The organism is Pseudomonas sp. DF11, from assembly GCF_058148565.1.
This window is the reverse complement of record NZ_JBYVYN010000015.1, coordinates 1-57671: the sequence shown is the minus strand read 5'-3', so window position 1 is coordinate 57671 and position 57671 is coordinate 1. Positions and strand designations below refer to the sequence as shown.

52 protein-coding genes and 1 riboswitch (1 of these 53 running past the window's edge) are annotated in these 57671 nt (G+C 61.6%); of the genes, 19 read left to right on the top strand and 33 right to left on the bottom strand.

All coding sequences use genetic code 11. The annotated features are described in order from the left end of the window. The 11 genes from AC30D9_RS28335 to cobO all read right to left on the bottom strand — a co-directional run. Positions 1-1882, bottom strand: partial view of a hypothetical protein gene (locus AC30D9_RS28335; RefSeq protein ID WP_490145305.1) — the 5' portion only. 140 nt of this gene lie to the left of the window's left edge; only the first 1882 of its 2022 coding nucleotides appear in the window; it begins with the start codon at positions 1880-1882; its stop codon lies off the left edge, out of view. A gap of 191 nt (positions 1883-2073) precedes the next feature. After that, on the bottom strand, positions 2074-2805 hold the full coding sequence (locus AC30D9_RS28330) for an adenosylcobinamide-GDP ribazoletransferase (protein ID WP_490145304.1): 732 nt from the start codon (positions 2803-2805) through the stop codon (positions 2074-2076). Positions 2806-2807: 2 nt separating this feature from the next. Beyond that, entirely contained in the window at positions 2808-3383 is a 576-nt protein-coding gene (gene cobC / locus AC30D9_RS28325; RefSeq protein ID WP_490145303.1) for an alpha-ribazole phosphatase family protein, read from the bottom strand. Next, complete coding sequence (gene cobT / locus AC30D9_RS28320) at positions 3380-4435, bottom strand: nicotinate-nucleotide--dimethylbenzimidazole phosphoribosyltransferase (protein WP_490145302.1); 1056 nt, start codon at positions 4433-4435, stop codon at positions 3380-3382. The genes cobC and cobT overlap by 4 nt, the downstream gene beginning before the upstream one ends. Continuing rightward, on the bottom strand, positions 4432-4953 hold the full coding sequence (cobU, locus tag AC30D9_RS28315; protein WP_490145301.1) for a bifunctional adenosylcobinamide kinase/adenosylcobinamide-phosphate guanylyltransferase: 522 nt from the start codon (positions 4951-4953) through the stop codon (positions 4432-4434). Before cobU ends, cobT begins: the two co-directional genes overlap by 4 nt. Before the next feature lie 151 nt (positions 4954-5104). After that, complete coding sequence (locus AC30D9_RS28310; protein WP_490145300.1) at positions 5105-6556, bottom strand: cobyric acid synthase; 1452 nt, start codon at positions 6554-6556, stop codon at positions 5105-5107. Next, positions 6553-7545 carry a threonine-phosphate decarboxylase CobD gene (gene cobD, locus AC30D9_RS28305; protein ID WP_307574168.1) on the bottom strand — a complete coding sequence of 331 codons (993 nt, stop codon included), beginning with the start codon at positions 7543-7545 and terminating at the stop codon, positions 6553-6555. The genes AC30D9_RS28310 and cobD overlap by 4 nt, the downstream gene beginning before the upstream one ends. After that, positions 7538-8446 (bottom strand): adenosylcobinamide-phosphate synthase CbiB, encoded by a 909-nt coding sequence (gene cbiB, locus AC30D9_RS28300; protein ID WP_490145299.1) that lies wholly within the window; start codon positions 8444-8446, stop codon positions 7538-7540. The genes cobD and cbiB overlap by 8 nt, the downstream gene beginning before the upstream one ends. After that, positions 8443-9093 (bottom strand): 5,6-dimethylbenzimidazole synthase, encoded by a 651-nt coding sequence (bluB, locus tag AC30D9_RS28295; protein ID WP_490145298.1) that lies wholly within the window; start codon positions 9091-9093, stop codon positions 8443-8445. Before bluB ends, cbiB begins: the two co-directional genes overlap by 4 nt. After that, the gene (locus tag AC30D9_RS28290; RefSeq protein WP_490145297.1) at positions 9090-10472 is read right to left on the bottom strand and encodes a cobyrinic acid a,c-diamide synthase CobB; all 1383 of its coding nucleotides are present in this window, start codon (positions 10470-10472) and stop codon (positions 9090-9092) included. Before AC30D9_RS28290 ends, bluB begins: the two co-directional genes overlap by 4 nt. After that, a complete protein-coding gene (gene cobO, locus AC30D9_RS28285; RefSeq protein WP_134925410.1) occupies positions 10469-11080 on the bottom strand; it encodes a cob(I)yrinic acid a,c-diamide adenosyltransferase in 612 nt (203 codons plus the stop codon). Before cobO ends, AC30D9_RS28290 begins: the two co-directional genes overlap by 4 nt. A gap of 78 nt (positions 11081-11158) precedes the next feature. After that, a riboswitch (cobalamin riboswitch) is annotated at positions 11159-11527 on the bottom strand. A 158-nt stretch (positions 11528-11685) separates the two neighbouring features. Here cobO and AC30D9_RS28280 point away from each other — a divergent pair. Then, positions 11686-12270: a hypothetical protein gene (locus AC30D9_RS28280; protein WP_134925411.1), complete on the top strand. Its 585-nt coding sequence runs from the start codon at positions 11686-11688 to the stop codon at positions 12268-12270. A gap of 103 nt (positions 12271-12373) precedes the next feature. Beyond that, the gene (locus AC30D9_RS28275) at positions 12374-13684 is read left to right on the top strand and encodes a PQQ-dependent sugar dehydrogenase (RefSeq protein WP_134925412.1); all 1311 of its coding nucleotides are present in this window, start codon (positions 12374-12376) and stop codon (positions 13682-13684) included. Between the two features lie 195 nt (positions 13685-13879). Here the strand turns inward: AC30D9_RS28275 and AC30D9_RS28270 are convergent, their stop codons facing one another. The 5 genes from AC30D9_RS28270 to AC30D9_RS28250 all read right to left on the bottom strand — a co-directional run bounded on the left by AC30D9_RS28270 (position 13880) and on the right by AC30D9_RS28250 (position 18458). Further along, positions 13880-14416: a C40 family peptidase gene (locus AC30D9_RS28270; RefSeq protein WP_134925413.1), complete on the bottom strand. Its 537-nt coding sequence runs from the start codon at positions 14414-14416 to the stop codon at positions 13880-13882. Positions 14417-14581: 165 nt separating this feature from the next. Beyond that, positions 14582-15208 carry a C40 family peptidase gene (locus AC30D9_RS28265; RefSeq protein ID WP_134925414.1) on the bottom strand — a complete coding sequence of 209 codons (627 nt, stop codon included), beginning with the start codon at positions 15206-15208 and terminating at the stop codon, positions 14582-14584. Between the two features lie 211 nt (positions 15209-15419). Continuing rightward, the gene (gene hda, locus AC30D9_RS28260; RefSeq protein ID WP_003178999.1) at positions 15420-16124 is read right to left on the bottom strand and encodes a DnaA regulatory inactivator Hda; all 705 of its coding nucleotides are present in this window, start codon (positions 16122-16124) and stop codon (positions 15420-15422) included. A gap of 169 nt (positions 16125-16293) precedes the next feature. Further along, positions 16294-17367, bottom strand: coding sequence for an AI-2E family transporter (locus AC30D9_RS28255; protein ID WP_307574179.1), 1074 nt, complete (start codon positions 17365-17367; stop codon positions 16294-16296). A 32-nt stretch (positions 17368-17399) separates the two neighbouring features. Then, the gene (locus AC30D9_RS28250) at positions 17400-18458 is read right to left on the bottom strand and encodes a DUF2066 domain-containing protein (protein WP_490145296.1); all 1059 of its coding nucleotides are present in this window, start codon (positions 18456-18458) and stop codon (positions 17400-17402) included. Positions 18459-18823: 365 nt separating this feature from the next. Between AC30D9_RS28250 and purM the strand changes: the two genes are divergently transcribed. From purM to AC30D9_RS28230, 4 genes are all read left to right on the top strand, one after another. Beyond that, positions 18824-19882: a phosphoribosylformylglycinamidine cyclo-ligase gene (gene purM / locus AC30D9_RS28245; RefSeq protein ID WP_134925417.1), complete on the top strand. Its 1059-nt coding sequence runs from the start codon at positions 18824-18826 to the stop codon at positions 19880-19882. Continuing rightward, a complete protein-coding gene (gene purN, locus AC30D9_RS28240; protein ID WP_134925418.1) occupies positions 19882-20532 on the top strand; it encodes a phosphoribosylglycinamide formyltransferase in 651 nt (216 codons plus the stop codon). Before purM ends, purN begins: the two co-directional genes overlap by 1 nt. A gap of 8 nt (positions 20533-20540) precedes the next feature. Further along, positions 20541-21254, top strand: coding sequence for a DUF3108 domain-containing protein (locus tag AC30D9_RS28235; protein ID WP_134925419.1), 714 nt, complete (start codon positions 20541-20543; stop codon positions 21252-21254). A gap of 400 nt (positions 21255-21654) precedes the next feature. Then, on the top strand, positions 21655-21849 hold the full coding sequence (locus AC30D9_RS28230) for a hypothetical protein (RefSeq protein ID WP_109753963.1): 195 nt from the start codon (positions 21655-21657) through the stop codon (positions 21847-21849). A gap of 142 nt (positions 21850-21991) precedes the next feature. Here the strand turns inward: AC30D9_RS28230 and AC30D9_RS28225 are convergent, their stop codons facing one another. The 6 genes from AC30D9_RS28225 to AC30D9_RS28200 all read right to left on the bottom strand — a co-directional run bounded on the left by AC30D9_RS28225 (position 21992) and on the right by AC30D9_RS28200 (position 28862). After that, entirely contained in the window at positions 21992-22531 is a 540-nt protein-coding gene (locus tag AC30D9_RS28225) for a DUF2058 domain-containing protein (RefSeq protein WP_134925420.1), read from the bottom strand. 26 nt (positions 22532-22557) lie between these two features. Next, entirely contained in the window at positions 22558-23391 is an 834-nt protein-coding gene (gene mazG / locus AC30D9_RS28220) for a nucleoside triphosphate pyrophosphohydrolase (RefSeq protein WP_307574186.1), read from the bottom strand. 121 nt (positions 23392-23512) lie between these two features. After that, entirely contained in the window at positions 23513-25759 is a 2247-nt protein-coding gene (gene relA, locus AC30D9_RS28215) for a GTP diphosphokinase (protein ID WP_134925422.1), read from the bottom strand. 100 nt (positions 25760-25859) lie between these two features. Next, on the bottom strand, positions 25860-27230 hold the full coding sequence (rlmD, locus tag AC30D9_RS28210; protein ID WP_490145295.1) for a 23S rRNA (uracil(1939)-C(5))-methyltransferase RlmD: 1371 nt from the start codon (positions 27228-27230) through the stop codon (positions 25860-25862). Further along, on the bottom strand, positions 27230-28132 hold the full coding sequence (gene cysM, locus AC30D9_RS28205; protein WP_109753959.1) for a cysteine synthase CysM: 903 nt from the start codon (positions 28130-28132) through the stop codon (positions 27230-27232). Before cysM ends, rlmD begins: the two co-directional genes overlap by 1 nt. A 328-nt stretch (positions 28133-28460) precedes the next feature. Further along, positions 28461-28862, bottom strand: coding sequence for a hypothetical protein (locus AC30D9_RS28200; protein ID WP_307574191.1), 402 nt, complete (start codon positions 28860-28862; stop codon positions 28461-28463). 324 nt (positions 28863-29186) lie between these two features. Here AC30D9_RS28200 and AC30D9_RS28195 point away from each other — a divergent pair, with 324 nt between their 5' ends. The 4 genes from AC30D9_RS28195 to AC30D9_RS28180 all read left to right on the top strand — a co-directional run bounded on the left by AC30D9_RS28195 (position 29187) and on the right by AC30D9_RS28180 (position 34035). Next, complete coding sequence (locus AC30D9_RS28195) at positions 29187-31937, top strand: response regulator (protein ID WP_134925427.1); 2751 nt, start codon at positions 29187-29189, stop codon at positions 31935-31937. 66 nt (positions 31938-32003) lie between these two features. After that, positions 32004-32993 (top strand): 2-hydroxyacid dehydrogenase, encoded by a 990-nt coding sequence (locus AC30D9_RS28190; protein ID WP_490145294.1) that lies wholly within the window; start codon positions 32004-32006, stop codon positions 32991-32993. Positions 32994-33196: 203 nt separating this feature from the next. Beyond that, entirely contained in the window at positions 33197-33631 is a 435-nt protein-coding gene (locus tag AC30D9_RS28185; RefSeq protein ID WP_134925428.1) for a hypothetical protein, read from the top strand. Next, on the top strand, positions 33631-34035 hold the full coding sequence (locus AC30D9_RS28180) for an META domain-containing protein (RefSeq protein WP_134925429.1): 405 nt from the start codon (positions 33631-33633) through the stop codon (positions 34033-34035). The genes AC30D9_RS28185 and AC30D9_RS28180 overlap by 1 nt, the downstream gene beginning before the upstream one ends. Positions 34036-34229: 194 nt before the next feature. Here the strand turns inward: AC30D9_RS28180 and AC30D9_RS28175 are convergent, their stop codons facing one another. Continuing rightward, complete coding sequence (locus AC30D9_RS28175) at positions 34230-34697, bottom strand: TlpA family protein disulfide reductase (RefSeq protein WP_116833255.1); 468 nt, start codon at positions 34695-34697, stop codon at positions 34230-34232. Positions 34698-34811: 114 nt separating this feature from the next. On the opposite strand from AC30D9_RS28175, the gene arsC reads away from it, so the two are divergent. Genes arsC through AC30D9_RS28160 form a run of 3 tightly spaced genes read left to right on the top strand, consistent with a single transcriptional unit; the run spans position 34812 to position 36185 of the window. Next, positions 34812-35165 (top strand): arsenate reductase (glutaredoxin), encoded by a 354-nt coding sequence (gene arsC / locus AC30D9_RS28170; RefSeq protein ID WP_072411837.1) that lies wholly within the window; start codon positions 34812-34814, stop codon positions 35163-35165. Further along, positions 35162-35767: an NAD(P)H:quinone oxidoreductase gene (gene wrbA, locus AC30D9_RS28165; protein WP_307574202.1), complete on the top strand. Its 606-nt coding sequence runs from the start codon at positions 35162-35164 to the stop codon at positions 35765-35767. The genes arsC and wrbA overlap by 4 nt, the downstream gene beginning before the upstream one ends. Continuing rightward, on the top strand, positions 35760-36185 hold the full coding sequence (locus AC30D9_RS28160) for a DUF2069 domain-containing protein (RefSeq protein WP_109753951.1): 426 nt from the start codon (positions 35760-35762) through the stop codon (positions 36183-36185). Before wrbA ends, AC30D9_RS28160 begins: the two co-directional genes overlap by 8 nt. A gap of 89 nt (positions 36186-36274) precedes the next feature. Here AC30D9_RS28160 and AC30D9_RS28155 read toward each other — a convergent pair whose 3' ends face one another. Together AC30D9_RS28155 and ttcA are read right to left on the bottom strand one after the other, a co-directional pair. Beyond that, positions 36275-36949 (bottom strand): DNA-3-methyladenine glycosylase I, encoded by a 675-nt coding sequence (locus AC30D9_RS28155; protein ID WP_109753950.1) that lies wholly within the window; start codon positions 36947-36949, stop codon positions 36275-36277. A 60-nt stretch (positions 36950-37009) separates the two neighbouring features. Further along, positions 37010-37834, bottom strand: coding sequence for a tRNA 2-thiocytidine(32) synthetase TtcA (gene ttcA, locus AC30D9_RS28150; protein WP_003204698.1), 825 nt, complete (start codon positions 37832-37834; stop codon positions 37010-37012). 411 nt (positions 37835-38245) lie between these two features. Between ttcA and AC30D9_RS28145 the strand changes: the two genes are divergently transcribed. Then, entirely contained in the window at positions 38246-38848 is a 603-nt protein-coding gene (locus AC30D9_RS28145) for a Yip1 family protein (protein WP_039591896.1), read from the top strand. Between the two features lie 159 nt (positions 38849-39007). Next, positions 39008-39502 carry a SprT family zinc-dependent metalloprotease gene (locus tag AC30D9_RS28140; RefSeq protein WP_109753949.1) on the top strand — a complete coding sequence of 165 codons (495 nt, stop codon included), beginning with the start codon at positions 39008-39010 and terminating at the stop codon, positions 39500-39502. Positions 39503-39621: 119 nt separating this feature from the next. Here the strand turns inward: AC30D9_RS28140 and AC30D9_RS28135 are convergent, their stop codons facing one another. Both AC30D9_RS28135 and AC30D9_RS28130 read right to left on the bottom strand, forming a co-directional pair. Continuing rightward, positions 39622-40803: a CaiB/BaiF CoA transferase family protein gene (locus tag AC30D9_RS28135; RefSeq protein ID WP_490145293.1), complete on the bottom strand. Its 1182-nt coding sequence runs from the start codon at positions 40801-40803 to the stop codon at positions 39622-39624. Between the two features lie 327 nt (positions 40804-41130). After that, positions 41131-42483 (bottom strand): dicarboxylate/amino acid:cation symporter, encoded by a 1353-nt coding sequence (locus AC30D9_RS28130; protein WP_134925438.1) that lies wholly within the window; start codon positions 42481-42483, stop codon positions 41131-41133. A gap of 332 nt (positions 42484-42815) precedes the next feature. Here AC30D9_RS28130 and AC30D9_RS28125 point away from each other — a divergent pair, with 332 nt between their 5' ends. Continuing rightward, a complete protein-coding gene (locus AC30D9_RS28125; RefSeq protein ID WP_490145292.1) occupies positions 42816-43814 on the top strand; it encodes an AraC family transcriptional regulator in 999 nt (332 codons plus the stop codon). A gap of 190 nt (positions 43815-44004) precedes the next feature. Here the strand turns inward: AC30D9_RS28125 and AC30D9_RS28120 are convergent, their stop codons facing one another. From AC30D9_RS28120 to AC30D9_RS28110, 3 genes are all read right to left on the bottom strand, one after another. Next, a complete protein-coding gene (locus AC30D9_RS28120; protein WP_307574213.1) occupies positions 44005-45351 on the bottom strand; it encodes an ATP-binding protein in 1347 nt (448 codons plus the stop codon). Beyond that, positions 45348-46025: a response regulator gene (locus tag AC30D9_RS28115; RefSeq protein ID WP_109753944.1), complete on the bottom strand. Its 678-nt coding sequence runs from the start codon at positions 46023-46025 to the stop codon at positions 45348-45350. The genes AC30D9_RS28120 and AC30D9_RS28115 overlap by 4 nt, the downstream gene beginning before the upstream one ends. Positions 46026-46132: 107 nt before the next feature. Continuing rightward, on the bottom strand, positions 46133-46732 hold the full coding sequence (locus AC30D9_RS28110; RefSeq protein WP_134925441.1) for a hypothetical protein: 600 nt from the start codon (positions 46730-46732) through the stop codon (positions 46133-46135). A gap of 143 nt (positions 46733-46875) precedes the next feature. Between AC30D9_RS28110 and AC30D9_RS28105 the strand changes: the two genes are divergently transcribed. Both AC30D9_RS28105 and AC30D9_RS28100 read left to right on the top strand, forming a co-directional pair. Next, positions 46876-47664, top strand: coding sequence for a dienelactone hydrolase family protein (locus tag AC30D9_RS28105; protein WP_490145291.1), 789 nt, complete (start codon positions 46876-46878; stop codon positions 47662-47664). Positions 47665-47865: 201 nt separating this feature from the next. After that, positions 47866-48591 (top strand): 4'-phosphopantetheinyl transferase family protein, encoded by a 726-nt coding sequence (locus tag AC30D9_RS28100; RefSeq protein ID WP_490145290.1) that lies wholly within the window; start codon positions 47866-47868, stop codon positions 48589-48591. 114 nt (positions 48592-48705) lie between these two features. Here the strand turns inward: AC30D9_RS28100 and AC30D9_RS28095 are convergent, their stop codons facing one another. After that, on the bottom strand, positions 48706-50316 hold the full coding sequence (locus AC30D9_RS28095) for an ATP-binding protein (protein WP_134925443.1): 1611 nt from the start codon (positions 50314-50316) through the stop codon (positions 48706-48708). Beyond that, positions 50313-51035, bottom strand: a complete 723-nt coding sequence (locus AC30D9_RS28090; RefSeq protein ID WP_307574220.1) for a response regulator — start codon at positions 51033-51035, stop codon at positions 50313-50315. The genes AC30D9_RS28095 and AC30D9_RS28090 overlap by 4 nt, the downstream gene beginning before the upstream one ends. Before the next feature lie 879 nt (positions 51036-51914). Here AC30D9_RS28090 and AC30D9_RS28085 point away from each other — a divergent pair. Beyond that, on the top strand, positions 51915-54806 hold the full coding sequence (locus tag AC30D9_RS28085) for a ribonucleoside-diphosphate reductase subunit alpha (protein WP_134925445.1): 2892 nt from the start codon (positions 51915-51917) through the stop codon (positions 54804-54806). 191 nt (positions 54807-54997) lie between these two features. On the opposite strand, the gene AC30D9_RS28080 is transcribed toward AC30D9_RS28085, so the two are convergent. Next, the coding region (locus tag AC30D9_RS28080) for a beta strand repeat-containing protein (RefSeq protein WP_490145289.1) at positions 54998-57671 on the bottom strand (2674 nt) is incomplete at its 5' end.

The following is a 57671-nucleotide window of genomic DNA, read 5'->3' as shown; positions in this document are numbered from 1 at the left end:
TCTCGGTATAAAGCGGCAGGATATGGTCCGCATAAGGTGCCACTCGAATGATGAAGCCGGTCAGAGGTGTACCGGCAGCGCCCAACACGTAGTCTTGCCTGAATATCGCGGCGGTGATCGGATCTTCAGGGTCGCTCAGGAACTCCCCTCTCATGGGGGTGAAGACGAAATTGATTTCGTCACCATCCTCGAGCACGCCGGTGAGGTCAGGGATGGCGACCTGGAGCGCGCCATCGTCATCCAGCACCGAGCAGCCTGGATAAGTGGTGTCGATGGTAGGAAAACTCGCAGGTGGCAGTTCAACGGCTATGGCATTGACGTCGACCTCGGTTGGGGTGGATTCCAGGTCATTCTCAATGCCTGGCGCGCTCAACTGATAGTGCACCGGTACCTCGGTGCCATTGCCGCCGTTCTTGATGTAAGTCCAAGGGATCTCGACGGTTTCGTCGTCGCCAGGTGTATGCTGCGTATCATCGAAGGTGATCTGGGCCTCAACGACACGAGTGCCATTCCAGAAAAAATCGATGACATGGCCGTCAACCGCCTCGGCGTACCAGGTAAAGGTGAAATCCGCCGCCTTGTCCTTGTCGGCCCGCGTCAACTGGTTGGTCCGGCTACCATCCCAATTCGTAACGACACCTATCTTCAAGCTTGGATGCACCGGATTCGGCCAGCCGGGAAACGGCCAGGGGACCCAGGGGATCGGCACCTCGAAGTTGACGTCGATATCGAGGTCTTCAGGTCCGAATAGCCGGTTTTTACGCACGACGTGATAACTGATGTTGGTCACCTTGTCGCCAGTGGTGTTTTCGCCGTATTCCTCGAGCATGAGGAGTTTCGGTTCCACCGGAATCTCGATCCTGGCCGGCGGGTTAGGCCCAACAGCAACGTCCTCCAGCGTCTTGCTCCCCCACTTCAATCGAATGAAGTCATAACTCTTGTGATTGTCATACAGGGGAATCCAGACACTCACCCCCGACAAAGCATGCTCGACCACCAACGGCCCCGGATCCGCTTGGGGGACCTCCGGTGCTTGCAGGTTGGTCGGTAGCCGTCCGAAGGTGAGGCTTATTTTCTGCCAAAGCGACAGAACGCTGGTATTGGTCGCCTTGTCGATCAAGACGTAGATGAACACGCATTCGGCATCGCCAAACTCACGAACACGGTCGCCATCGATTTCTATCTCGGTGTCCGAGATGCCCGGGGCGGGGACATAGTCGAAGAAAATCGGGATGAGCCCAGTCGGCTCGTCAGGAATATGGGCAGCGTCCACCAGATAAACGGCGATTTGATCAGTCGCTTGCCAATCATCATAACCAGGAATCGTGGCCTTCAGTTTGCTGCCGGGGGCCAGGTTGCTGTCATCGAAGTAGGTGGTTGCAAAGATCAGTGCCTCCGGCGGGGCGCGATCATAGGGTGGCAATCGGTCGCAAATGAGCGGAGTTATCGGAGATTTGTCTGCTTCGTCTTCTTCGTTGTTATAAACATAATGGTCATATCTCACACGGCACGGAGAGTTTTGTGGAAGATCGTCGACCCTGATGAGCATCGGGTAGGGGAAGGTCTCCGGAAAGTCGCTACCACCTAGAGGAATTACAAATTCATGTTCTGCCACGACCTCAAAACGACCATTGCCGGTACGATCGAACATGACCTGGATCGTCTCCGGTAAGCCCGGAGGCGGTAGGGCATCCCACTTACGAATTTGCACCTTCAACCCGTCCTTCAGTTCGGGGCCGCTGAGCAGACCTGTGGCGATGTCCACTATAGGATGATCAATGATGATGTATTGGTTGCCCAACCTCGACTGGTGCTCGGTGCGCTCCCTGAGATAAGCGCTGTTTGCCTCACGTCGCGCCAGTTTTTTATCCGCATTTGCCATGTTATCGCTCTCCCATTGACAACGTTCAGCCGTTGAGACACCAACGGCCATCCAGTTTTTTGGCAGATCGATAACACCGGACACTACACAACGCTTCCCATCGCTCTGCGTGGCAGCCAAGGCCTTGAGCGAATTAAGCACCGGTTTTTAACGAGGCGATACTGTCAGAGTTGACAGGTGCTACGACAAATTCAGAACAACACCACACCCACCAATACCGCCATCTCCAGCAATTCCAACAAGGCCCCGGCGGTATCCCCGGTGCACCCCGCGAGCCTGCGCAGCATCATCTGGCGCAAGCCGATAAACACCGCCACAGCGACCAGCAGCGCAACGACACCTGCCCAGCCCACCACCAGCACACAGCCCAGCGCACCCACCCACAACACCTGCCAACCCGCACGCCGGGGTAGATGGTCAGCAAGCGCCTGGCCCAAACCACCGGCCCGCACATAAGGCGTGCTCAGGAACAGCCCAAGCAACGCGGCACGCCCCAACACCGGCACGATAATCAACATCACGCCCTGCCCTTGCTCGATCAACGCCAGTAGCGCGGTGAATTTGAGCAACAGCACCAACACCAGCGTGATGACGGCAATCGGCCCGCTGCGCGGGTCTTTCATGATCAGCAGCGTGCGCTCGCGATCGCCGAAGCCGCCCAGCCAGGCGTCCGCGCTGTCGGCCAGGCCATCCAGGTGCAGGCCGCCGCTGAGCAATACCCACACGGTCAGCAACAGCGCGGCGTGCAGCAATGGCGGCGTTCCCAGCAACAGTGCATTGAGCAACCACAGTAAAGCACCGAACAGCAGCCCCACCAGCGGATAGAACAGCAGCGAACGGCCCAGTTGTTCCGGCTCGGGCATGCCCGGCAGGCGCACCGGCAGGCTGCTGAGAAATTGCAGGGCGATCCAGAATGGCAGCATCTTCAGCCGACCTCTGTCAGCACGGCGTCGGACGACACTTGCAGAGAAAACAGCGCGCCGTGGGCGACTTCGACGTTGAGCAGTTGCTCGCGAGGCAGGCCTCGGGCCTGGGCCAGCAGCAAACGCATGACGCCGCCATGGCTGATCAGCAAGATGCGTTGCCCGGCGTAGGCAGCGTGCAGGCGTTCGACCGCTGCCAGCACGCGGCTGGAAAACGCCAGCACCGGCTCGCCATCGGGTGGCGTGAAGCTGTAGGGATCGGCCCAGAACCGGCCCAAGGCTTCGGCGTCGGTGTCCATCAATGCCGCCGCGCTGCGGCCTTCCCAGGCGCCGAAATGCAGTTCTTGCAGGTCTTGGTCCAGGTGCAGCGGCACGCCGAGTTGGGCTCCGAGCTGTTCAGCGAAGCGGGCGCAACGCTGCAACGGCGAACTAACCAAGCGATCCCACGGCCCGCCCTGCTCCACCGCCGCGTGCATCTGTTCCCAGCCCTTGGCGGTCAAGGCGTCGTCGAGGCTGCCGCGCAAGCCACCACCCAGTTCGGTTTCGCCGTGACGCAGCAGGTCCAGGCGCAAGGTCATGCCGGACGATCCGCCACGGCCGCTTCGGCGAACGTCGCCATCTGCCCGTGCAGATCACAGGCCAGGCGCAACAGCGGCACCGCCAGCGCCGCGCCACTGCCCTCGCCCAGGCGCAGGCCCAGCTCCAGCAGCGGTTCGGCACCGAGGGTTTCCAGTACGTGGCGATGGCCCGGTTCGGCGCCACGATGGCCGAACAGCAGCCATGGCCGGCACGCTGGGTTGAGTCGCACGGCCACCAGGGCGGCGACGCTGCAGATGAAACCGTCCACCAGCACCGCAACGCCCTGTTGGGCGCAGGCCAGATACGCACCGACCAACGCGGCGATTTCAAAACCGCCGAGGTTGAACAAGGTCTGCAACGGGTCGTTGTGCTGGGCAGCGTGCAGCGCCAAGGCCCGTTCGATGACCTCGGCCTTGCGCCTGACGCCCGCCGCGTCCAACCCCGTGCCCGGCCCGACCAGTTGCGCCACCGGGCAATCGAGCAAGGCGCAGGCCAGGGCACTGGCGGACGTGGTATTGCCGATGCCCATCTCGCCGCCGATGAACAATTGCGCCCCAGTGGCGACGGCACGGGCCACGCTGTCGCGGCCGGCTTGCAAGGCTTGTTCGCCCTGGGAGGCGCTCATGGCCGGGCCTTGGAGGAAATTCGCCGTGCCGGGGCCAACATTCAGATGGCGCACACCGGGCAGGTCCAACGAAGGCGTCACGGTGCCCAGGTCCACCACTTCCAGGGACGCGCCCAGTTGCCGCGCCAAGACGCTGATGGCCGCACCGCCGCTGACGAAGTTGAGCAGCATCTGCCCGGTGACTTCCTGGGGATAGGCCGATACGCCTTCAGCCACCACGCCGTGGTCACCGGCGAAAATGGCGATCCACAGCCGATCCAGGCTCGGCTTGACCTGCCCTTGCAGGCCCGCTAGTTGCACCGCCACCGATTCCAGTCGGCCCAATGAACCGGCGGGTTTGGTCAGTTGTTGCTGACGGGCCGTGGCCTGCTCCAAAGCCTGGGTGTCGAAGGGCTTGCATGGGTCCAGCCACCAGCGGTGATTCATAACGCAGTACCTTTGAGAGTCAGGGGCAGGCCGGCGACGGTCAGCACGACGCGCTGACAACGTTCGGCCAAGGCTTGATGCAGCCAACCGGCTTCATCGACGTAACGGCGAGTCAACTCGCCCAGGGGCACGACACCCATTCCGGTCTCGTTGCTGACAAAAATGATTTCACCGGGCAACGCGGCCAGGCAGTCCAGCAGTGCTTGGCGTTCGGTATGCAGTTGCTCGGGATCGTCGAGCATCAGCAGGTTGGTCAGCCAGAGGGTCAGGCAGTCCACCAGCAGGCATTGCCCGGGAGCGGCGTTTTCCCGCAGCACTCGGGCCAGGGCCAAGGGCTCTTCCACCAGGGCCCATTCGGCCGGACGGCGGGCGCGGTGTTGGGCGACCCGTGCGTTCATCTCGCCGTCCAGGGGTTGGCTGGTGGCGATGTAGGTCACGGGTAATCGGCTGTCCGTGGCGAGCTTTTCCGCCAGGCGACTCTTGCCGGAGCGAGCGCCGCCGAGGATGAGTTGCAGCATGTTGTTTACCTTTCAAATAGGCGGTGTCGCTGCCGGCGTCATCGCGAGCAGGCTCGCTCCCACAGTTGATCTAGGATGTACATGAATTCTGTGGTCATCAGAGATCCAATGTGGGAGCGAGCCTGCTCGCGATGAGGCCGACACAGCCACCTCAAACCCCACAGAGTTCACGCAACAGCCCAGTATCCAAATGCCGCTCCACCAGATCCGCCAACCGTTCGATATCCCGCTCGCGCAAGCCGTGGTAGTCCACCGTTTGCACATCCTGCAACCCGGCCCAGCGCAACAACGCGCTGCTGGCCTGGGGCGACTCGAACAGCCCATGCAGGTAGGTGCCGAACACCTGTCCGTCGAGGCTCTGGGCACCGTCGCAGCGGCCGTCTTCCAAGTGCACTGCGGCGTTTTCCAGGGCAGGGCCGGTGGTCACGCCCGCGTGAATTTCGTAGCCGCTAACCTCAGCCTCTTCCAAGGCCAATCGCCCGCGCACATTGCGCAGTTGTTTCTCATGTTCCAGGGTCGTTTCGAAGGCCAGCAGGCCCAGCCCGGCACTGGAACCCGCCGCACCTTCGAGCCCCAGCGGGTCGTGAACCTGCTGACCGAGCATCTGCAAGCCGCCGCAGATGCCCAGCAACTTGCCGCCGTAGCGCAAGTGACGCTGGATCGCCGTGTCCCAGCCGTTAGCGCGCAAGTAGGCCAGGTCGCTACGCACGCTTTTCGAACCGGGCAGGATGATCAGGTCGGCCGGCGAGATGGTTTGGCCGGGGCCGATGAATTGCAGGTCGACCTGCGGGTGCAGGCGTAACGGATCGAAATCGGTGTGGTTGCTGATGCGCGGCAACACCGGCACCACCACTTTCAGCACTTGCTCGGCCTTGTCGATCTGGCGCTGGTCGAGGCCGTCCTCGGCTTCCAGATGCAGGTCCATCACGTAGGGCAACACGCCGATCACCGGTTTGCCGGTGCGCGCCTCCAGCCAGTCCAGGCCAGGTTGCAGCAAGGCGATGTCGCCACGAAAGCGGTTGATGATGAAGCCCTTGACCCGCGCCTGCTCACTCGGTGATAGCAACTCCAGCGTACCGACCAGATGAGCGAACACCCCGCCGCGATTGATATCGGCGATCAGCAGCACCGGGCAGTCCACCGCCTCGGCAAAGCCCATGTTGGCGATGTCACCGGCGCGCAGATTGATCTCCGCTGGCGAGCCGGCGCCCTCCACCATCACCACTGGATACGCGGCGCTCAAACGTGCGTGGGAGGCGAGCACGGCTTGCATGGCGATGGCTTTGTAATCGTGATAGGCCACGGCGTTCATGGTGGTGACGGCGCGGCCGTGGATGATCACCTGGGCGCCGGTATCGCTGTTGGGCTTGAGCAAAACCGGGTTCATGTCGGTGTGCGGTTCGAGCCCGGCGGCCTGGGCCTGCACGGCTTGGGCGCGACCAATTTCACCGCCGTCGGCGGTCACAGCGCTATTGAGGGCCATGTTCTGCGGCTTGAACGGCACCACACTCACGCCCTGGCGCCTGACCCAGCGGCACAGCGCCGTGACCAGGGTACTTTTGCCGGCATCGGAGGTGGTGCCTTGCACCATCACTGTGGTCATTGAACGTCCTTGGCGTAGGCCTCGAAGGCCTGTTCGAGGCGCAGGAATTCGCTGTCGTCAGCCGGCAGTCCGAAGCGCAGGCTGCCGGTACTGGTGAACAACCGCAGGAGAATGCCGCGATGGGCCATGAAATCGTGAAGCCCCTGGGCGTGCTCGGTGACCAGCCACTGGAACAATCCGCAGCCGCCCTGAGGCTTGAAGCCGTGATGCTCGAGCATCAGCGCCAGGCGTTGGCTGCTGGCTTCGCAGCGTTGGCGCTGACGGGCGTGGGCATCGCTGTCCAGCAAGCACGCCTGGCCCAGTACCCGGGTCGGCCCGCTGACGGCCCACGGCCCGACCTGTTCGGCGAGCAACTTGAGCAAGCGGCGCTCGGCCAAGACAAACCCCAGGCGCACCCCGGCCAGGCCAAAGAACTTGCCGAACGAACGCAGCACGATCAGCCCGACCAGATGAGTGTGCGCCGCCAGGCTCAGCGACGGCGTGATGTCCATGAAGGCTTCATCCACCACCAGCCAGCCACCGCGCTGGGCCAGGCGGGCATGCCAGTCAAGCAAGCGCTCGGGCTCCAGGCTCAGGCCCGTGGGATTGTTTGGATTGACCACCACCAGCACGTCGAGGCTGTCGATGAAGAAATCCACCTCCGACGCCAACACTTCGCGCACGATGTAGCCGCTGCGGCGCCAGGCTTCGGCATGTTCGGCGTAACACGGCGAGAGCACGCCGACCTTGCCGGCCCGACGCAGGCGCGGCAACAACTGGATAGCCATCTGCGAACCAGCCACCGGCAGCACATCCAACGCACCGTAGTAATCGCAGGCGGCCTGCTCCAAGCCATCATCGGTTTCCGGCAAGCGTGCCCAGGCGCGCAGGGGAATCGCCGGGACCTCGAACGGCCAGGGCGCCAGGCCGCTGGACAGGTCGAGCCAATCAGCCTCGGCAATCCCGTATTGCCTGGCCGCGTTGCGCAGGCGTCCACCGTGCTCAAGCATAAAACTCAGCTCCCAGGCAGAGAATCAGCAACCACAACCATACCCCGCGCTGGACCAATTGCCAGCCGAGATCGATGGAGTCGGCACTGGCCGGCACACCTTCGCCCAAGGGCGGACGTTGGTGCAGCTCGCCGTGATAAACCGCCGCCCCGCCCAACTCGACGCCCAGCGCACCGGCCCCGGCGGCCATCACCGGCCCGGCGTTGGGGCTGTCCCAGGTTGGGCCCTGGGTGCGCCAGCATTTGAGCGCCAGGCGGGTCTTGCCGAGCAGCGCGTAGGTCAACGCCACCAGGCGCGCCGGAATGTAGTTGAGCACGTCGTCGATCTTCGCCGCCGCCCAGCCAAAACGCTCGAAGCGTTCATTGCGATAGCCCCACATGGCGTCGAGGGTATTGCTCAAGCGGTACAGCACCACGCCGGGCGCGCCAGCCACAGCGAACCAGAACAGCGCGGCGAACACCGCGTCGCTGCCGTTTTCCAGCACCGATTCGGTGGCGGCGCGGGCCACGGCTGTCTCGTCCAACTCGCGCGTCTCGCGACTGACCAGATAGCCGACACGCTGACGCGCTTGCTCCAGATCACCGCTGCGCAACGCCCGCGCCACCGGCTCGACATGCTCACCAAGGCTGCGCAGGCCGAGGGCACAGTACAACGCCAGGATCTCCACCAGCCAACCCACCACAGGCGCCCAGGACAGGGCCGTGGCCAGCAGGGTCAGCGGCACCACGGCGATGATCCACGCCGTCACCCCGTGGCTGCGCCAGCCGCGCCCGCCGGAATTGAAGCGCTGTTCGATGCGATCAGCAAAACCACCGAACGCCACCAACGGATGCCAGCGCCGGGGCTCGCCCAACAGCGCATCCAGCGCCACCGCGGCGGCACTGAGCAACGCCACGCTCATGGGCTCACTCCCCAACGATTTTCATACAGCAGTTCATTGAGCGGACGCGGCTGCGCCCAACCTTCCAGGGCGAGCATCGGCGCCGGATAAAACCCCTCGACCGGCCCCAGGCAAAGTACCGCCAGCGGCTTGGCCCCGGTGGGCAGGCCCAGCAGATCGGCCAGGGCCTGGGGTTCGAACAGCGATACCCAGCCCATCCCCAACCCTTCGGCGCGGGAGGCCAGCCACAGGTTCTGGATCGCGCAGGACAGCGAGGCCAGGTCCATTTCCGGCAAGGTCCGTCGACCGAAGATGTGCCGCTCGCGATCCTCCATCAACGCCGCCACCAGCACCTCGGCGCAGTCGTCGATGCCTTCGACCTTGAGCTTCATGAACTCATCGCTGCGCTCGCCCAGGGCCTCGGCGGTGCGGATGCGTTCCTGCTCCACCAGTTCGCGGATCTGCCCGCGCAAGGCGCGGTCGCTGATGCGGATGAATCGCCACGGTTGCATCAGGCCGACGCTGGGGGCCTGGTGCGCGGCTTCCAGCAGGCGGCGCAGCAAGGCCGGTTCGACCGTGCCGCCGGTGAAGTGGCGCATGTCACGACGTTCGGCGATGGCGCGGTAGATGGCGTCGCGTTCGGCTTGGGAGAAAGCGGTGTCTGTCATGGCCTCTTCGCGAGCAAGCCCGCTCCCACAGGGTTTAGGTGATCAAACGTGGGAGCGGGCTTGCTCGCGAAGGCGGCCTCAAGGTCAGGTGCAAACAACGCGGCAATCGCCCTGGGATTGGACGGAAAATAAAAGTGCACATAAGAAGCCGTCATCCGCCCCTGCCGGAATACCGCCTCCGCGCCTCGCCCGCCATTCGGGCTATGGCCACGGGCAATCGGTTCAAGTTCAGTGTTGGTCAGGGAATGATGGTAGGTGTGCCCACGCAGGTTGCCTTCCGGCAAATCCACCGATTGCAGCGCCAGGGCCGCCAGGCGCTTTTGCATCTGCGCATCGCCGGCCAACAATCCCAGCAGTTCGGCGCGCACGCCGTCGACATCGGTCAATGAATCGAGCAGATACAACATGCCGCCGCATTCGGCGAGCAACGGTTTATCGGCTGCGTGGTGGGCACGAATCGCGGCCAGCATCGGGGTATTGCGGGCCAGCACAACGTGGTGCAGCTCCGGATAACCACCAGGCAGATAAAGGCTGTCCGCCTCGGGCAGTTCGCTGTCATGGATCGGTGAAAAGAAGCTCAACTGCGCGCCCATGGCCCGCAGCAGATCGAGGCTTGCGCCATAGGTGAAGGCAAACGCTTCGTCCCGGGCCACGGCGATGCGCACACCGTCGAGCCATTGTTGTGGGTTGATCACCTCGGGGGCGGCGAACTCGACTGCCGGCGGCAGCGCCACTTCGCAACTGCCGGCCAGGGCGTCGGCCGCTGCATCAAGGCGCAGGTCGAGGTCGTTCAATTCGCTGGCCTGGACCAACCCGAGGTGGCGGCTGGGTAACTCGATGCCGGTTTCCCGGGACAACGCGCCGTACCAGCGTAGGCCTTCGGTCAGGCTGCCTTCGAGCAATTGTGCGTGGCGCAGGGTGCCGACGCGGTTGGCCAAGACCCCGGCGAATGGCAAGTCCGGCTGATAACGGGCCAGGCCCAAGGCCAGGGCGCCGAAAGTCTGGGCCATGGCCGTGCCGTCGATCACCGCCAGCACCGGCACACCGAAATGTCGCGCCAGATCGGCGCTGGAAGGGGTGCCGTCGAACAGCCCCATCACCCCTTCGATCAGGATCAGGTCCGCTTCAGCGGCGGCTTCCCACAACAGCCGGCGGCTTTCCTGCTCACCGACCATCCACATGTCCAATTGATAGACCGGCGCGCCGCTGGCGCGCTCGAGGATCATCGGGTCGAGAAAGTCCGGGCCGCACTTGAAGACGCGCACCTTGCGCCCCTGGTTGCGATGCAAACGGGCCAGGGCGGCGGTGACGGTGGTCTTGCCTTGCCCCGAGGCCGGAGCGGCGATCAGCACCGCCGGACAGTGGCGAGCATCACTCACAGTTCAACGCCTTTCTGCGCCTTGATGCCGGCCTGGAACGCGTGCTTGATCATGCCCATTTCGGTGACGGTGTCGGCCAGTTCGATCATCTCCGGCTTGGCACCACGCCCGGTCACCACCACATGCTGCATAGGTGGACGGGCTTGCAGATCGCTCAACACCTGATCGAGGTCGAGGTAGCCGTGTTTGAGGGCGATGTTCAGTTCATCGAGCACCACCAGGCCAATGGACGGATCGCTGAGCAATTGCCGCGACACCGCCCAAGCGGCTTCGGCGGCGGCGATATCACGCTGGCGGTCCTGGGTTTCCCAGGTGAAACCTTCGCCCATCACGTGAAAACGTACCTGCTCCGGGAAGCGGCGGAAGAACAGCTCTTCACCGGTGCTGTTGCGCCCCTTGATGAACTGCACCACTCCGCATTGCATACCGTGGCCCATGGACCGTGCGAGCATGCCAAACGCCGAGCTGCTCTTGCCCTTGCCGTTGCCGGTCAGCACCAGCAGCAGGCCGCACTCGTTCGGCGAGTTGGCGATGCGCTCGTCGATCACGGCTTTCTTGCGCAGCATGCGCGCCAGGTGGCGTTCGTCGCGATCGGGGGTGTCGGTCATGGAAGCTCTCCGTTGAGATTGGATAACGGCGGGCGGGCATAAAAAGGACGGCAGCGAGCCTGGCATCGCCCACCGTGATGCCGTTGGATGAATCAGGCCGGTCTCCGGGCTCATGAGCGGCGCAATGCCCGGCTGTGCGCCTTCCCATGTCTACGACACAGTGGTGAGTGGCCTGTGTAGCGAGTTCTGTCAGTTCAACTTCGGCGTCAGAAGTCCATATCCTGCGTTGCTGCTCCTCGCCATAGCGGGCTATGACTCGTCACAGCGCCTTGGCTATGGACTTCTGACATCCGAATTTGAACTGACGAACTCACCACACAGGCCACAGAGCACAGCGTTGACTCATTTACCGTTGCGGGGGCAGCGCCGGGTTCGTGTGCACTCACCGGCTTCCCTGTTTCACTCTATCGACCGGGGTCATAGAGCACCTGAAACAAGCGGCGAAGGTTAGAGGGTTGGGGGTGGAGCGTCAATTAAAGCCGCCATAGGACATGCACCGAACATTGGCCCTGATCAATAAAATGACGCCAATCTTGTGCCACGCTACGGCAAGTGATATCAAATAGGCATCACGACCCGATATCACAAGAACAAGAGGGCAAAACATGCAAGGCATGCTCATCAGCAATCCAAAACTGGAATTCCTGCGCCCGGTGCTGGAACGCTGGTTTGATTGTATCGACCGCTACAACGCCGTACGGGGCGATAACGACACCCCTTACTGGTTCGATGAACGGGCCAACCTTGGCCTGTTATCGGCCGCCGCCTGGATGGCCGAGATGGTCACGCTGCAGAACGCGCCGACCCGCAAGCAGAATGAAGAAGGCGAACGCAACGTCAGCGCCGATCTGTTCATCGCCGGTGCCGATGAACGCGCCTTTATCCAAGCCACCCAACGCTGGCCCAAGGTCACCAACCTGAACCTGACCCAGCCGCTGCTGGAAGCCACCAGCGACGCCAAGCGCATCAGCTACGCCAGCGACCTGAAGCTGGGCTGCCTGTTCGTCGCGCCGCAAAAGCCCCAGCAAAGCGCTACGCCCGAAGAATTGCAGGACATGGTCGACGACCTGCAGAAGGAAAACACCTGCGCCGTGGCCTGGTACTTCCCTTACGCCTACCGCAAGTTGCGCAACGAAGCAGGTCACTATCATCCGGGGATTGCGGTGCTGTTCAAACAGGCCCACGGCTGACTCGCCAGGACTGTGCGGAGCTTGCTGACACGCGCCTGCAGTTGAACCATCGCGTGTCTACGCTCCTCTATGAATAACTACATGCATTCATAGGGAAGCCAGCATGCTCAAGCCACCTCATCTTTTGGTCGTCGCCCTTGCCGCCGGGCTTGCCGCTTGTGGCGAGTCTTCCACGCTGCAAGTGTCCGATGGCACCGGTCCTGCGCCGAAACTGCCCGAACCGAACAAGACCCTCGTCCCTACCGTCAACATCGCCGAAGCCATCGGCTGGCCCGAAGGCGCCAAGCCAACCCCGGCCCAGGGCCTGCAAGTGGGCGCGTTCGCTGAAGGGCTGGACCATCCGCGCTGGCTTTATGTGTTACCCAACGGTGATGTGCTGGTGGCCGAAACCAACGCCCCGCCCAAGCCGGACGACGCCAAGGGCATCCGTGGCTGGGTGATGAAGAAGGTCATGGGCCGCGCCGGAGCCGGAGTGCCCAGCCCCAATCGCATCACGCTGTTGCGCGATACCAATCACGACGGCATCGCCGAAACCCGCACGGTGTTCCTGGAAAATCTCAACTCGCCGTTCGGCATGACCCTGGTGGGCAATGACCTGTATGTGGCCGATACCGACCGGCTGATCCGTTTTCCCTACAAGGACGGAGACACGCAAATCAAGGCGCAGCCGACCAAGGTCGTCGATCTGCCCGGAGGCACGCTCAACCACCACTGGACCAAAAACGTGATTGCCAGCCGCGACGGCAGCAAGCTGTATGTCACCACGGGCTCGAACAGCAACGTCGCGGAAAACGGCATGGAAGCCGAAGAAGGTCGCGCGGCCATCTGGGAAGTGGACCGTGCCAGCGGCAATCACCGGATCTTCGCCTCAGGCCTGCGCAACCCCAACGGCCTGGCCTGGGAGCCCCGCAGCGGCGCGCTGTGGACAGCGGTGAACGAACGGGATGAGATCGGCAGCGACCTGGTGCCGGACTACATCACATCGGTCAAGGACGGTGCCTTCTATGGCTGGCCCTACAGCTACTATGGGCAGCATGTCGATGCCCGGGTCGAACCGCAGAACCCGGCGCTGGTGGCCAAGGCCATCGCCCCGGACTACGCCGTCGGCCCTCACACCGCCTCACTGGGCCTGACGTTCGCCGAGGGCAGCACCTTGCCTGCGCCGTTTACCGAGGGGGCTTTCGTCGGCCAGCATGGTTCCTGGAACCGCAAGCCCCACAGTGGTTATAAAGTGATTTTCGTACCGTTCAGCGGCGGTAAACCGGTGGGGCAACCGGTGGATGTGTTGACCGGTTTCCTGAACGCCGACGAAAAAGCCCAGGGCCGGCCAGTGGGCGTCGTGATCGACAAGCAGGGTGGATTGCTGGTGGCTGATGATGTGGGGAACAAGATTTGGCGGGTGTCAGGCAAATAAGGCCGACACACCTTTGTGGCGAGGGGATTTATCCCCGCTGGGCTGCACAGCAGCCCTGAACCTCTGACCTCGATGTATCAGACAGCTCGCATTCAAGCATTCAATTTTTGGGGCTGCTTCGCAGCCCAGCGGGGCGGTGCGACGTTTCGCTAAATCCCCTCGCCACAAATTTTGCACTGAGCCAGGTAAAACACTTCAGGGATTACGCGCCAGGTGCTCCGGCTGCAACACCCGCTTGGCGCTCAGATAGGCTTTCTGCCAATAGCTCTTGGACAGGCTGTCGAGCTTGACCGTACCGCCAGTGGCCGGCGCGTGGACAAAACGGCCCTCGCCGACATAGATCCCGGCGTGGCTGACCTGGGAGCCGCCGTTGGTGGCGAAGAAAATCAGGTCGCCGGTCTGCAACGCGTCCTTGCCGACATCGGGGGCGCGCATGCCGATCATTTCGCGGGTAGAGCGCGGCAAGGAGATGCCAGCGGCATCGCGGTAGACATAACCGATCAGACCACTGCAATCAAAACCCGAGTCCGGCGTATTACCACCCCAACGATACGGCGTACCCACCAGGCCCAGGGCGCGGAAGAGCACGTCTTCGGCGGCTGGGGAAAAGGTTTGCGAGGGAGCAAAGACCACCGGTGCCCGCACGGGGGCTGGCGGCGGCGCAGGACGGCTGGCGCAGGCGCTGAGCAGCGCGGCGAAACACATGAGAGCGAGGCGGGCCGACGTCGACATATGCAGAACAATCCTGATCTGGATGCGGCTTTTCTGCCGTGGGCATGAAAACAAATCCGCCTGCGGAGTACGCAGGCGGATTGCCATCAATCAATGATCAAGGATTCTAGCGGCTATGACGCAAACTTCAAGTAAGACTTTAAGTTTGCCTTACAAACTGTGCGTTTACTTGCGGGCAGTGACCACGGTCGGAGCCATGGCAAGGGCGCGCTTGGCTTCGATGAAGGTCTTGCTCCAGTAGCTGTCGCCCAGGCTGTCGATTCGCACGCCACCGCTGCGACGGCTGCTGGAATGGATGAACTGGTTGTCACCCAGGTAGATACCGGCGTGGCTGACGCGACCACGACGACCGTTGGTGCTGAAGAACAGCAGGTCACCGGGTTCCAGTTGATTGCGAGCCACCAATGGGGCGTTCACGTTGATCATCTCGCGCGTGGAGCGCGGCAAGTTCATGCCGGCCTCTTCGCGGAACAGGTAACCGATGAAACCGCTGCAATCGAAGCCAGCTTCAGAGGTACCGCCAAAACGGTAGCGGGTACCGATCAAGGACATGCCACGTTCCAGGATGCTGTCGGCCAGTACTGGAAGCTGGTAAGGCTTGCTGCCGGCGAAGGCTGCGAGCTCTTTGTCGGAGGCCATTTCTTCCTGGAACGCAATGGAGGAAGACTGGGCGGTAACGGAGTTCTTGACCTGTGGCTGGGGCGCTTGCTGGGACACTGGGGAGTGGGCAGCGCAACCGAACAACAGGGTAACGAGTGCGAGAGGCACGAGGGGTGCGAAGCGATTTAGCATGGGCACGACCGTGGCTGAATAGTAAAGATGGCGAGACTATGCCTTCTATCAACCTCATTTGCAAATTCAATCGATGCAAATGTGACTTCTCGGTTTCGCGTTTACATCTAAGCGCTTAAGCCCATTTTGAATCCTACGTAGCCTGCAGCCCAGCAGGGCCGCGGGTTTCGCCGCGGCCAAAGCAGGCCAAGAGCCACTAGTCGGATAGGTTCTACCAGCCCAAGGTTTCTTTCAAAAAAGGAATAGTCAGCTTGCGTTGGGCCTGGAGTGAGGCCTGGTCGAGACGTTCGAGCAATTCGAACAAGGCGCTCATGCTGCGGGTGCCACGGGTGAGAATGAAATGCCCGACTTCATCGGTCAGGTGCAGGCCACGTCGGGAAGCGCGCAGCTGCAAGGCACGGAGCTTGTCTTCGTCGGACAGCGGGCGCATCTGGAAAATCAACGCCAGGGTGAGACGGGACTTGAGGTCCGCCAGCTTCACTGGCAGCTCCCGAGGTGACGTCGATGCGGCGATCAGCAAGCGCCGACCACTGTCGCGCAACCGATTGAACAGATGAAACAGCGCCTCCTCCCAATCAGCCTTACCAGCCACGGCTTGGAGATCATCCAGGCAGACCAGTTCGTACTGTTCGAGGTTATCGAGGATTTCAACGCCGCGATCGAGCAGCTCGGCCAACGGCAGGTACACCGCCGGTTCGCCCAATTGCTCGAAGCGCAGGCACGCCGCCTGCAACAGGTGCGTGCGTCCTACCCCATCCTTGCCCCACAGGTAAATCAGGCTCTCGGTCCAGCCGGCGTCGGCTTCGCAAAGCCGCTCGACATAGCCGAGTGCAGCGGCATTGGCGCCTGGGTAGTAGTTGATAAAGGTGGCGTCATCACGCAGACGCACACCTAGGGGCAGCTGAATCGGTTTCATGCGGACTGAACAGTTCCCAAGGAACCGTTAGTGGCCTCTGTGTGAAGTGCGCAAAGTTTATACCCGTGGCGCGGACCGCACAATGCGCCGGACCACGAGCAAAATCAAAGGTTTGCAGCGGCAAGGGCATGGAGCGTCAGTTTCCCTGACACCCCGCCGGCCAATTGCCTTACAGGTCGGGGTCTTCGGCGCCGCTGTAGATGTCCGAATCCTTGTACAGATCGTGCATATGACGCACCAGCACCATGATCACCGCCGCCACCGGCAACGCCAACAGGATCCCGGTGAAGCCGAACAATTCGCCCCCCGCCAGGATCGCGAAGATCACCGCCACGGGATGCAGGCCAATGCGGTCGCCCACCAACAGCGGCGTCAGCACCATGCCCTCCAGGGCCTGCCCGACCATGAACACCGCCACGATGCCAATCATTGGGTACAAGTCGCCGCCGAACTGGAACAACCCGGCGATCAATGCCGCGCCAATCCCGATCACAAACCCCATATACGGCACGATAGCCGCCAGCCCGGCGATCAAGCCGATCAGCAGCCCCAGCTCCAACCCGACCAACATCAACCCAGCCGCATAGATGAAACCCAAGGCCACCATCACCAGCAATTGTCCACGCACGAACGCCCCCAGCACTTCGTGGCATTCGCCGGTCAGGGTCATGATGCGTTCTTCGCGATGGCGCGGCAGCAGGCTGCGGATCTTGGCCATCATCAGGTCCCAATCCCGCAGCAGGTAGAAAGCCACCACGGGAATCAGCACCAGGTTCGCCAGCCAGCCGATCAACGCCAGGCTCGAAGCCGTGGCCTGGCTCAATACCACGCCGACGATGTCGGTGGTCTGGCCCATGTGCTCGCTGATGGCGGCCTTGACCTTGTCGAACTTCCAGAAACCGTCCGACAACCCCAGCTTCGACTGCACCCACGGCACCGCGCTGTGCTGCAACCAATCGAGCATCTGCGGCGCCAATTCGTACAGGCGCAGCAGTTGCTTGGCGAGCATCGGTATCAGCACCAGCAACAGCGCGACCACGATCAAGGTGAACAACGCAAAGACCGTCACCACGCCCCAGGTCCGCGACAGGCCAAGTTTTTCCAAGCGATCCACCACCGGGTCAAACAGATAGGCCAACAACAGCGCAACCAGGAACGGCGTGAGGATCGGATGCAGCAGATAGATAAACGCGAACAGCAGGGCGACCCCACCCAACCAGAACCAACGCCGCGTATCGCCCATGAACCACTCCTAGCTATATAAAGAAAGAAAACCTACCAACGGAACCGCAAATTGGCTGCCGGCGCAGGCGCAGGTGCTGCAACCGGGACCGAACCATCGGCGGCTGGCGGCGCCACAGGCACTGGCGCGACGGCTTCGCCGGGTGGAATTTCCTGCAGTTTGGCCAGGGCCAACTGCGCCTTCAACTGTTCGGCACTGCCGGTGACCCGATAGACGATCCGGTCTTCTTCCACCCGCTGCAACTGCCCGCCAAACGGCTCGAGCAGACGCCCTAGCGCCGCATAACGCTCCAGGTTCATGCCCTGCACTTCCAGCAGTTGCTCGGTGGCCACGCCCGGCTTGGCGACGAAACGAGGCGCCAGGCGCTGACTCACCGCGAGCATGACTGCATCGGCCAGGGCCGCGGGATCGGCGCCCTGGGCCGTACCCTGTTCGCGCTGATCCCCCAGCCACAGGCGCCAGGTGCCATGCCACTGGCCACCCTCCTCCTTGGCGTGGACCGCCAGCAAAGCGTCTGTCGCGTAGCGCTCCGAGGCATCACGCAACGGCGCCGGGTCGTTGCCTTCCAGGTTTGGCGCGGTGGCGACGATCTGCTCGCTCAGGTCAGCCAACGGCAAGTGCAGCGCCAGGCCACGATGCTGGGCGGCACGCCGCAGCGGCGTTGCGCTGGCCTGGCCATCGCCCACCAGGCTGGAACCCTCGGTCGAGTCATTCAGCCACCAACCCAGGATCGATGGCCGGTTCGCACTCCACAGCGACAACCCTGCAGAACGCAAGGCCCGGTCGGTGCTTGTCGGGTCGAAGTCGACCTTGAGGCTTTCCGGCGGGCCGGCGTCGTAGCCATATTGAAGAATGATCTGCTGCGGGTCCTGGCGGATCGCCGCCAGGCCAGGGTTCTGGGCAGCCTTGGCGTCGCCGGTCAGGCGCAGTACCAGCGTATCCAGGGCGCGCAGGGTCGCCTGGTTGCGCTCCTCCGGCGTCTGGCTGGTGACCGGTTCGAACACCTGATAGAGGCCGTTGAGGGTTTCGGCATGGCTCGCCAGGCTGATCAGCGACAGGCAGCCTACGGACAAGAACTTGAACAAACGCATGGAAGATTCCCGGACATAACGGCTGGAACAGGCCGTGTGAAGAAGATTGAGCATGGCTGTGACCACAGCACCCGGCAAAACATTCACACGCCCGGTGGAAGTTTCGCACTGTCATCACCATAACCGGTTACCGCTACACCTTATACAGACGCGCTACACAGTACCAATATAAGAAATATCGGTTTTTTTCCGTGGATATGTCCCTGCCCGTCGGCGCGAGGATGGCCGCTGCCCCTCAAGCCTGATAAAATCGCGCGCCTTCGCAGACCGGCAATGGCTGGGCACCCGGAATAATTCGTACAACGGTTATTCAATGGCCCCGGCGGTCGGTCGTTACCCAGAAATCCCCCCTAAAGGCCTGGATCATGAGCAAGCAACCCTCCCTGAGCTACAAGGACGCCGGTGTAGACATCGACGCCGGTGAAGCATTGGTCGAACGCATCAAGAGCGTCGCCAAGCGCACTGCGCGTCCGGAAGTCATGGGCGGCCTGGGCGGTTTCGGCGCCCTCTGCGAGATCCCGGCCGGCTACAAGCAACCGGTGCTGGTCTCGGGCACCGACGGCGTCGGCACCAAGCTGCGTCTGGCGCTGAACCTGAACAAGCACGACAGCATCGGCATCGACCTGGTGGCCATGTGTGTGAACGACCTGGTGGTCTGCGGCGCCGAGCCGCTGTTCTTCCTCGACTACTACGCCACCGGCAAACTCAACGTCGACACCGCCGCCCAGGTGGTGACCGGCATCGGCGCTGGCTGCGAATTGTCCGGCTGCTCCCTGGTCGGCGGCGAAACCGCTGAAATGCCTGGCATGTACGAAGGCGAAGACTACGACCTGGCCGGCTTCTGCGTCGGCGTCGTGGAGAAGGCCGAGATCATCGACGGCTCGAAAGTCGCCACCGGCGATGCCTTGCTCGCCCTGCCATCTTCCGGCCCGCACTCCAACGGCTACTCGCTGATCCGCAAGATCATCGAAGTCTCCGGTGCCGACATCGAGAACACCCAGCTCGACGGCAAGCCCCTGGCCGACCTGCTGATGGCCCCGACCCGCATCTATGTCAAGCCACTGCTCAAGCTGATCAAGGACACCGGCGCCGTCAAGGCCATGGCCCACATCACCGGTGGTGGCCTGCTGGATAACATTCCGCGCGTGCTGCCAAAAGGCGCCCAGGCCGTGGTCGACGTGGCGAGCTGGACCCGCCCGGCGGTGTTCGACTGGCTGCAAGAGAAAGGCAACGTCGATGAAACCGAAATGCACCGCGTGCTGAACTGCGGCGTGGGCATGGTCATCTGCGTGGCCCAGGAGCACGTCGAGACGGCCCTGAAGGTACTGCGTGAAGCCGGCGAACAGCCTTGGGTCATCGGCCAGATCGCCACCGCCGCCGAAGGCGCTGCCCAGGTCGAGCTGAAAAACCTTAAGGCGCACTGATGTCCGCAACCTGTGACGTGGTGGTGCTGCTGTCCGGCACCGGCAGTAACTTGCAGGCCCTGATCGACAGCACGCGGACCGGCGACAGCCCGGTCCGTATTCGCGCGGTGATCTCCAACCGCGCCGACGCCTACGGCCTGCAACGCGCCAAGGACGCGGGGATCGACACCCGCGTCCTGGATCACAAGGCGTTCGACGGCCGCGAAGCCTTCGACGCCGCACTGATCGAACAGATCGACACCTTCAATCCGCACCTGGTGGTACTGGCCGGTTTCATGCGCATCCTCAGCGCCGGTTTCGTGCGTCACTACCAGGGCCGCCTGTTCAATATCCACCCCTCGCTGTTGCCCAAATACAAAGGGTTACATACTCACCAGCGGGCGCTGGAGGCCGGAGACACGGAGCATGGCTGCTCGGTGCACTTTGTCACCGAGGAACTCGATGGTGGACCACTGGTCGTACAGGCAGTAATACCGGTAGAGTTGCACGACACGCCACAAAGCCTGGCGCAACGGGTTCACGCCCGCGAGCACCAGATCTACCCGATGGCCGTGCGTTGGTTTGCCGAAGGACGGCTGACCCTCGACGATCGCGGTGCCTCACTGGACGGCCAGTTGCTCGCCTCCAGCGGCCATTTGATTCGATACTAGGAGATTTTATGCGTCGCGCCCTGCTCTTCGCTTGCGCTCTGCTGGCCTTGCCCCTGGCACAGGCTGCGGAACTTCAACCGTTCTCCGCCAGCTACACCGCCGACTGGAAACAGCTGCCCATGAGCGGCACCGCCGAGCGCAACCTGACCAAGGAAGCCAACGGCACCTGGAAGCTGAGCTTCAAGGCGTCGATGATGATCGCCAGCCTGACCGAAGAAAGCACCCTGACCCTGGACAAGGACACCCTGCTGCCACAGTCCTACCACTTCGAACGCGGTGGCCTGGGCAAAGCCAAGAAGGCCGACCTGGACTTCGACTGGAACACCAAGATGGTCACTGGCACCGATCGCGGCGATGCGGTCAAGCTGCCGCTCAACCGTGGCATGGTCGATAAATCCACTTATCAGTTGGCCCTGCAACACGACGTCGCGGCCGGCAAGAAAAGCATGAGCTATCAGGTCGTCGATGACGGCGAAGTCGATACCTATGACTTCCGCGTGCTGGGTTCGGAAAAGGTCGACACCAAGGCCGGCCAGATCGACGCGATCAAGGTCGAACGCGTGCGTGATCCGACACAAAGCAAGCGCATCACCGTGCTCTGGTTCGCCAAGGACTGGGACTACCTGCTGGTGCGCCTGCAACAGGTCGAGACCGACGGCAAGGAGTACAACATCATGCTCCTGGACGGTACGGTCAACGGCAAGGCTGTGAAAGGCAGCTGATCCACGCCGAAAACAAGAAGCCCTGCAGATGCGGGGCTTCTTTTTGCCTGGGTTTCATGACCACCACACAAACCTGTGGGAAATAGACCTGTGGGAGCGAGCCTGCTCGCGATGGCGTCGCATCAGCCAACCTCACCATTGACTGACACACCGCTATCGCGAGCGGGCTCGCTCCCACAGGTTTGGCTCCCAAGAAAAAAGTGGGGCCGCCTGCAACATGAAATCTTCTTCATGAAAGCCCCCTGCGACCGAATGCCGCGCACGGCCTGGCCTGCAGGATGGCCGCGATTTTAATGAAAACTTCTTAACGCGCCGAAGCATTTACTTAGCAGGCTATCCAAATCTATAACAAAGTCCTGCACACGCCTTGCTGCAGATAACAGAGATTGGAGCTTGCAAGATGACTGTGAAAGTAACTGAACGCGATGACGCCCACATGTCCCACGAAGGTATTGCCGCCGGTATCCGGATCTGGGATGTGCATCAACAGGATTTGCTGGTGGGGATGTTCCACTCCGAGACCGATGCTCATAACTACAAGGCTGAGCTGGAACGCGAGGAAAGGTTGCGCTCGCGGGAAATGGCAGAATCCTGAACGGCAGAAACACCTGTGGGAGCGGGCTTGCTCGCGAATGCGGTGGATCAGTCAACATCATCGTTGTCTGACACACCGCATTCGCGAGCAAGCCCGCTCCCACATTAGGTTTTGCGTTTAGCTCAGCAGTATTGCGCCCGGCTTACCACATCAAATCATCCGGAATCTGATACGCCGCGTACGGATCATCCGCATCCACTTCTTCGGTCTGGGTATTGAGCTGGACGATGCGCTTGGGGTCGCGTTCCTGGATCTTCAGGGCCGCTTCGCGCGGGATCACTTCGTAGCCGCCGGCATGATGGACGATCGCCAGCGAGCCGCTGCTCAGCTTGTTGCGCATCAGGGTGTTGACCGAGATACGCTTGACCTTCTTGTCGTCGACGAAGTTGTAATAATCCTCGGTGGTCAGCTTTGGCAGGCGCGAGACTTCGATCAATTGCTTGATCTGCGCGGCCCGGGCTTTCTGCTCGGCCTTTTCCTGCTGCTGGCGGTTGAGCTCCTGGTCGCGCTTGACCTTCTCGGCCATGGCCTCCTGGGCCGCGCGCTGCTGGGAGTCATCCAGCTCGATCTGGCCCTTGTGGGCCAGGCGCTGCTGCTTCTGTTTCTCTTTGCTGACCTGCTTGGCCTGCTTTTGGTTGACCAGCCCTGCTTTGAGCAACTGGTCGCGAAGGGAAAGGCTCATGGTGCTTACTCACTTAGGCAACGGCCTCAGCCACAGCTGGGCAAATTCTTTTCCTGACGTTTGGCTTCGCCCCATAAGGCGTCCAACTCTTCGAGGGTGCAATCTTCCATGGGACGGTGGGTGTCGCGCAATGCCTGTTCGATAAATCGGAAACGGCGTTCGAATTTGCCGTTGGCGCCACGCAGGGCCGTCTCCGGATCGACTTTCAGATGACGGGCCAGGTTCACCACGCTGAACAACAGGTCGCCGATCTCATCGCTGATAGCCGCCAAGTCGTTGTCAGCCATCGCTTCAAGGACTTCGTCCAGTTCCTCCCGGACCTTGTCGAGCACCGGTAGCGGGCCTGGCCAGTCGAAACCGACCTGGCCGGCACGCTTTTGCAGCTTCGCCGAGCGGGACAACGCCGGCAGCGCCCCCGGCACATCGTCGAGCAACGACAACTGCTCCGGCGCCGAGGCTTTCTCGGCCCGTTCCTCAGCCTTGATTTCTTCCCAGCGCTGCTTGACCTGTTCTTCGCTCAGGCGCGGGATATCCACGGGCGCGTACAGGTCACCGGTAGGAAACACATGGGGATGGCGGCGGATCAGCTTGCGGGTGATGCTGTCGACCACGCCGGCGAATTCGAAGCGGTTTTCTTCCCGGGCCAATTGGCTGTAATACACCACCTGGAACAACAGGTCGCCCAATTCGCCTTGCAGGTGATCGAAGTCGCCGCGCTCGATGGCATCGGCCACTTCGTAGGCTTCTTCCAGGGTATGGGGGACGATGGTCGCGTAGGTTTGCTGGATGTCCCACGGGCAGCCGTACTGCGGGTCGCGCAGGCGGCTCATCAGGTGGAGCAGGTCTTCAAGTGAATACATCAATTAGTCTCTGCGAGGACCTGTGGGAGCGGGCTTGCTCGCGAAGGCGGCGTGCCAGCCGACATTAATGTTGCTGATACACCGCTTTCGCGAGCAAGCCCGCTCCCACATCAGATCGGAATCACCCCGGCGTCCGGTTACGCCGGGTCTCGATGATGTTCGGCAACTGGGAAATCCGCCCCAGCAACCGCCCCAGCGCATCCAGCCCCGGAATCTCGATGGTCAGGGACATCAGCGCGGTGTTGTCTTCCTTGTTCGAACGGGTGTTGACCGCCAGCACGTTGATCCGCTCGTTCAGCAACACCTGGGACACGTCACGCAGCAGGCCGGAGCGATCGTAGGCGCGGATGACGATGTCCACCGGGTAGGTGAGCACCGGCACCGGGCCCCAACTGACCTGGATGATCCGCTCCGGTTCGCGACCGGCCAGTTGCAGCACCGAGGCACAGTCCTGGCGGTGAATGCTCACGCCGCGGCCCTGGGTGATGTAGCCGACGATCGCATCCCCCGGCAATGGCTGACAGCAGCCCGCCATCTGGGTCATCAGGTTGCCCACACCCTGGATCTGGATGTCGCCACGCTTGCCTGGCTTGTAGCCGGTGGCCTTGCGCGGGATCAGTTCCAGTTGTTCGTTGCCGCGCTCCGGCTCCACCAGTTGCTGGGCCAGGTTGACCAGTTGCGCCAGGCGCAGATCGCCGGCACCGAGGGCGGCGAACATGTCCTCGGCGGTTTTCATGTTGGCCTTTTCGGCCAGCTTGTCGAAGTCCACCTGCGGCAGGCCCAGGCGACCGAGTTCACGCTCGAGCAAGGTCTTGCCGGCGGCGACGTTCTGGTCACGGGCCTGCAACTTGAACCAGTGGACGATCTTCGCCCGCGCCCGCGATGTGGTGATGTAGCCCAGGTTCGGGTTCAGCCAGTCGCGGCTTGGGGTACCGTGCTTGCTGGTGATGATCTCGACCTGCTCACCGGTCTGCAGGCTGTAGTTGAGCGGCACGATCCGCCCGTTGATCTTGGCGCCACGGCAGTTGTGGCCGATCTCGGTGTGGACCCGGTAGGCGAAGTCCAGCGGTGTCGCCCCCTTGGGCAGGTCGATGGCGTGACCGTCGGGAGTGAAGATATAGACCCGGTCCGGCTCGATGTCGACGCGCAGCTGTTCGGCCAGGCCACCGATATCGCCCAGTTCCTCGTGCCATTCGAGGACCTGACGCAGCCAGGAGATTTTCTCTTCATAGTGGTTGGAGCCGGACTTGACGTCGGTGCCCTTGTATTTCCAGTGCGCGCAGACGCCCAGCTCGGCTTCCTCGTGCATGGCATGGGTGCGGATCTGCACTTCCAGCACCTTGCCCTCGGGGCCGATGACCGCGGTATGCAGCGAGCGATAGCCGTTTTCCTTGGGGTTGGCGATGTAGTCGTCGAACTCCTTGGGAATGTGCCGCCACAAGGTGTGGACGATCCCCAGCGCGGTGTAGCAGTCGCGCATTTCCGGGACCAGCACGCGAACGGCGCGAACGTCGTAGATCTGGCTGAATTCCAGGCCTTTGCGCTGCATTTTGCGCCAGATCGAGTAGATGTGCTTGGCCCGGCCACTGATGTCGGCTTCCACGCCGGTGGCTTGCAATTCTTCGCGCAACTGGGTCATCACATCGGTGATGAAGCGCTCGCGATCCAGGCGCCGCTCATGCAGCAACTTGGCGATCTGCTTGTACTGGTCGGGCTCCAGGTAGCGGAAGGACAGGTCCTCCAGCTCCCACTTGATGTGACCGATGCCGAGACGGTGAGCCAGGGGTGCATAGATATCGAACACTTCCCGGGCGACGCGGTTGCGTTTTTCGTCATCGGCGGACTTCACCGCGCGGATCGCGCAGGTCCGCTCGGCCAGCTTGATCAGCGCGACGCGCACGTCGTCGACCATGGCCACCAACATCTTGCGCAGGTTTTCCACCTGACCCTGGGTGCCCAGCACCATGGACTGGCGCGGACTGAGGCTGGCGCTGATGGCGGCCATGCGCAATACGCCGTCGATCAGCTTGGCCACCACACTGCCGAAACGCTGGCTGACCACCGGGAGCTGGATCTGGCCTTCGCGCACGCCGCGGTACAGCACCGCCGCTACCAGCGAATCCTGGTCGAGCTTGAGGTCGGCGAGAATTTCAGCGATCTCCAGGCCCGTCTGGAAACTCGAGGTGCCTTCGGACCACAGGTTCTTCGCCGCGTTATGTTGCTGCTCCGCCTCACGAGCGAACTCGCAGGCGGCCTTCAAGGCTTCGCGATCCAGTGCCATGTCGACGCTGACCGCATGATCGAGCCAAGCCTCGAGATTGATACTGCCGTCGGTGTTGATCGGCTGGTGTGCTCTCACCTGTACCATCTTTACTTACCTTCCCTACGACGCAGATTCAATGCGTCAACTTCGCTGACCTTCATGCCCGTGTTTACGCCCAGGGCTGTGGCGGGTTCACACGAACGGGTCAGTCGGACAAGCCATCCTGGCTCGCTTCAAATAACGCCATGGCCTCGACATGCGCCGTTTGAGGAAACATATCGAGAATCCCGGCACGTTTTAACCGGTAGCCCTGCTTGATCAGTTCGACCGTATCCCGGGCCAAAGTTGCCGGGTTGCACGATACATAAACCAACCGTCTGGCACCCAGGGACGACAACTTGCGCACCACCTCGAAAGCACCGTCACGGGGTGGGTCCAAGAGTACCGCAGAAAAGCCTTCGCCGATCCATTCGGCATCTGCCAGAGGCTGGGATAAATCGGCCTGAAAAAAGGCAGTGTTATTCAAATTGTTGCTGACGGCATTGGCCGCCGCACGCTCCACCATGGTCTGCACGCCTTCGACGGCCACCACCTGGCGCACGCTTTTGGCCAGCGGCAAGGCAAAATTGCCCAGGCCACAAAACAGATCCAGCACCCGCTCCTCGGCTCGTGGCGCCAGCCACTGCAGGGCTTGGGCGATCATCGCCTCGTTGACCCCAGCGTTCACCTGGATGAAATCCCCAGGCCGGTAAGCCAGCTCCAGGCCCCAGGTTTCCAGGCGATAACCCAAGGCTTGCCCTGGATCGACCGGTTGCGGCTCGCCTTCGCCATGCAGCCACAACTGGGCTTCATGAAACCCACAAAAGTCCTTGAGGATCGTCAGGTCGGCCTCCGACAGCGGCGCCATATGGCGCAGCAATACTGCGAGGGACGAACCGGCGAACAACTCCACATGCCCCAACGCCTGGGGTTTGCTCAAGCGTCGCAACATGTCCGGCAAGCGGCTCATGATCGGCTGCAAGGGCTGTACCAGCACCGGACAATCGCCGATGGCAACGATGTCCTGGCTGCCGGCGGCACGGAAACCGACTTCGAGTTTTTTCGCTTTCTGGTCCCAGCGCACCGCCACGCGGGCGCGACGGCGGTAACCGAATTCCGGCCCGCTCAATGGCGCGGCCCATTCATCCGGTTCCACCCCGGCCACGCGCGACAACTGCTCGGCGAGCATGCGCTGTTTCAGGGCGAGTTGTTCGGCATGGGGCAAATGTTGGACGCTGCAACCGCCGCAGCGACCGGCGTGGATGCACGGCGCCGCACGGCGCAATTCACTCGACAGGAACACACGCTCAGTGCGGGCCTCGACCACTTTGCCATGGGCGCCGAGCACCCGCGCCTCGACCTCCTCGCCGGCCAGGGCGCCGATGACAAACCAGGTACGCCCGTCGACAAAGGCAATGCCCCGGCCATCATTGGCCAGGCGTTCAATGGTCAAGCGCTGCTTTTTACCGGTGGGCACTTGCGGGGCCCGGCTTCCGCCGCTGGGCTGGAAGCGCAGGCCTCTCTCTTGCTTGGCCATCAGTTGGGCGCGTCGAAAATGCCGGTCGACAGGTATCGGTCGCCACGGTCACAGATGATCGCGACGATCACCGCATTCTCAACTTCCTTGGACAGACGCAGCATTCCCGCCACGGCACCGCCCGAAGACACACCACAGAAGATGCCCTCTTCACGCGCCAGGCGACGGGTCACGTCCTCGGCTTCGCTCTGGGCCATGTCGATGATGCGGTCCACGCGCTCGGCCTGGTAGATCTTCGGCAGATACTCCTCGGGCCAGCGACGAATGCCGGGGATCGCCGAGCCTTCCATCGGTTGCAGGCCGATGATCTGCACGTTCGGGTTCTGTTCTTTCAGGTAGCGCGAGGTGCCCATGATGGTACCGGTGGTGCCCATCGAGCTGACGAAATGGGTAATGGTGCCGTCGGTCTGGCGCCAGATCTCAGGGCCGGTGGTGGTGTAGTGGGCTTCGGGATTGTCGCCGTTGGCGAACTGATCCAGCACCTTGCCACGGCCTTCGGCCTGCATGCGCTCGGCCAGGTCCCGGGCACCCTCCATGCCCTCTTCCTGCGTCACCAGGATCAACTCGGCACCATAGGCCGTCATCGCCGCCTTGCGCTCGGCACTGGAGTTGTCGGGCATGATCAGGATCATCTTGTAGCCCTTGATCGCCGCCGCCATGGCCAGGGCGATGCCGGTGTTGCCAGAGGTCGCCTCGATCAGCGTATCGCCGGGCCGGATCTGCCCGCGCAACTCGCCGCGGGTAATCATCGACAGCGCCGGCCGGTCCTTGACCGAACCCGCCGGGTTATTCCCTTCGAGCTTGAGCAAAAGCGTATTGCTGGTCACGCCGGGCAGGCGCTGCAAACGGACCAGCGGGGTGTTGCCGACGCAATCGGCGATGGTTGGGTACTGCAGAGTCATGGCGTATTCGCAATCCGGACTGCGGGGGCGCCTATCATACCGGCAAACCTGGCGAGGCCATATCACGCAAAGTATGGTGGTTATGGCTTATAGGAATAAGCCCCCCCTCGTGGCGAGGGAGCTTGCTCCCGCTGGGCTGTGCAGCAGCCCAAAAGCCTGGGTTCGCGATGTGTCAGGCAGATTATTGAAGGATGCTTCGCGCCCCATCGGGGATAAATCCCTCATCACATCAGCAGACAGAACGCCACCAACAGGCGCAAACACGGGCAGTGAGCCGAGTCTTGCCGAGACAGTACACTTGGAATTGGCCTCCATCTGCCACTCGGACCTATATAATCCGAACGTCAAATACCCCTTCAATTTTCTGGTGGTCGATAGTTTTGACATCAAAACTACCTTTGTATTGTTTTTGTGGCACGAGTGTCTCAAGGGTTAAAGCTCCCGTTTTTCCGACCCCTTCAAATCCTTCATAATCCACCGCTATCCAGAGTTTATATTTCTCAACTTCATAGGTACCAGGCTCTACCAGAAGGTGAAACTCCACGACAACTATACCCAGCCCCTCCTTAATAAACGCCACAAAGCCTTTACTATCCCCACTCATGACATAAAAATCTTCGGCTGTAATAGTGGCTTGCCCGTTAACTGCTACCGTCATTGAGCCTTTCGCATCAATCTTAGGATTAGCCTTTAAAGCTTTTATCTTTTCTTTTTCGCTCGTAGTTTTCATGTTTTTCTCCCGATGCATTTATATAACTCAACGACACCAAGCTTAAACAACAGAAACAAAACAACACCTGTCAAAGTTGACAGTCCCGACCGATGGTTAATGCCGAGCCAGAAGTAACAAATGGTTTGGCCGCCTATCCGGATCCGCTAGTTTGACTCCAGACGCCAGCGCCGTTTATCGCCTTGGCCAATTGCCCAGCAGCACGGATGCTCGACGGGTATGAATTTTACGAAGATTACCCACCCGCAAATCGCTACACTGCGCAGGTACTGCGTGCCGGATGCGCGCAGAGCTCAATCAGACCGCTGGATGCAGGAGACAAGTGTGCTCAAGAAACTGGGAATCAAAGGCCGTGTGCTGTTGCTGACCCTGTTGCCGACCAGCCTGATGGCGCTGGTCCTGGGCGGCTATTTCACCTGGATGCAGCAATCGGACCTGCACGCCCAGTTGCTGCAACGTGGCGAGATGATCGCCGAACAGCTCGCGCCGCTGGTCGCCCCGGCCATGAGCCGCCAGGACACCGATCTGCTGGAACGCATCGCCACCCAGTCCCTGGAGCAAGCGGACGTACGCGCCGTGACCCTGCTCGCTCCCGACCGCACGCCCCTGGCCCACGCCGGCCCGACCATGCTCAACCGGGCGCCGGAAGGTAACAGTGCGCAACTGCAGCAACGCACCGGCAACGATGCCACACGCTATCTGCTGCCGGTCTTCGGCAAGCACCGCAACCTGGCGGGCGAACTGATTCCTGAAGAAGCCGACCGCCTGCTGGGCTGGGTCGAACTGGAGTTGTCTCACAGCGGCATGTTGCTAAGCGGTTATCGCAGTATGTTCGCCAGCCTGCTGTTGATCGCCGTTTGCCTGGGCCTGACCGCGCTGCTGGCCCTGCGCATGGGCCGCACGATCAACCGCCCGCTGAGCCAGATCAAGCACGCCGTGGCGCAACTCAAGGACGGCCATCTGGAAACCCGCCTGCCACCGCTGGGCAGCCAGGAGCTCGATGAACTGGCCTCTGGCATCAATCGCATGGCCGGTACCTTGCAGAACGCCCAGGAAGAATTGCAGCACAGCATCGACCAGGCCACCGAAGACGTGCGCCAGAACCTGGAAACCATCGAAATCCAGAACATCGAGCTGGACCTGGCCCGCAAGGAGGCCCTGGAAGCGAGCCGGATCAAATCCGAATTCCTGGCGAACATGAGCCATGAAATCCGTACGCCGCTCAACGGCATCCTCGGGTTTACCCACCTGTTGCAGAAAAGCGAACTGACCCCGCGCCAGCTCGACTACCTGGGCACCATCGAGAAATCCGCCGACAGTCTGCTGGGGATCATCAACGAGATCCTCGACTTTTCGAAGATCGAGGCCGGCAAGCTGGTGCTCGACAACATTCCATTCAACCTGCGGGATCTGTTGCAGGACACCCTGACCATCCTCGCCCCCGCCGCCCACGCCAAACAACTGGAGTTGGTGAGCCTGGTCTACCGGGACACGCCGCTGTCGCTGGTGGGCGATCCGCTGCGCCTCAAGCAGATCCTGACCAACCTGGTGAGCAACGCCATCAAGTTCACCCGCGAGGGCACCATCGTCGCCCGGGCCATGCTCGAAGACGAGCACGAAGACAGCGTGCAGTTGCGCATCAGCATCCAGGACACCGGCATCGGCCTGTCCAACCAGGACGTGCGGGCGCTGTTCCAGGCGTTCAGCCAGGCCGACAACTCGCTGTCGCGGCAACCGGGTGGCACCGGGCTGGGCCTGGTGATTTCCAAGCGCCTGGTGGAACAGATGGGCGGTGAGATCGGCGTCGACAGCACACCCGGCGAAGGCTCGGAATTCTGGATCAGCCTGCGCCTGCCCAAGACCCGTGACGATGCCGAGGACCTACCTGGCCCGCCGTTGCTGGGCCGACGCGTGGCAGTGCTGGAGAACCATGAACTGGCCCGCCAGGCCTTGCAGCACCAGCTTGAAGACTGCGGCCTGCAAGTGACGCCGTTCAATACCCTGGAGAGCCTGACCAACGGCATCACCGTCGCCCACCAGACTGATCAGGCGATAGATCTGGCCGTGCTGGGCATCACCAGTAACGACATGCCGCCGGAACGCCTCAACCAGCACATCTGGGACCTCGAACACCTGGGCTGCAAAGTGCTCGTACTGTGCCCCACTACCGAACAGACCCTGTACCACCTCTCGGTGCCCAACCCCCACAGCCAGTTGCAGGCCAAGCCGGCCTGCACCCGCAAGTTGCGCCGCTCGCTTTCCGATCTGGTCAACCCGCGACCAACCCGCAGCGAACCCCACGAACCGGTGGCCAGCCGCGCGCCCAAAGTGCTGTGCGTGGACGACAACCCGGCCAACCTGCTGCTGGTGCAAACCCTGCTCGAAGACATGGGCGCCAAGGTGCTGGCCGTGGAAAGCGGCTATGCGGCGGTCAAGGCCGTGCAGAAGGAAACCTTCGACCTGGTCTTGATGGACGTGCAGATGCCTGGCATGGACGGTCGCCAGAGCACCGAGGCGATCCGCCAGTGGGAAAGCGAGCGGCACTGCACGCCGCTGCCGATCGTCGCCCTCACCGCCCACGCCATGGCCAACGAAAAGCGCGCCCTGCTGCAAAGCGGCATGGATGACTACCTGACCAAACCCATCAGCGAACGGCAACTGGCCCAGGTGGTGCTCAAATGGACCGGCCTGGCCCTGCGCAACCAATCACCGGATCGCGGCGGTGACGCCCAGGGCGGCAGCGAACTGCTGGTGCTCGATCATGAGGAAGGCCTGCGCCTGGCCGCCGGCAAGGCCGACCTGGCCGCGGACATGCTGGCGATGTTGCTGGCGTCCCTGGAAGCCGACCGCGAAGCGATCCGCCAGGCCAGCGAAGCCAACGATCACAACGCCCTGATCGAGCGGGTCCACCGCCTGCACGGCGCCACCCGCTACTGTGGCGTGCCGCAATTGCGCGCGGCCTGCCAGCGCAGCGAAACCCTGCTCAAGCAGCAGGACCCCAAGGCTGCCGCGGCCCTGGAAGAATTGGAGCGTGCCATCAATCGCCTGGCGAGCGAGGCGCGTATCAGCGCCTGATCCAAGGCAATGGCTGCATAGGCAAACGCGGTTAAGCTAAGTCCATTCCAGTGCCAGGAGGCCGCCATGCGCGTGATTTTTTTCAGCAGCCAGACCTACGACCGCGACAGTTTCACCAAGGCCCCGACGCCTGCGGGCCTTCAATTGCAATTCCAGCCCGCCCGCCTGAACCTCGACACCGTGGCCCTGGCCGAACGCCATGAAGTGGTGTGCGCCTTCATCAACGATGACCTCAGCGCCCCGGTCCTGGAGCGGCTGGCCGAAGGTGGCACGCGACTGATCGCCCTGCGCTCGGCAGGCTACAACCATGTCGACCTGCTCGCCGCCAAGCGCCTGGGCTTGAGCATCGTCCGGGTGCCGGCCTACTCACCCCATGCCGTGGCCGAACATGCCGTGGCGTTGATCATGGCCCTCAATCGCTGCCTGCATCGCGCCTACAACCGCACCCGGGACGGCAATTTCAGTCTCCATGGGCTGACCGGTTTCGACCTGGTGGGCAAGACCGTCGGGGTGATTGGCACCGGGCAGATCGGCGCGACGTTCGCGCGGATCATGGCCGGCTTCGGCTGCCAGTTGCTGGCCTACGATCCCTATCCCAACCCGCAGGTCGAAGCCCTGGGGGCTCGCTACTTGCCCTTGGCCGATCTGCTGGCACAAGCGCAGATCATCAGCCTGCACTGCCCGCTGAACGAACAGAGCCGGCACCTGATCAATGCCCAATCGCTTGCCGCGATGCAACGCGGCGCGATGTTGATCAACACCGGGCGTGGCGGCCTGGTGGACACGCCGGCCCTGATCGAAGCCTTGAAAAGCGGCCAGCTCGGCTATTTGGGCCTGGATGTCTATGAAGAAGAGGCCCAGTTGTTCTTCAAGGATCGTTCCGACCTGCCCTTGCAGGACGACGTGCTGGCACGGCTGCTGACCTTCCCCAACGTGATCGTCACCGCCCACCAGGCGTTCCTGACCCACGAAGCGCTGGCGGCGATCGCCATGACGACCCTGGACAATATCGCTGCCTGGGCGAAAGGCGCGCCACAAAATCTGGTGGATAGCTGACCCCGCTCTATCAGCCAACACACACCTATTGTGGGAGCGGGCTTGCTCACGAAGGCGGTGTGTCAGTCACACATTTGCTGGCTGACACACCGCCTTCGCGAGCAAGCCCGCTCCCACAAGGATGGAGTTTCGTCGGCAAGACTCGCGGTAGCCCATCCCAAGCCATGCCCCGTGCTAGCATATCGCGCCTATTTGGAGGACCCATGGCCGAACACGATTTCCGCTACACCCTGATGAACCCGCAGCACACCTTGACCGAAGTCCGCGCCCTGGCGCCGGGTCGTTACCAGGTCACCGGCAACGGCGGTTCGATCCAGGCCAACGATGTGTTGCTCGTCACCCTCAAGGGCAGCAAGGACTTGTCCATGCGCCTGACCGTGGACACCGTTCGGCACCTGCTCAAGCCCATGGGCCAATGGACCGCCATGACCACCGGCCCGGTATTCGGCGAGCTGGCGATCCACACCTGGCAGGTCAATTGCGACGGCTGCGCCAAGGAACTGAGTTTCGAGTTCGCCGTCGATGCCAAGCTCGGCGTCAAGGCCGAGAAACCGGCCGCCACCGCGCGAATCGCCGAATTGGGCTGGGCCACCGTCGGTGAAAAACACCTGTGCCCGAAATGCCAGGAAGCCGCTTGATGAAACGCCTGGCCCTGGCCGCGCTGATCGGCGCCGGCCTGATGGGTTGCGCCGCCGAGCCGGTGCAACTGCAACACAACCGCAGCTACATCCTGGAATGGATCGGCGAACGGCCATTGATGGACTACAGCCACCTGACCATCACCCTTGGGGATGACGGTCGCGCTTACGGCAACGGCGGCTGCAACCACTGGTTCGCGCCGTACACCCTGGAAGGCCACCGCTTGAGCTTCGGCAAGATCGGTAGCACACGCAAGCTCTGTGCCCCAGCCCTGATGGAACAAGAAGCGCGCTTTTTGCAGGCGCTGGAAAAAGTCGAACGCTGGGACATCTCGCCCATCGAGCAAGTGCGCTTCTGGCCGGCCCAGGGCAAGCCGCTGCGGTGGTGGTTGGAGGAAGGCTGAGGCTATTTCTTGGCCAAAACCCTGTGGCGAGGGGATTTATCCCCGCTGGGCTGCGTAGCAGCCCCCTGCGTTCCATCTGACACACCGCCGTGGCAAATAGATCTTGGGGCCGCTTCGCGCCCCAGCGGGGATAAATCCCCTCGCCACAAAGTGTCCGCTCCAATAGGGGAGGCCTGCTCCCTCGCCACCATCTGCTATTTAAGCGCCTGCAACGCCTCGAGCTTGGCCATCACCCCCGCCGCCGTCTGCTCCCCCAGCAACTGCTCGCGCACCTTGCCCTGGTTATCGATGATGTAAGTCACCGGCAGCCCTTCGCTGCGAGGAAGATCGAATATCTCGGCCGGATCCCGGGCCAACACCGTGAAGCGAATCCCCATCTTGTCGCTGGCGCTCTTGAGTTCTTCGCCCTGCACCTGGTCGAAATTGACCCCGAACACACCGACGTTGCGGCCCTTGAGCTGTTCGGCCAAGACATTGAATTCCGGGATTTCGGTGCGGCACGGTGCGCACCATTCCGCCCAGTAGTTAAGTACCACCCACTGTTTGTCCAGCCGCTGCGAGGCGATGGCCTGACCGTTCTGGTCCACCCCGTAGTCGTTCCCGCAGCCGGCGAGCAATAAGCTGCCCATGAAGATCAATGCCGCCGTCAATCGCCTTGTCATGTACCAATCCTTGTCTGAATGTGAACGCTGCTGCGACCCGTCGCCTCTCTAAGGTGCTAGGGACTTCGCGGCACAGTAGAATAGCCGCCACCTTACGCAAGATGCGACCCGCTCATGACCGATCTGACGCTTTATCACAACCCGCGCTGCTCCAAATCCCGCGGTGCGCTGGAACTGTTGGAGGCCCGTGGCCTGACGCCCACCGTGGTCCGCTACCTGGAAACCCCGCTCGACGCCGCGCAACTGGAGCGCCTGCTAGGCAAGCTCGGCATCACTGCCCGGCAACTGCTGCGCACCGGCGAGGACGAATACAAAGACTTGAACCTGGCCGACGAAAGCCTGAGCCAGGCCCAGTTGATCGCGGCCATAGCCGCTCACCCGAAACTCATGGAACGACCGATTCTTGAAGCCGGGGAAAAGGCCGTGATTGGCCGTCCGCCGGAGAAGATCCTGGAGATCCTGCCGTGACCACACCGTACATCCTGGTGTTGTATTACAGCCGCAGCGGCTCCACCAACGAAATGGCCCGGCAGATCGCCCGTGGTGTCGAACAGGCCGGGCTGGAAGCCAGGTTGCGTACGGTACCGGCGATCTCTGCCGAGTGCGAAGCAGTGGCCCCGGACATCCCCGAGCAAGGCCCACTCTACGCCAGCCTCGATGACTTGAAGAATTGCGCCGGCCTGGCCCTGGGCAGCCCGACCCGTTTCGGCAACATGGCCGCGCCGCTCAAGTACTTTCTCGACGGCACCAGCAACCTGTGGCTGACCGGCGCCCTGGTGGGCAAACCGGCCGGAGTATTCACCTCCACCGCCAGCCTGCACGGCGGCCAGGAAACCACGTTGCTGTCGATGATGCTGCCGCTGCTGCACCACGGCATGCTGATCACCGGCCTGCCCTACAGCGAATCGGCCCTGATCGACACCCAGGGCGGCGGCACACCTTACGGCCCGAGCCATCACGCCGGGGCCGACGGTAAAAGCGGCTTGAACGAACATGAGGTCGCGCTGTGCCGGGCCCTGGGTTCGCGCCTGGCGAAAACCGCCCTGTTGCTGGAGAACGGCCGTGGCTAAGAAGCCGAAGATCCTGCCTCCTATCCAGTGGCTGGAACCGCGCGTGCGCATCGCCCGGACCCTCAGCCTGCTGTGTTTTTTCGGCCTGGTGGGGTTGCTCAGCGGGTATTACCTGCTGGTTGCCGACCTGCACGGCGCGCGGCCCTGGGTGATTTTGCTGATCGAACTGGTGCCACTGTTGATCCTGGCGCCAGGTATGCTCACTGGCAGCGCCCGCGGGCATTCGTGGATGTGCTTTGTGGTGAACCTGTATTTCATCAAGGGCGCGTTGGCGGTCTATGATCCCAACCGGCAGCTGTTCGGCGCGCTGGAAATGGCGGCAAGCGTGGCGGTGTTCTGCTCGGCGTTGTTGTATGTGCGGTGGCGGTTTCAGTTGAATCGACGACTCGCGGGCGAAGGCGATATTTCCGTCGCCTGATAAATTGCTATCGCGAGCAGGCTCGCTCCCACAGAGGTGTTGTGAACGCCACAGATCCAGTGTGGGGCGAGTCTGCTCGCGATGCGATCTCAATGATTCACGGTATACGCCAGCATCATCGAAATCTGGCTCATCGGCCGTCCCCCACTCTCTTCATGCCACTGGTTGAAGGCGTTCTGCACTGTCGCCAGGTCGCGCAGGCTGGTGGGGACTTTGTCGATGATGTCCTGGGCATTGAGCGCCGCCACCACGTCATAGCTGGGCACGAAGGTGTCCTTGCCCATCATGCGCAGGAAGCGCGGTGCCGATAGGCCACCCAACTGATGGCCATGCTTTTTCAGATAGGTCCACAGGCCGACGATATCGGTCACCGGCCAGTCGGCTACCAGCGCGCCGAAGCTGCCCTTTTCATGGGCCACGTCCAATATCAGCTGCGCGTTACGCGGCACGCTCTTGAGCTTGCCAAGGTGGCGAATGATCCGTGCGTCCTGCATCAGCCGCTCCAGGTGCTCGGCGCTCATCAGCACGACTTTTTCCGGATCGAACTTGAAGAACACCTCTTCGAAGGCCGGCCACTTGGCGTCCACCAGGCTGTGTTTGAGCCCGGCACGGAAGACCCGCAGCGCCATGGTCGAGAGGTAGCGGTCGTCGCTGATCTTGCGCAGTTGCGCCGGGGTCTTGGGAACCGGCAGGTGAGCTTCCAGTTCAGCCGCCGAACCGAAGCGGTTCAGACAATACTCGTGTAACCACTTGTAATCGCGCATGCCCTCTCCCTGAAATGAAAACGGCGCCCGCGAGCGCCGTGAATAAAGCCCTTGCCCTCGTCAGAGGTTCACCACATTGACGAACCGCGGCGTGGCGTTTTCGTCGATGCGCAGGTTGGTGAAGTCGAACAGGTTGCGGTCCGCCAGTTGCGATGGGATGACATTCTGCAAGCCGCGGAAAATGCTCTCGGTACGGCCCGGGGTCTTGCGCTCCCATTCCTGAAGCATCTCCTTGACCACCTGGCGTTGCAGGTTTTCCTGGGAGCCGCAGAGGTTGCAGGGGATGATCGGGAACTGCTTGAAATCCGAATAGGCCTGGATGTCTTTCTCGCTGCAATAGGCCAGCGGGCGGATCACCACATTGCGCCCGTCATCGGCGCGCAGCTTGGGCGGCATGGCCTTGAGCGAGCCGTTGTAGAACATGTTCAAAAAGAACGTTTCGACGATGTCGTCACGGTGGTGACCCAGGGCCATCTTGGTCGCACCGATCTCGTCGGCGAAGGTGTAGAGCGTGCCGCGCCGCAGGCGTGAGCACAGCGAACAGGTGGTCTTGCCTTCGGGAATCAGTTCCTTGACCACCGAATAGGTGTCTTTCTCGACGATGTGGTATTCCACGCCCAGCGACTCGAGGTAGGCCGGCAGCACATGCTCGGGGAAACCGGGCTGCTTCTGGTCCATGTTCACCGCGACGATGTCGAACTTGATCGGCGCAACCTTCTGCAGATGCATCAGCACATCGAGCAAGGTGTAGCTGTCCTTACCACCGGACAGGCAGACCATGACCTTGTCGCCGTCCTCGATCATGTTGAAATCGGCGACCGCCTCACCGGCCTGGCGGCGCAGGCGCTTTTGCAGTTTGTTCTGGTTGACCGTAAGAGTGCCCATGACGCGAAATCCGTGAGGTGTGACGAAAGGCCGGCATTTTACGCAAAAATCCGCCGTCGGCGAAGGGTTGATGCACCACTGTTGTGGTCAAGATTGTGGGAGCAAAGCTTGCTCGCGAAACAGACGCCTCGGTTTCTGAAAGACCGCATCGCTTCCATCGCGGGCAAGCCTTGCTCCCACAATCGCCTCGCCACAAAGTGAATTTCGTTGCCAAGTCATGTACAGACCCATCGGCGATTAACACCATCGCCTACAGCGCGATTTGCTCTAAGCCCCCCATCCCCCTCGCGGCGACTCCTTTCTATACTGCGACATAAGGTCGCACACACTTACAGACCTTTACTTACCCGGCCATTTGGCCCGTAGGCGCTCCGTTGGGGGGCGATGGCAATAACAAAGGAGTGACTGACTATGATCCATCATGTCGTGGGGCTCTTTACCCACCCTGATCAAGAATGGAAAGAAATCCGTGGCGATCAGGAGGAAAGCATCAGCCACATGTACCTCACCCACACGCTGATCCTGGCGGCTATTCCCGCCGTGTCGGCGTTCATCGGTACCACACAGGTAGGATGGGTCATCGGCAATCGCCCACCGGTCATGCTCACCCAGGAAAGCGCGCTGTGGATGACCATCATGTCGTACCTGGCCATGTTGGGCGGTGTGGCAGTGATGGGCGCTTTCATCCATTGGATGGCCCGCACCTATGATGCCAATCCGAGTCTGGCCCGTTGCGTTGCGTTCGCCACCTACACCGCAACACCTTTGTTCATCGGCGGCCTGGCGGCGCTCTACCCGCACATGTGGCTGGGGATGATCGTCGGCACGGCGGCGATCTGCTACACGGTCTACCTGCTGTATGTGGGCCTGCCAACGTTCATGAACATTCCCCAGGACGAAGGTTTCCTGTTTTCCAGTTCGGTGCTCGCCGTCGGCCTGGTAGTGCTGGTGGCAATCATGGCGTTCACGGTCATCGTCTGGGGGCTGGGCGTCGGCCCGGTGTATACCAACTGAATGATTGAAGCTCTCCAATAAGAAGCAGCATCTGCCAACACAGGCCGCCGCAAGGCGGCCTTCCTGTGTTTGCGAGGGTGGAAACGACCACTGGGCGCCTGAACGATTCGCAACGGCCGACGCTTGCGGCATACTCGGATTTCTGGAGACCCGTAAAGCATGCTCGAGCAACTCAATACCCGCGTCGAAGAGTGTTACCAACAAGCCGAATCCTTTTTCAAACGTCCTTTCAAACGCCCGGTGGTCAGCCTCAAGTTGCGTGGCCAGAAGGCTGGTGTCGCGCACCTGCATGAGAATCTGCTGCGCTTCAATCCACAGTTGTACCGGGAAAACGCCGAAGACTTCCTCAAGCAGACCGTCGCTCACGAAGTCGCGCACCTGATCGCCCACCAACTGTTTGGCGAACGCATCCAGCCCCATGGCGAAGAATGGCAACTGATCATGCGCGGGGTATACGAACTGCCGCCCAACCGTTGCCACACCTACGAAATCAAACGCCGCAGCGTGACCCGCTACATCTACAAATGCCCCTGCGACGGCAGCGACTTCCCGTTCTCAGCCCAGCGCCACAGCCTGGTGCGCCAGGGGCGTCGGTATTTGTGCCGTAGCTGTCGACAGACCTTGGTGTTCAGTGGAGAGACGCGGGTCGAATAGCGATTTTTGTAGTGTTTCGACTGGCCCTATCGCGAGCAGGCTCGCTCCCACAGGAGGATTTGCGTCGTACATGGATCCACTGTGGGAGCGAGCCTGCTCGCGAAGGGCACTTGAGAGCACTACAAAACCACCTTGGCACTGCGCAATTGAGCAATCCGCTCAACACTGAACCCCAACTCTCCCAACACCTGATCCGTATGCGCCCCCAGCTCCGCGCCAATATGCCGAGGCTCGGGCAGCCCCTGGGAAAACTTCAGCGGACAGGCCATCTGCGCCTGGCTCGAACCATCCCCTCGGGGCACCTGTGTCACCAGCTCCCGAGCCTGTAACTGCGGATGCCTGATGGCTTCCTCAAGGCTCAGCACCGGCTCGACACAGGCATCGATCTCGGCGAACAAGCTGCAAAGCTCGGTAAAGTCATGCTTCTCGAACTCGGCTTGCAGTGCCTGCTTGAGCATGCGCTGTTGCTCAGGTTGGGGCGACAGCCCCTGGGCCGCCAGTTCCGGCCGCCCCAAAGCCTCGCACAGCGCCTGCATGAAGGCCGGCTCCAGGCTGCCCACCGACATCCAGCGACCATCGCGAGTGCGGTAATAATCGTAGAAGCTGCCGCCGTTGAGCATCTGGTTCTCCCAACCCGGTTCCACCCCGCAGGCCAGGTAACCGGCACCGGCCATGGCGTTAAGGCTGAACACACAGTCGGTCATGCTCACGTCCAGGTACTGGCCCTGGCCGGTCTGCTGACGGGAAATCACCGCCGCCAACAGCCCGATCACCCCGTGCAACGAACCACCGCCGATGTCCGCCGCCTGCATGCCCAGCGGCAACGGCCCGCTGTCGGCACGACCGGTGTGGCTGGCCAGCCCCGCCAGGGCCAGGTAGTTGATGTCATGACCGGCGCGGTCCTTATAAGGACCAGTCTGGCCGTAGCCGGTGATCGACACGTAGATCAGCCGCGGATTGATGGCTTTCAAGGCTTCGTAGCCCAGGCCGAGCCGCTCCATCACACCGGGGCGGAACTGTTCCAGCAGGATGTCATAGTCCGCCAGCAACTGCGTGACCACCTCCAACGCTTGCGGCTGCTTGAGGTCCAGGGCCAGGCTGCGCTTGTTGCGGTTGAGGTAGGCATGGCTGGCCGATACGCCCTGGTCATGGGGCGGTAGCACCCGCAAAAGATCCTGGCGGGTCGGCGACTCGATGCGCAACACGTCGGCCCCCATGTCCGCCAGCAATAGCGAGGCGAACGGGCCGGGCAGCAGGGTCGAGAAGTCCAGAACCTTGAGCGATGCCAGTGGGCCTTGCATGGGCGATCTCCGAGGGGTGATGGTGAAAGACTAGGCAGGGGTTGGCGGCGGGGCAATTACTGTAGGTATCAGTCGGGATGACCATTACGCTCAAGGCTGGTACAGATCCCTTTGTGGCGAGGGGATTTATCCCCGCTGGGCTGCGAAGCGGTCCCAGGATTCATCTGCCACCTAGTGTGTCGGGTCAGACGCAGGGGGCTGCTGTGTAGCCCAGCGGGGATAAATCCCCTCGCCACAAAAGCGCTCTCACCACAAAAACACTCTCGTCTGAAAAACGAGGCGCAATAAAAAACCCGCCGAAGCGGGTTTTTCATAGCAGCCTGAAGATTACTTCACAGCGCCTGGAGCAGAGGACTCAGCCGCTGCAATCTGCGCCGCCGCGATCTGCTCGTCATCTTCACGGACATCGGAGATACCGCGACCGCCGGAAGCCAGTTCGGCCTGCAGTTGATCTTCGTTCAGTTCCTTGACCCACTTGGCAACCACGATCGTGGCAACGGCGTTGCCCACCAGGTTGGTCAGGGCGCGGGCTTCGGACATGAAGCGGTCGATACCCAGGATCAGGGCCAGGCCGGCCACCGGCAAGGTGCCCACAGCCGACAGGGTGGCCGCCAGCACGATGAAGCCGCTACCGGTCACGCCAGCAGCACCTTTGGACGACAGCAGCAGCACCAGCAGCAGGGTGATCTGGTGAGTCAGGTCCATTGGGGTGTCGGTGGCCTGGGCGATGAACACCGCAGCCATGGTCAGGTAGATCGAAGTACCGTCGAGGTTGAACGAGTAGCCAGTCGGGATGACCAGGCCTACGACCGACTTCTTGGCACCCAGGCGCTCCATCTTGATCAGCATGCGTGGCAGGGCCGATTCCGACGAGGAAGTACCCAGCACGATCAGCAGTTCTTCACGGATGTAGCGGATCAGCTTGACCACGCTGAAGCCGTGGGCGCGGCAGATGGCGCCCAGCACTACCAGCACGAACACCACGCAGGTGATGTAGAAGCAGATCATCAGCTGGCCCAGTTGCACCAGCGAACCGACACCGTAGGCGCCGATGGTGAAGGCCATGGCACCGAACGCACCGATAGGCGCCAGCTTCATGATCATGTTGATGATGATGAACATCACGTGGGCGAAGCGATCGATGAAGTCCAGCACCGGCTTGCCGTAGGCACCCAGGCGATGCAGGGCGAAACCGAAGAGCACCGAGAACATCAACACTTGCAGGATGTCGCCGTTGGCGAACGCACCCACGATGGTGTTCGGGATCACGTTGAGGATGAAGGCGACGATGCTCTGGTCTTTACCGGCCGAGATGAAACCGGCGATCTTGCTGGTGTCCAGGGTGGCCACGTCGATGTGCATGCCGACGCCCGGCTGTACGACGTTGACCACGACCAGGCCGATCAACAGGGCGATGGTGGAAACGATTTCGAAATACAGCAGCGCATAGCCGCCCGTCTTGCCCACCGATTTCATGTTCTGCATGCCGCCGATGCCGCTGACGACGGTACAGAAGATGATGGGGGCGATGACCATTTTGATCAGTTTGATGAACCCGTCGCCGAATGGCTTGAGGGCAACACCGGTCTGCGGGTAGAAGTGGCCGAGCAAAATGCCGATGGCAATGGCTACGATCACCTGGAAATACAGGGATTTGTACAGTGGCTGACGAGTCGTCATGGCAAACCTTCCTCAAGAGTCCCGCGTGACGACATCCACCTGTCGTCCACGGCACCTCAATTGCGAACCCTCCTGCACTGGAGGGATTTGTTTTTTGTCGGCTGCACGCGGCAGACCTACCTAACCCTTCGCAAAGCGCGTGCCATTTTTGCGAAACCCCCTACATCCGGTATAGCAGACGGGTTAGCGGATTCCACAGGGATTAAACGTGGCATGTAAGGTGGCGGATTTCCGCCTACAAGCCGTTTCGCATCCCGGGATTTGGCGGATATCCGCCTTGTTCAGCCTCCCTCCCCTGCTACCATCGCCCGCTTAACCGACGGATTTCTGCCATGCGCCAACGCACGATCGCCAGCCACTTCGCCCGCGCCGCCCTGGGCGGTGCGCGTCGGCAAGGCTTCGACTATTTTCCCCTGCTGCAACAGTTGGGCATCAGCCCTGAGCTGTTGGATGAGCCGCGGGCGCGGATTGCGCCGGAGCAATTCGCCCGCCTGTTGCAGGCTCTGTGGCTGGCATTGGAGGACGAATACCTGGGATTCGGTCGGGCGGCGAGTAAACCCGGGACGTTTGCGATGATGTGTCATGCGTTGATCCACTGTCGGACCTTGGGCAAGGCTCTTCAGCGCGGTTTGCTGTTCTACAGTCTGTTCCCCGACGCCCCGGGCCTGAGGCTGGAAACCGAGGGCGAGCGAGTGCGACTGGTGCTGGACGATTCGACGCTCTGGGACCCCGATCACTTCCTGACTGAAAGCCTGCTGGTGGTCTGGCATCGCCTCGCCAGTTGGCTGATCGGCCAGCGGATCGGCCTGGAACAGGCGACCTTCGGCTATGCCAAACCCGCCCACGGTGCCGAATACGATTTATTGTTTCCTTGTCCGCTGGTGTTCGACGCGCGTAGCAGCAGCCTGTTGTTCCACAGCCGTTACCTGGACATGCCGCTGCTGCAGGATGAACGCACCCTCAAGCATTTCCTCGAACGCTCCCCCGCCGACCTGCTGTCGCGTCCGGACGATGGCCACAGCCTGAGCAGCCAACTGCGCCGTCTGCTCAGCCGCGACACGGCACGCTGGCCCGACCTGGACACCGTCGCCGCCCACCTGCATCTCAGCCCGCAGACCTTGCGCCGGCACTTGCGGGAGGAAGGCACCAGCTTCCAGGAACTCAAGGATCAGTTGCGGCGGGATATCGCCATCTATCACCTGGGACGCGCGGACCTGTCGCTACAACAGATCGCCGAGCAGTTGGGGTTCTCCGAACCGTCGGCGTTTCACCGGGCATTCAAGAAGTGGACGGGGCTGACACCGGGGGCTTATCGGGCGATGGAGAACTGAGTGATGGCATCGTTCCTGCGGGGTGCTGCCCCTGTGGCGAGGGGATTTATCCCCGTTGGGCTGCGTAGCAGCCCCCAAACAGACAACTCGGTGTGCCAGGTAGATGAGTCACTGCTTTAGGGCTGCTGCGCAGCCCAACGGGGATAAATCCCCTCGCCACAGAGGCCCGCAGACACCGAAAATATCCCAGTCAAAGCACCGGAAAATGAATCCGGAACGCCGCCCCGCCCAGCTCTGAATCTCCCAAGGTCAACTTGGCGCCGTAGCTGTCGATGATGTCCTTGACCACCGCCAGACCAATGCCCTGCCCCGGATGCTGGCGATCCAGCCGCTCACCACGCTGGAGAATCCGCGCCCGTTGATCCGGTGGCACGCCCGGCCCGTCGTCCTCGACACTCAACTCCGTGCCACCGAGGGTCTGGTGCACGCTGACGCGTACCTCGCCCAGGCATAGCCGATAGGCGTTCTCCAACAGGTTGCCGAGCATCTCCAACAGGGCGCCCTGTTCAATCGGCACCTGACAATGCTCCGGCAGATCGAAACCGACATTGACCCGTTTGTCGCGATAGACCTTGTCCAAGGTATCGCACAGGCTCTGCAGCACCGGGCGCAAGCGCACCTGATGGCGCACCAGCCCGCTTTTGCGCAGGCTGGCACGCTGCAACTGATAGCCGATCTGCTGACTCATGCGCTCGATCTGGTTCTGCAACACCCAGGCCTGCCCACGGTCCTCGGGGCGCCGGGCCATGTCCTCACTGACACCCTGCAATACCGCCAGCGGGGTTTTCAGGCTGTGGGCCAGGTCATCGAGAGAGTCGCGGTAACGGCTGCGCTGCTCCCGTTCGCTGTAGAGCAGGCGGTTGAGGGAACCGGTCAGGCGCAATAGCTCCCGAGGGTGCTCGGTACTGAGGCTTTCCCGGGCTCCACTTTCGATCTCGTCCAGCTCCTGACTCAGCCGTCGTAGCGCCCGCAGGCCCCAGGTCAAGCCGATCCACAGCAGCGCCAGCAGCACCGCCAAGGCGGCGCCGAAGCCCAGGTAGAGATTGTCCCGCAAGCCTTGCAGGGTCACTTCGTAATCGCGCACCGGCTGCAAGGTGACGATGCTGAACGCCGCGTTCTGGCCGCCGAGCAGCTTGATCTCGACGTCATAGACAAAAAACTCCTGGCCGTCGTTCTCGCGAATGCGCGCGAACTGGTTGCCCTGGCCGTCATAACGCGGCGTGTAATTGATGTTTTCTTCCTGGGTGGCCTTGGACCGCCACACCAGCCGCCCCTCGCGATCATAGATGTAGCCCAGCAGGCGGGCGTCGGCGAGGTTGAAGCGCTCATCGGGCAGCTGCGCCGGCATCTTCAAGCGATTGTTTTCCACCCGGGCGGCGGAAATCAGCGTGGTCACGTCCGAGGCCAGGCGTTGCTCGATGGATTCCTGCAACGCCAGGCTGAACGCACCTTGCATGGCCGGCAGCAATGCCAGCATGAACAGCACTGCCAAGGTCATGGCAGCCAGCATCAACCGCAGCCGAAGCGAACGAATCACTGGCAGCGCTCGTTGAACAGGTAGCCCAGGCCGCGCACGGTGTCGATGGGTTTGAAGCCGGCGGGAGCTTCCAGCTTGCGACGCAGGCGCCCGACCAGCACTTCGATGACATTGGGATCGCGCTCGTCATCATCGGGGTAAAGCTGTTCCATCAAGCGATCCTTGGCGACCACCTGCTGGTGATGGCGCATCAGGTATTCGAGGATTCGGTATTCATAGGCGGTCAGCGCCAGCGGCTCATCGCCCAGGGACGCCTGCTTGCGGTTGAGGTCGAGCAACAGCGGGCCAGCCACGATGGTCGACTGGGTGAAGCCGCTGGAGCGACGCAGCAGGGCATTGAGCCGGGCCTCCAACTCTTCGAACTGGAACGGCTTGACCACGTAGTCGTCGGCACCGGCGGCCAGGCCTTCGACCTTGTCCTGCCAGTTGCCGCGAGCGGTCAGGATCAGGATCGGAAACGTCTTGTCCTGGGAGCGCAGCCGGCGGATCAGCTCCAGCCCGCTGATGCCTGGCAGGCCCAGGTCGATCACCGCCAGGTCATGGTTGAATTCGCGAACCTGGTACAAGGCCTCTTCGGCATTGGCCACGGCCTGCACCACATGGCCGCTGTCGCTAAGACGGGTTTGCAGGTGATGACGCAACAGCGCTTCGTCTTCGACGACCAGTAATTTCATGGAGCCTCTCCCCAGGCAAAAATCAAACAATCCAGCGCCACGCACCTCAACGAAAGGCGCCGGATCGTTTTCGACCGATCCGGCTGGATACACTCACCATCGACCGCTTAGAACGTGTAGTTGGCGGACAGGTACGTCTGGGCGCTGCTGGTCAGGTCCAGCGAGCCGACCTTGTCGCCACCGTGCGGGCTCATCTCGGTGCTGGCGTTGCTGCGCAGGTAACGGTAACCCAGTTCAACCGAGGTGTTTTGCGAAATTTGTTGCAAGACGCCCCCTTGCAGGCCCACCGCGTAGCCGATGTCGCTGTCGCGGCTGTAGCCGGGAGAGTCCTGGGTCAACTTGGTCAGGCCCGCCGTGCCGCCGCCGAACAGTTTGGTGCTGCTGGTGACCGGGTAGAACACATCGTAGCTGCCCAGCAGGTTTTCCTGGCGCAACTTGATGCCGTTGTGGGTGCCCGAAACGTTGTCGTAGGTGGCGTAGTAGCGGCCCTGGTCGTTTTGCTTGCCCAGTCGCAGGCCATACGTGGTGTCCTTGCCAATGACGCCGTCGGCGTTGGGGTTGTTCAGGGCGGTGTCCAAGGCGTTGGATTTCTTGACTTTGTCGCTGGTCTGGCCAAGGGTCAGGCTGGTGAAGTTGTCATCGGCGTGGGCCATGGCAGTGGCGCCCAGCACGGTGAAAGCCAACAGCAGTTTTTTCATAGCAGTCATGATCAAGTTCCTTTGCAACGTGGGTGGTGTGTGAAGTCGCTGTCACGTTAACCAGCGGTCCCTGAACACCCCTTGAACGTTCTCTGAACCTGCGCTGAATGAATCGGCTAATCTGAGCGGACCACTTTTTAAGGAGATCGGTCATGCGCAGGCTGCTTGCAGTTGTACTTCTGGCTTTTAGCGGTGCGAGCCTCGCCGCCATCCAGACCCAGGAACTCCCCTACACCAGCGCCGACGGCACCAAGCTGATCGGTTATTACGCCTATGACGACGCCGTCAAAGGCCCACGCCCGGGTGTGGTGGTGGTGCATGAATGGTGGGGGCTCAACGATTACACCAAGCGCCGCGCCCGCGACCTTGCGGGCCTGGGCTACAGCGCCCTGGCCATCGACATGTACGGCAACGGCCAGAATACCGAGCACCCCAAGGACGCCATGGCCTTCATGCAGGCGGCGCTCAAGGACGGCAAGGCGGCCAGCGCCCGCTTCCAGGCCGGGTTGGACCTGCTGAAGAAACAGCCCCAGACCGATCCGGACAAACTCGCCGCCATCGGCTACTGCTTCGGTGGCAAGGTGGTGCTCGATGCGGCGCGCCAAGGTGTGCCGCTGGCCGGCGTAGTGAGCTTCCATGGCGCGCTGGTGACCAACACCCCGGCAACGCCGGGCAGCGTCAAGGCCAAGGTGCTGGTCGAGCATGGAGCCCTGGACAGCATGGTCACCCAGGACAACGTCACCGCATTCAAGAGCGAGATGGACAAGGCCGGTGCCGACTATAAATTCGTCAGCCTCGAAGGCGCCAAGCACGGCTTCAGCAACCCCGACGCCGACCGTTTGAGCCACGGCGAACATGGCGGGCCGGATATCGGCTACAACAAGGAAGCCGATGAGAAGTCGTGGGCGGATATGCAGAAATTCTTCAAGAAAATCTTCTAGTACATCCTCCCTGTGGCGAGGGGATTGTGGGAGCAAAGCTTGCTCGCGACCCAGGCGACTCGATTTCTGGAGAACCACATCGCCTTCATCGCGGGCAAGCCTTGCTCCCACAGCAAGCTCTCTCGCCACAAAAGCCATCCATGCCCCACATAAACGCCACGCCACTACCCAGCCTCAAGCCAACCCGGCAAAATGCCCGGCATGAATACACTTCCCCCCCTGCCCGCCTGCTGCTCGCCTTTGGATGAACACTGGCTGTTGCCCGATGCCCTGCCCGGTACAGTGCTGCTGAGCACCCGCTTCGACCCGTTGTTGCTGGTGGGCGCCGACTTTCCCAACAGTGCCATCGAGCCACCGGCAAGCATCCAGCGCTCGGTAGCCAAGCGCCAGGCAGAATTCCTGGCCGGGCGGATCTGCGCCCGGGCGGCGTTGCAGCGGCTCGACGGCCAGGCCTGCGTGCCGGCCATCGGCGAAGATCGCGCCCCGGTGTGGCCGGCGCATATCAGCGGCTCGATCACTCACAGCACAGGTCGGGCGGCGGCCATCGTGGCGAAAAAAGATCATTGGCAAGGCTTGGGCATGGACGTGGAAAACCTGCTCGACCCCGAACGCGCCGAGCGCCTGGCCGGTGAAATCCTCACCTCACCAGAATTGCAGCGCATGACCCAACTCGCGCGCGATGACCGGGCCTTGCTGGTGACCCTGACCTTTTCAGTGAAGGAAAGCCTGTTCAAGGCGCTGTATCCCATCGTCAAGCAGCGGTTTTATTTCGAGCATGCCGAAGTGCTGGACTGGACACACGATGGGCAGGTGCGGCTGCGCTTGCTGACGGACCTGTCGGCCGAGTGGCGTCATGGCAATGAGCTGCAGGCGCAGTTTGGGGTGAAGGATGGGCAGCTGTTGAGCCTGGTAGGGATCAAGGCCTGAGGCTTGTGGTGTCTGGAATGCCGCCTTCGCGAGCAAGCCCGCTCCCACATTGAAATGCATTCCCCTGTGGGAGCGGGCTTGCTCGCGAAGGCGGTCGATCAGGCACCACACCTATCACGACCGGTCCTGATGCCTCGGCCAACTCAAGCTGAAACACGCCCCGCCCAGGCTCTTGCTCTTGCCGATCAGCGCCCGGCCGTCATGCCAGTGGATGATCCGTCGCACGATCGACAGCCCCAGCCCATGGCCGCCCGAAGCCCGGGCGCGGCTGTCGTCCAGGCGCAGGAAGGGCTTGAAGATCCGCTCCCATGCCGCTTCCGGCACACCGGGCCCGTCATCTTCCACGTCCACCCGACAACGCAACTGGCCTACCTGGTAACTGACGGTGACCCGGGAGTTGGCGTGGCGCATGGCGTTGCCCACCAGGTTCTGCAGGGCGCGATGCAGGAAGCGCGGTTCGGCCTCGACCCAGGCGCCGTCGCAATCGGCGGCCGACAGGCATAGACCGCGCTCGACCGTGATTCCGGCCCGCAACGGCCCCAGCTCATCGATCACTTGATTGACCAACGCATCCAGATCCACTCGCTGGAAATTCAAGGCCGGCGAACCTTGTTCCAGGCGCGCGTAGGTGAGCATTTCGTCCACCAACCGATCCAGGTCTTCGATGTCGTGGTCCATGCCCGCCAGGTATTTGTCCCGGGCCTGGGGCGTGGTGGCGCTGCCGAGCATCTCCAGGCCGAAGCGCAGGCGTGCCACCGGGGTGCGCAATTCGTGGGACACCGCGCGCACCAGCTCCCGCTGAATCGCCAACAGTTGCTGCAAGTGCTCGGCCATGCCGTTGAAGGCCGCGGCCAGTCGCCCGACCGAATCGGCACCGCGGGCCGGCACCCGGGTTTCCAGGCTGCCCTGGGCGATCTGGGTGGCGGCTGACTCCAGGCCACGCAAGCGCCGCTCCAATTGACGCACCAACAGGTAGACGATCAATCCGATCAGGCTCAGCCCCAGCGCCGCGATCAGCACCAGCCATTGCGGCGGATAAGGGTTCATCTGGTACAGCGGACCGATCTCCAGCACCCATGGCGTGCCGACCATGCCGGCGAATACCCGGATGGAGTCGCCGCCCTTGCCCAGGGCCATCACCGTGTCGCCCTCGGACACCCGACGGCGCTGGTCTTCGTCCATGTCCGCCTGTACGACGGTCATCAGTCGCAGGTCGAAACCGAAGCCTTTTTCCTCCTTGAGTTGCGCGAGCCGTTCAGGCTGCTCACCCACCGGGAAGCGCACCAATTCGTCGGCCAGCAGGTAAATGGTCGCACGGGCCAGTTGTTCGCTGATCTGCTGGACCTCCCCCACCAACATCAGTTGCTCGCCATCGCTGACCAGCCGATAGACCTTCGCCGCATGCGGCCCGGTCTGTTCCACCAAGGCCTGGCCGCGCAATACGCGGGTGCGCTGCCCGAGATCGAGGTCGGTCTGGGCGAAGGTCTGCAGCGCCAGGGGGATGCCCAGCAGGCGCTCCCACACCGCCAGCGCTCGCCGCCGTTCGGTGTCATTCATCGGCCGCAGGTTGTCGGCCATCAACGAAAACGTGCCGTGGGCCAGACGCTCGCGGTATTGCTCGCTGCGGGTCTGGTTGAGCAAGTGCAGGGCCAGTACGCCGAGCACCGCCACCAGCACCAGTGCCGCACACATGCCGCCATAAATGCGCAGGAAGATCGAATTCACGGCGCCAGGTCTACGCAAGCTTCAGGGACGAACAAGTAGCCTTTGCTGCGAATGGTCTTGATCAGCCGTGGATGATCCGGGTCGTCGCCGATCTTGGGGCGGATGCGCGAAATGCGCACATCGATGGAACGGTCCTGGCCGTCATACCCAATGCCACGCAGGGCGGTGAAGATTTCTTCCCGGGACAGAATGCGCCCGGCATTGGACACCAGCAGCCACAGCAGGTCGAATTCGGCGCTGGTCAGCTCGATACCGTTGCCCTGCAACCAGGCCTCGCGCAGGGCATCGTCGACCACCAGCGGGCCGAATTGCAGGCGTCGCTGCTTTTGCGCGGCGCTCGGCTCCGGCTCACTGCGTCGCAGCAAGGCCTGGATGCGCGCCAACAGCAAGCGCGGGCGCACCGGCTTGCAGACGTAATCATCGGCGCCCAGGTCCAGGCCCTGGATCTGATCGGTGTCGTCGGTACGGGCGGTGAGCATCAGGATCGGCCCGTCATAGTGTTCGCGCACCTTGCGGCAGATGCTCAGGCCGTCTTCGCCGGGCAGCATCAGGTCGAGGACCACCAGGTCCGGCTGCTCGGCGATGATTCGCGCGGCCGCCACCGCTCCATCGCCTTCGATGGCGACACGCAGCCCGTTGCTTTCGAGGTATTCCCGGGTCAGCTCGGCCAGACGCTGGTCATCCTCGACGATCAATATCTGCCAGGCTTCTTGTTCCACTGGGGGCCCCTCTTGCTGCGAATATAAAAGGAAGGATCAGCATCGCCCCTTGTGGCGAGGGGATTTATCCCCGCTGGGTCGCGAAGCGGCCCCCTGCGTTCTGTCTGACCCGCACGGTCGCCAATTCTGGGCCGCTTCGCCGCCCAACGGGGATAAATCCCCTCGCCACAAGGGACCGCTTCGGATACAGCTCCTCCCGTCTTTTTGTCATGTTAAAGGAGGATAAACACACCCATGCACGGGCCGATTGTATAAACGTCACCCGCACAGAAAACAAGCGGACAAATGTGTTTCGATCGGGTGGGTTTTATGTGGTAACGTCCGCGCCCGCAAAAAAACACCGGGCTGTTTTCTGATCGTCTAAACCGATGAAAAAAGGTCCACTCCAGCTAGGTCGCGGCCTACAGAGCAGTTCCACGTTTCGCACACAAATTACGCACAGGCTTATCCACAGGTAGTACGTTGCATACCCCCCGAAAACGCATTATCTTGTAGCCCGCCGCGTAAAAAACCCTACATGTAGGGTTTTAGGCCAAAAACCAAACACAAGTCGGACAGAGAATTCAAGCGCTTTTCTTGCTTCTGTCCAGCTGAAACACCGTATTTCCCCAAGCCCAGACCGCCCCTGCGGATGGCAGCTGTTTGAAGGTCGAAAACGACCGAAACGGTACGGGTGTTGCAGTCAATTGCTGCCACCCCGGCAACCCGGTTTCGAGCCCTGCTCGCAACCTGAGAACTTCGGATGGAAGCGGCATTAAACGCCTGCTTCCTACTGTCCCGAAGTTGTTATGCCCGGCGCCAGTCGGTTGTAGTGCTTCAGGACGGAACGGTGGGCACCGTGATGGTGCCCAAACAAACATAAAGAACGTGGAGACACCCATGCACACCGACACAACTCGCGAGAACCCGCAGGGCACCGCGCCGCTGGCCGCCGATTCGAGCCCGGATCTGTCCGCCACCGCGCCGGGCCAACTGCGTGTGATCAAGCGTAACGGCACTGTCGTTCCTTACACCGATGACAAGATCACCGTCGCCATCACCAAAGCGTTTCTCGCAGTTGAAGGCGGCACCGCTGCCGCTTCGTCGCGAATCCACGACACCGTAGCGCGCCTGACCGAACAGGTCACCGCGACCTTCAAGCGTCGCATGCCCTCGGGCGGCACCATCCACATCGAAGAAATCCAGGACCAGGTCGAACTGGCCCTGATGCGTGCCGGCGAGCAGAAAGTGGCCCGCGACTACGTGATCTACCGTGATTCCCGCGCCAAGGAGCGTGCTACCCGCTCCCCAGCCGACGCACCGGTCCAGGCCCACCCTTCGATCCGCATCGCACGCGCCGACGGCAGCCTGGCGCCGCTGGACATGGGCCGCCTGAACACCATCGTCACCGAGGCCTGCGAAGGCCTGGAAGAAGTCGATGGCGACCTGATCCAGCGCGAAACCCTGAAGAACCTCTATGACGGCGTCGCCCTCAAGGACGTCAACACCGCGCTGGTGATGACCGCGCGGACCCTGGTGGAGCGCGAGCCGAACTACTCCTTCGTGACCGCTCGCCTGCTGATGGACACCCTGCGCGCCGAAGGCCTGAGCTTCCTGGAAGTCGCCGAGAGCGCGACCCACCACGAAATGGTCGACCTGTACGCCAAGGCGTTGCCGGCCTACGTCGCCAAGGGTATCGAGTTCGAATTGCTGAACCCGGTGCTGGCCGAATTCGACCTGGAAAAACTCGGCAAGGCCATCAACCACGAACGCGACCAGCAGTTCACCTACCTGGGCCTGCAAACCCTGTACGACCGCTACTTCATCCACAAGGATGGCGTGCGTTTCGAACTGCCGCAGATCTTCTTCATGCGCGTGGCCATGGGCCTGGCGATCGAAGAAAAACAGCGTGAAGACCGCGCCATCGAGTTCTACAACCTGTTGTCGTCCTTCGACTACATGGCCTCGACGCCAACCCTGTTCAACGCCGGCACCCTGCGTCCACAGTTGTCGAGCTGCTACCTGACCACCGTTCCGGATGACCTGTCGGGCATCTACGGCGCCATCCACGACAACGCCATGCTGTCGAAATTCGCCGGTGGCCTGGGCAACGACTGGACCCCGGTTCGCGCATTGGGCTCGTACATCAAGGGCACCAACGGCAAATCCCAGGGCGTCGTGCCGTTCCTCAAAGTGGTCAACGACACCGCAGTCGCGGTCAACCAGGGCGGCAAGCGCAAGGGCGCGGTCTGTGCCTACCTGGAAACCTGGCACATGGACATCGAAGAGTTCATCGAGCTGCGCAAGAACACCGGTGATGACCGTCGCCGTACCCACGACATGAACACCGCCAACTGGATCCCTGACCTGTTCATGAAGCGCGTCTTCGACGACGGCAAGTGGACCCTGTTCTCGCCATCCGAAGTGCCGGACCTGCACGACCTGACCGGCAAGGCTTTCGAAGAGCGCTACGAGTACTACGAAGCCCTGACCGAGTACAACAAGATCAAGCTGTTCAAAGTCGTCCAGGCCAAAGACCTGTGGCGCAAGATGCTGTCGATGCTGTTCGAGACCGGCCACCCATGGCTGACCTTCAAGGACCCGTGCAACCTGCGCAGCCCGCAGCAGCACGTGGGCGTGGTCCACAGCTCGAACCTTTGCACCGAGATCACCCTGAACACCAACAAGGATGAGATCGCGGTCTGCAACCTGGGCTCGATCAACCTGCCGAACCACATCGTCGACGGCAAGCTGGACACCGCCAAGCTGCAACGCACCGTGAACACCGCCGTGCGCATGCTCGACAACGTGATCGACATCAACTACTACTCGGTGCCACAGGCGAAGAACTCCAACTTCAAGCACCGTCCGGTCGGCCTGGGCATCATGGGCTTCCAGGACGCGCTGTACCTGCAGCACATCCCGTACGGTTCGGACGCTGCCGTCGAGTTCGCCGACAAGTCCATGGAAGCGGTCAGCTACTACGCGATCCAGGCTTCCTGCGACCTGGCCGACGAGCGTGGCGCCTACGAGACGTTCCAGGGTTCGCTGTGGTCCAAGGGCATCCTGCCGCTGGACTCGCAACAGATCCTGATCGCCCAGCGTGGCCAGAAGTACATCGACGTGGACCTGAACGAAACCCTGGACTGGGCACCGGTTCGCGCCCGTGTGCAGAAAGGCATCCGTAACTCCAACATCATGGCCATCGCTCCGACCGCGACCATCGCCAACATCACCGGCGTGTCGCAGTCGATCGAACCGACCTACCAGAACCTGTATGTGAAATCGAACCTGTCGGGCGAATTCACCGTGATCAACCCGTACCTGGTCCGCGATCTCAAGGCCCGCGGCCTGTGGGACTCGGTCATGATCAACGACCTGAAGTACTACGACGGTTCGGTGCAACAGATCGAGCGCATCCCGCAAGAGCTCAAAGCGCTCTACGCCACCGCGTTCGAAGTGGACACCAAGTGGATCGTCGACGCCGCCAGCCGTCGCCAGAAGTGGATCGACCAGGCTCAGTCGCTGAACCTGTACATCGCCGGCGCCTCGGGCAAGAAGCTGGACGTAACCTACCGCATGGCTTGGTACCGTGGCCTGAAAACCACTTACTACCTCCGTGCCCTGGCCGCCACCAGCACCGAGAAGTCGACCATCAACACCGGCAAGCTGAACGCTGTTTCCAGCGGCGGCAACCACGGTGACGATTCGGTCCTGGCTGCCCCAGCGGGCCCTGCGCCAGTGCCAAAGGCCTGCGCGATCGACGAGCCGGATTGCGAAGCTTGCCAATAAGCTGAGTGGGTGGGCGCGTAAAGGCGCCTGCTGAAAGAAGCCCCCGATAGACCTCTGGTTTATCGGGGGTTTTCTTTTTGTCTGAAAAAAACTGGATAAAAAAACGGCAAAGCCTAATTGCGGGCTTTGCCGTTTGTACTTTTACAACCGTAACTGTCAGGTGTCAGTAATAGCTGCGGTTATCTCCAGGCTTAGACAGGGATAGTGAATACATCCCCATTGGCGGTCTGAAAGGACTCAATGGTATTGGAGCCCGCATACCAGTCAGCAAGAATGACTGCATTGTTCTGATGACCAGCGTTCCACTCGACGGCATTGAAAATGAAAGCGTTGGTGCCATCCGTCTTGATCATCACATCTGTATAGGACTGGATATTCAGGAGCTGGACCACGTCACCACTGGAAGTGCCTTCATCCTTGATCATCACACTGGTGGACGATTGCACTTTGTAAGTGTCGCTGCCTTCACCGCCATACGCATAACCACCACCCACCATGTTCAAGGTGTCGGAACCGGCACCACCATGCAGTTGGTATTCAGGCCCAGTGCCCACCAGTGAGTCACTGCCGTCGTCACCGTAGGCGATGCCGGCATAAACCGTGATGTTGTCATTGCCAGCATCTCCGTGCAGGATGCTGCCGGCATCGTTGTTGGCACCGAACATACCGTCATCGCCATTACCGCCGTGCAGTTCATCCGCTTCAGCGGGGCCGGTGCGATCTGGGCCATTAAAGGCATAGGGCTCATATTTGCCACCATAAATGTAGTCATTGCCGTCGCCGCCATAGACCACGTCATTGCCCTCACCGCCATAGATCTCGTTTTGGACAGCGTTACCAGTCAACGTATCGTTGAACGCCGAACCATGTAGGCCTTCAATGTTGACCAGTACATCACCGGTTGCATCGCCTCCAGTGACCGTACCCGCCAGCATATTGATTTGCACCGCAGCTGAACTGCCGGTGTACCAGGCAGCGTCGGAAGCACCTGCCCCACCATCGATAAAGTCAGCGCCTTGCCCACCAATGAATGTCTCGGTGCCAGTTCCGCCAATCAACGTATCGTTGAACGCCGTCCCTTCCCAGTTCTCGATGTTGGTGTAAATGTCTCCTGCCGCAGCGCCAGTCAAAGGCTGGGTGAGGTCCAGCGTGATGGCCGAGGTTTCAAAAGCAAAACTGACCGTGTCTCTGCCGAAAGCACCGTCAAAATTATTGGCCAACTCGTTACCCACAAAGGTATCGTCCCGGCCCGATCCGACAAACCTCTCGATGCTGTCGAACGTATCGCCCTTGGCGATAGCCGTGTGCTCACCAGTCTTTAGGTTGAGCGTCACGCCGACCGGCCCGATGTCGTTGTAGCTGACAGTATCGATGCCATCCCCACCGATGAAGGTGTCACCGCCATCGCCCCCCATCAGGATGTCGTCGCCACCACCCCCCGTGATGATGTTATCCAGTGCGTTACCCCTCGCTTGGAAACCGACAGTGCCGGTATAGGTCAGGTTCTCGACTTCAGCATTGAGCTGGTAGTACCCCTGATTCGTGCGTACCTCATCGATGCCGCCACCCGCCAGTTCGACAATAGCCCCATAGTTGCCGTTATTAAGGACATAGACATCATCGCCCGTACCACCTTGCACAGTGAACCCGGTCGAGTTGGCACTAGAGATAAAGACGTCGTTGAGGGACGAACCAACAATTTTCTCGATGCCCGAGAAGCTATCGCCTTCGGCATCGCCCCCCATCCCGGTGCCCGAACCGACACCCGATGCACCCAGTGTCAACGTCACGCTCTGGGTGGACTGAGAATAATCCGCCACGTCGACACCACTGCCCACTCCACCGTCGAACTTGTCTGCTGTCGCACCGCCCATGAAGGTATCGGCGTACTGTGAGCCACGGATAACTTCGATATCCGTATAGGTATCACCCGCCGCAATGCCGCTATGCACTCCGGTTTTGAAGTTGAGCGTCACGCCGACAGTGCTGTCATCGTAGCCGACTGTGTCCGTGCCGCTGCCGCCAATGAAACTGTCGGCGCCTCCACCGCCAAGCAAGGTGTCGTTGCCAACCCCGCCGGTGATGATATTGTCAGTGGCATTGCCGCGACCGGTGAAATTACCGGTACCGGTATAAGTCAGGCGTTCGACGTTGTTGTACAAACCCATGCTGGCGATGTTGGTTCGCACCTCGTCGTCACCTCCACCGACGGCCTCGGTGATCACCGCCGTAGCAGTGTTGTTGACGATGTATAGGTCGTTGCCGGCGCCACCCTGCAGGTTGAAACTGCCGGTAGCGGAGGAATTGAACACGTCGTCATAGGCAGAACCGATGACTTTCTCGATGCCCGAAAAACTGTCGCCCTCGGCGTCACCGCCGGTTCCGGTGCCAGCTCCGGAGCCCAGGGTCAGGCTGATGGCCGCAGAGGACAGCGAATAGTCGACGACATCGATGTTATCGGAGGTGACGCTGCCGCCCTCGAACTTGTCGACGTTTGCACTGGCGACAAAGGTGTCGCTGTACTTGGAACCGCGAATGACTTCGATGCTGTCAAAGGTATCGCCAGCGGCAATGCCTGTGTGAACACCGGTTTTGAGGTTAACGGTGACTCCAGTAGTGGCATCGTCATAGCTGACGGTGTCGGTTCCTGTACCACCGATGAAGAGATCGGCACCGGCGCCCCCGAAGAGCAAGTCATTGCCGGCGCCAGAGGAGATGATATTGTTGCTGGCGTTGCCGGTACCTGTGAAGTTGCCGGAACCGGTATAGGTCAAGCGCTCGACTTCGGCACTCAAGACTGTGCTGGCCTGGTTGGTGCGGATTTCATCATCGCCCCCACCTGCCAGCTCACCAACCCCTATCGAG

Bases quoted from the DNA above. Each gene is read 5' to 3' on its own strand.
- AC30D9_RS28330 (WP_490145304.1), bottom strand. From the start codon at position 2,805: ATGCTGCCATTCTGGATCGCCCTGCAATTTCTCAGCAGCCTGCCGGTG.
- cobC (WP_490145303.1), bottom strand. From the start codon at position 3,383: ATGACCTTGCGCCTGGACCTGCTGCGTCACGGCGAAACCGAACTGGGT.
- cobT (WP_490145302.1), bottom strand. From the start codon at position 4,435: ATGAATCACCGCTGGTGGCTGGACCCATGCAAGCCCTTCGACACCCAG.
- cobU (WP_490145301.1), bottom strand. From the start codon at position 4,953: ATGCTGCAACTCATCCTCGGCGGCGCTCGCTCCGGCAAGAGTCGCCTG.
- AC30D9_RS28310 (WP_490145300.1), bottom strand. From the start codon at position 6,556: ATGACCACAGTGATGGTGCAAGGCACCACCTCCGATGCCGGCAAAAGT.
- cobD (WP_307574168.1), bottom strand. From the start codon at position 7,545: ATGCTTGAGCACGGTGGACGCCTGCGCAACGCGGCCAGGCAATACGGG.
- cbiB (WP_490145299.1), bottom strand. From the start codon at position 8,446: ATGAGCGTGGCGTTGCTCAGTGCCGCCGCGGTGGCGCTGGATGCGCTG.
- bluB (WP_490145298.1), bottom strand. From the start codon at position 9,093: ATGACAGACACCGCTTTCTCCCAAGCCGAACGCGACGCCATCTACCGC.
- cobO (WP_134925410.1), bottom strand. From the start codon at position 11,080: ATGACCGACACCCCCGATCGCGACGAACGCCACCTGGCGCGCATGCTG.
- AC30D9_RS28280 (WP_134925411.1), top strand. From the start codon at position 11,686: ATGCAAGGCATGCTCATCAGCAATCCAAAACTGGAATTCCTGCGCCCG.
- AC30D9_RS28275 (WP_134925412.1), top strand. From the start codon at position 12,374: ATGCTCAAGCCACCTCATCTTTTGGTCGTCGCCCTTGCCGCCGGGCTT.
- AC30D9_RS28270 (WP_134925413.1), bottom strand. From the start codon at position 14,416: ATGTCGACGTCGGCCCGCCTCGCTCTCATGTGTTTCGCCGCGCTGCTC.
- AC30D9_RS28265 (WP_134925414.1), bottom strand. From the start codon at position 15,208: ATGCTAAATCGCTTCGCACCCCTCGTGCCTCTCGCACTCGTTACCCTG.
- hda (WP_003178999.1), bottom strand. From the start codon at position 16,124: ATGAAACCGATTCAGCTGCCCCTAGGTGTGCGTCTGCGTGATGACGCC.
- AC30D9_RS28255 (WP_307574179.1), bottom strand. From the start codon at position 17,367: ATGGGCGATACGCGGCGTTGGTTCTGGTTGGGTGGGGTCGCCCTGCTG.
- AC30D9_RS28250 (WP_490145296.1), bottom strand. From the start codon at position 18,458: ATGCGTTTGTTCAAGTTCTTGTCCGTAGGCTGCCTGTCGCTGATCAGC.
- purM (WP_134925417.1), top strand. From the start codon at position 18,824: ATGAGCAAGCAACCCTCCCTGAGCTACAAGGACGCCGGTGTAGACATC.
- purN (WP_134925418.1), top strand. From the start codon at position 19,882: ATGTCCGCAACCTGTGACGTGGTGGTGCTGCTGTCCGGCACCGGCAGT.
- AC30D9_RS28235 (WP_134925419.1), top strand. From the start codon at position 20,541: ATGCGTCGCGCCCTGCTCTTCGCTTGCGCTCTGCTGGCCTTGCCCCTG.
- AC30D9_RS28230 (WP_109753963.1), top strand. From the start codon at position 21,655: ATGACTGTGAAAGTAACTGAACGCGATGACGCCCACATGTCCCACGAA.
- AC30D9_RS28225 (WP_134925420.1), bottom strand. From the start codon at position 22,531: ATGAGCCTTTCCCTTCGCGACCAGTTGCTCAAAGCAGGGCTGGTCAAC.
- mazG (WP_307574186.1), bottom strand. From the start codon at position 23,391: ATGTATTCACTTGAAGACCTGCTCCACCTGATGAGCCGCCTGCGCGAC.
- relA (WP_134925422.1), bottom strand. From the start codon at position 25,759: ATGGTACAGGTGAGAGCACACCAGCCGATCAACACCGACGGCAGTATC.
- rlmD (WP_490145295.1), bottom strand. From the start codon at position 27,230: ATGGCCAAGCAAGAGAGAGGCCTGCGCTTCCAGCCCAGCGGCGGAAGC.
- cysM (WP_109753959.1), bottom strand. From the start codon at position 28,132: ATGACTCTGCAGTACCCAACCATCGCCGATTGCGTCGGCAACACCCCG.
- AC30D9_RS28200 (WP_307574191.1), bottom strand. From the start codon at position 28,862: ATGAAAACTACGAGCGAAAAAGAAAAGATAAAAGCTTTAAAGGCTAAT.
- AC30D9_RS28190 (WP_490145294.1), top strand. From the start codon at position 32,004: ATGCGCGTGATTTTTTTCAGCAGCCAGACCTACGACCGCGACAGTTTC.
- AC30D9_RS28185 (WP_134925428.1), top strand. From the start codon at position 33,197: ATGGCCGAACACGATTTCCGCTACACCCTGATGAACCCGCAGCACACC.
- AC30D9_RS28180 (WP_134925429.1), top strand. From the start codon at position 33,631: ATGAAACGCCTGGCCCTGGCCGCGCTGATCGGCGCCGGCCTGATGGGT.
- AC30D9_RS28175 (WP_116833255.1), bottom strand. From the start codon at position 34,697: ATGACAAGGCGATTGACGGCGGCATTGATCTTCATGGGCAGCTTATTG.
- arsC (WP_072411837.1), top strand. From the start codon at position 34,812: ATGACCGATCTGACGCTTTATCACAACCCGCGCTGCTCCAAATCCCGC.
- AC30D9_RS28155 (WP_109753950.1), bottom strand. From the start codon at position 36,949: ATGCGCGATTACAAGTGGTTACACGAGTATTGTCTGAACCGCTTCGGT.
- ttcA (WP_003204698.1), bottom strand. From the start codon at position 37,834: ATGGGCACTCTTACGGTCAACCAGAACAAACTGCAAAAGCGCCTGCGC.
- AC30D9_RS28145 (WP_039591896.1), top strand. From the start codon at position 38,246: ATGATCCATCATGTCGTGGGGCTCTTTACCCACCCTGATCAAGAATGG.
- AC30D9_RS28140 (WP_109753949.1), top strand. From the start codon at position 39,008: ATGCTCGAGCAACTCAATACCCGCGTCGAAGAGTGTTACCAACAAGCC.
- AC30D9_RS28135 (WP_490145293.1), bottom strand. From the start codon at position 40,803: ATGCAAGGCCCACTGGCATCGCTCAAGGTTCTGGACTTCTCGACCCTG.
- AC30D9_RS28130 (WP_134925438.1), bottom strand. From the start codon at position 42,483: ATGACGACTCGTCAGCCACTGTACAAATCCCTGTATTTCCAGGTGATC.
- AC30D9_RS28125 (WP_490145292.1), top strand. From the start codon at position 42,816: ATGCGCCAACGCACGATCGCCAGCCACTTCGCCCGCGCCGCCCTGGGC.
- AC30D9_RS28115 (WP_109753944.1), bottom strand. From the start codon at position 46,025: ATGAAATTACTGGTCGTCGAAGACGAAGCGCTGTTGCGTCATCACCTG.
- AC30D9_RS28110 (WP_134925441.1), bottom strand. From the start codon at position 46,732: ATGACTGCTATGAAAAAACTGCTGTTGGCTTTCACCGTGCTGGGCGCC.
- AC30D9_RS28105 (WP_490145291.1), top strand. From the start codon at position 46,876: ATGCGCAGGCTGCTTGCAGTTGTACTTCTGGCTTTTAGCGGTGCGAGC.
- AC30D9_RS28100 (WP_490145290.1), top strand. From the start codon at position 47,866: ATGAATACACTTCCCCCCCTGCCCGCCTGCTGCTCGCCTTTGGATGAA.
- AC30D9_RS28085 (WP_134925445.1), top strand. From the start codon at position 51,915: ATGCACACCGACACAACTCGCGAGAACCCGCAGGGCACCGCGCCGCTG.